Source organism: Enterocloster bolteae, assembly GCF_002234575.2.
Lineage (GTDB): Bacteria > Bacillota > Clostridia > Lachnospirales > Lachnospiraceae > Enterocloster > Enterocloster bolteae.
Genome location: NZ_CP022464.2, coordinates 2,768,232 through 2,825,902, shown reverse-complemented (window position 1 = coordinate 2,825,902; position 57,671 = coordinate 2,768,232). Strand labels below are relative to the sequence as shown.

45 protein-coding genes, 1 pseudogene and 1 riboswitch (2 of these 47 cut by a window edge) are annotated in these 57,671 nt (G+C 49.2%); of the genes and pseudogenes, 7 read left to right on the top strand and 39 right to left on the bottom strand.

Annotated elements, in window-relative coordinates; all coding sequences use genetic code 11:
• The 9 genes and pseudogenes from CGC65_RS13120 to CGC65_RS13080 form a co-directional block, all read right to left on the bottom strand.
• Nucleotides 1-712, bottom strand: the 5' portion of a protein-coding gene (locus CGC65_RS13120; protein ID WP_002567336.1) for a glycosyltransferase. It extends 299 nt beyond the left edge of the window; only the first 712 of its 1,011 coding nucleotides appear in the window; its start codon is at nucleotides 710-712; its stop codon lies beyond the left edge, outside the window.
• Entirely contained in the window at nucleotides 713-1,837 is a 1,125-nt protein-coding gene (gene wecB, locus CGC65_RS13115; protein WP_002567335.1) for a non-hydrolyzing UDP-N-acetylglucosamine 2-epimerase, read from the bottom strand.
• Between the two features lie 27 nt (nucleotides 1,838-1,864).
• The gene (locus CGC65_RS13110; RefSeq protein ID WP_002567334.1) at nucleotides 1,865-2,719 is read right to left on the bottom strand and encodes an SDR family oxidoreductase; all 855 of its coding nucleotides are present in this window, start codon (nucleotides 2,717-2,719) and stop codon (nucleotides 1,865-1,867) included.
• An 86-nt stretch (nucleotides 2,720-2,805) separates the two neighbouring features.
• A complete protein-coding gene (locus CGC65_RS13105; protein WP_002567333.1) occupies nucleotides 2,806-3,849 on the bottom strand; it encodes a polysaccharide biosynthesis protein in 1,044 nt (347 codons plus the stop codon).
• A gap of 15 nt (nucleotides 3,850-3,864) precedes the next feature.
• Nucleotides 3,865-5,082: a glycosyltransferase family 4 protein gene (locus tag CGC65_RS13100; protein WP_002567332.1), complete on the bottom strand. Its 1,218-nt coding sequence runs from the start codon at nucleotides 5,080-5,082 to the stop codon at nucleotides 3,865-3,867.
• Nucleotides 5,083-5,176: 94 nt separating this feature from the next.
• A pseudogene (locus CGC65_RS32090) lies at nucleotides 5,177-5,379 on the bottom strand (hypothetical protein).
• A gap of 206 nt (nucleotides 5,380-5,585) precedes the next feature.
• Complete coding sequence (locus tag CGC65_RS13090) at nucleotides 5,586-6,191, bottom strand: acetyltransferase (RefSeq protein WP_002567331.1); 606 nt, start codon at nucleotides 6,189-6,191, stop codon at nucleotides 5,586-5,588.
• The gene (locus tag CGC65_RS13085; RefSeq protein WP_002567330.1) at nucleotides 6,188-6,859 is read right to left on the bottom strand and encodes a sugar transferase; all 672 of its coding nucleotides are present in this window, start codon (nucleotides 6,857-6,859) and stop codon (nucleotides 6,188-6,190) included. The genes CGC65_RS13090 and CGC65_RS13085 overlap by 4 nt, the downstream gene beginning before the upstream one ends.
• Nucleotides 6,860-6,883: 24 nt before the next feature.
• Nucleotides 6,884-8,155, bottom strand: coding sequence for a DegT/DnrJ/EryC1/StrS family aminotransferase (locus tag CGC65_RS13080; RefSeq protein WP_002567329.1), 1,272 nt, complete (start codon nucleotides 8,153-8,155; stop codon nucleotides 6,884-6,886).
• 274 nt (nucleotides 8,156-8,429) lie between these two features.
• Here CGC65_RS13080 and CGC65_RS13075 point away from each other — a divergent pair, with 274 nt between their 5' ends.
• Nucleotides 8,430-9,596, top strand: a complete 1,167-nt coding sequence (locus tag CGC65_RS13075) for an IS110 family RNA-guided transposase (protein ID WP_039896941.1) — start codon at nucleotides 8,430-8,432, stop codon at nucleotides 9,594-9,596.
• A 683-nt stretch (nucleotides 9,597-10,279) separates the two neighbouring features.
• On the opposite strand, the gene CGC65_RS13070 is transcribed toward CGC65_RS13075, so the two are convergent.
• The 13 genes from CGC65_RS13070 to CGC65_RS13010 all read right to left on the bottom strand — a co-directional run bounded on the left by CGC65_RS13070 (nucleotide 10,280) and on the right by CGC65_RS13010 (nucleotide 27,151).
• Nucleotides 10,280-12,592 carry a hypothetical protein gene (locus CGC65_RS13070; protein WP_002567328.1) on the bottom strand — a complete coding sequence of 771 codons (2,313 nt, stop codon included), beginning with the start codon at nucleotides 12,590-12,592 and terminating at the stop codon, nucleotides 10,280-10,282.
• Entirely contained in the window at nucleotides 12,589-13,077 is a 489-nt protein-coding gene (locus CGC65_RS13065) for an AfsR/SARP family transcriptional regulator (RefSeq protein ID WP_002567327.1), read from the bottom strand. The genes CGC65_RS13070 and CGC65_RS13065 overlap by 4 nt, the downstream gene beginning before the upstream one ends.
• A 36-nt stretch (nucleotides 13,078-13,113) precedes the next feature.
• Nucleotides 13,114-15,246, bottom strand: coding sequence for a polysaccharide biosynthesis protein (locus CGC65_RS13060; protein WP_002567326.1), 2,133 nt, complete (start codon nucleotides 15,244-15,246; stop codon nucleotides 13,114-13,116).
• Nucleotides 15,247-15,302: 56 nt separating this feature from the next.
• On the bottom strand, nucleotides 15,303-15,983 hold the full coding sequence (locus CGC65_RS13055) for a hypothetical protein (RefSeq protein WP_002567325.1): 681 nt from the start codon (nucleotides 15,981-15,983) through the stop codon (nucleotides 15,303-15,305).
• An 88-nt stretch (nucleotides 15,984-16,071) separates the two neighbouring features.
• Nucleotides 16,072-17,079, bottom strand: a complete 1,008-nt coding sequence (locus CGC65_RS13050; protein ID WP_002567324.1) for an LCP family protein — start codon at nucleotides 17,077-17,079, stop codon at nucleotides 16,072-16,074.
• A 76-nt stretch (nucleotides 17,080-17,155) separates the two neighbouring features.
• Nucleotides 17,156-17,956, bottom strand: coding sequence for a polysaccharide biosynthesis tyrosine autokinase (locus tag CGC65_RS13045; protein ID WP_002567323.1), 801 nt, complete (start codon nucleotides 17,954-17,956; stop codon nucleotides 17,156-17,158).
• Nucleotides 17,957-17,958: 2 nt separating this feature from the next.
• The gene (locus CGC65_RS13040) at nucleotides 17,959-18,729 is read right to left on the bottom strand and encodes a YveK family protein (RefSeq protein WP_002567322.1); all 771 of its coding nucleotides are present in this window, start codon (nucleotides 18,727-18,729) and stop codon (nucleotides 17,959-17,961) included.
• 41 nt (nucleotides 18,730-18,770) lie between these two features.
• The gene (locus CGC65_RS13035) at nucleotides 18,771-19,520 is read right to left on the bottom strand and encodes a CpsB/CapC family capsule biosynthesis tyrosine phosphatase (RefSeq protein ID WP_048928796.1); all 750 of its coding nucleotides are present in this window, start codon (nucleotides 19,518-19,520) and stop codon (nucleotides 18,771-18,773) included.
• A gap of 371 nt (nucleotides 19,521-19,891) precedes the next feature.
• The gene (locus tag CGC65_RS13030; protein WP_002567320.1) at nucleotides 19,892-20,809 is read right to left on the bottom strand and encodes a tyrosine-type recombinase/integrase; all 918 of its coding nucleotides are present in this window, start codon (nucleotides 20,807-20,809) and stop codon (nucleotides 19,892-19,894) included.
• Nucleotides 20,810-20,969: 160 nt separating this feature from the next.
• Nucleotides 20,970-21,452: a YbaK/EbsC family protein gene (locus CGC65_RS13025; protein WP_002567319.1), complete on the bottom strand. Its 483-nt coding sequence runs from the start codon at nucleotides 21,450-21,452 to the stop codon at nucleotides 20,970-20,972.
• Nucleotides 21,453-21,513: 61 nt separating this feature from the next.
• The gene (locus CGC65_RS13020; RefSeq protein WP_002567318.1) at nucleotides 21,514-22,326 is read right to left on the bottom strand and encodes a tetratricopeptide repeat protein; all 813 of its coding nucleotides are present in this window, start codon (nucleotides 22,324-22,326) and stop codon (nucleotides 21,514-21,516) included.
• Entirely contained in the window at nucleotides 22,323-23,546 is a 1,224-nt protein-coding gene (locus CGC65_RS13015) for a DUF5716 family protein (RefSeq protein WP_002567317.1), read from the bottom strand. The genes CGC65_RS13020 and CGC65_RS13015 overlap by 4 nt, the downstream gene beginning before the upstream one ends.
• Before the next feature lie 14 nt (nucleotides 23,547-23,560).
• Nucleotides 23,561-27,151, bottom strand: a complete 3,591-nt coding sequence (locus CGC65_RS13010) for a DUF5717 family protein (protein WP_002567316.1) — start codon at nucleotides 27,149-27,151, stop codon at nucleotides 23,561-23,563.
• 321 nt (nucleotides 27,152-27,472) lie between these two features.
• Between CGC65_RS13010 and CGC65_RS13005 the strand changes: the two genes are divergently transcribed.
• Together CGC65_RS13005 and CGC65_RS13000 are read left to right on the top strand one after the other, a co-directional pair.
• Entirely contained in the window at nucleotides 27,473-28,627 is a 1,155-nt protein-coding gene (locus CGC65_RS13005; protein WP_002567315.1) for an NAD(P)-dependent malic enzyme, read from the top strand.
• A 29-nt stretch (nucleotides 28,628-28,656) separates the two neighbouring features.
• Nucleotides 28,657-29,175, top strand: coding sequence for a DUF4364 family protein (locus tag CGC65_RS13000; protein ID WP_002567314.1), 519 nt, complete (start codon nucleotides 28,657-28,659; stop codon nucleotides 29,173-29,175).
• An 85-nt stretch (nucleotides 29,176-29,260) separates the two neighbouring features.
• On the opposite strand, the gene CGC65_RS12995 is transcribed toward CGC65_RS13000, so the two are convergent.
• On the bottom strand, nucleotides 29,261-30,115 hold the full coding sequence (locus tag CGC65_RS12995) for a metallophosphoesterase family protein (RefSeq protein WP_002567313.1): 855 nt from the start codon (nucleotides 30,113-30,115) through the stop codon (nucleotides 29,261-29,263).
• 223 nt (nucleotides 30,116-30,338) lie between these two features.
• Nucleotides 30,339-30,492: riboswitch (cyclic di-AMP (ydaO/yuaA leader) on the top strand.
• Nucleotides 30,493-30,666: 174 nt separating this feature from the next.
• On the opposite strand from CGC65_RS12995, the gene CGC65_RS12990 reads away from it, so the two are divergent.
• Nucleotides 30,667-32,085 carry a sodium:solute symporter family protein gene (locus CGC65_RS12990; protein WP_002567312.1) on the top strand — a complete coding sequence of 473 codons (1,419 nt, stop codon included), beginning with the start codon at nucleotides 30,667-30,669 and terminating at the stop codon, nucleotides 32,083-32,085.
• 19 nt (nucleotides 32,086-32,104) lie between these two features.
• Here the strand turns inward: CGC65_RS12990 and CGC65_RS12985 are convergent, their stop codons facing one another.
• Complete coding sequence (locus CGC65_RS12985; protein ID WP_002567311.1) at nucleotides 32,105-33,451, bottom strand: NCS2 family permease; 1,347 nt, start codon at nucleotides 33,449-33,451, stop codon at nucleotides 32,105-32,107.
• Nucleotides 33,452-33,487: 36 nt separating this feature from the next.
• Nucleotides 33,488-35,260 carry an adenine deaminase C-terminal domain-containing protein gene (locus CGC65_RS12980; protein WP_002567310.1) on the bottom strand — a complete coding sequence of 591 codons (1,773 nt, stop codon included), beginning with the start codon at nucleotides 35,258-35,260 and terminating at the stop codon, nucleotides 33,488-33,490.
• Nucleotides 35,261-35,390: 130 nt separating this feature from the next.
• On the opposite strand from CGC65_RS12980, the gene CGC65_RS12975 reads away from it, so the two are divergent.
• Nucleotides 35,391-36,302, top strand: a complete 912-nt coding sequence (locus CGC65_RS12975) for a LysR family transcriptional regulator (protein ID WP_002567309.1) — start codon at nucleotides 35,391-35,393, stop codon at nucleotides 36,300-36,302.
• Between the two features lie 98 nt (nucleotides 36,303-36,400).
• On the opposite strand, the gene yihA is transcribed toward CGC65_RS12975, so the two are convergent.
• The 6 genes from yihA to CGC65_RS12945 form a co-directional block, all read right to left on the bottom strand.
• Nucleotides 36,401-36,982 carry a ribosome biogenesis GTP-binding protein YihA/YsxC gene (yihA, locus tag CGC65_RS12970; protein WP_002567308.1) on the bottom strand — a complete coding sequence of 194 codons (582 nt, stop codon included), beginning with the start codon at nucleotides 36,980-36,982 and terminating at the stop codon, nucleotides 36,401-36,403.
• 29 nt (nucleotides 36,983-37,011) lie between these two features.
• Nucleotides 37,012-39,321 carry an endopeptidase La gene (gene lon, locus CGC65_RS12965; RefSeq protein WP_002567307.1) on the bottom strand — a complete coding sequence of 770 codons (2,310 nt, stop codon included), beginning with the start codon at nucleotides 39,319-39,321 and terminating at the stop codon, nucleotides 37,012-37,014.
• Between the two features lie 150 nt (nucleotides 39,322-39,471).
• Nucleotides 39,472-40,791 carry an ATP-dependent Clp protease ATP-binding subunit ClpX gene (gene clpX, locus CGC65_RS12960; protein ID WP_002567306.1) on the bottom strand — a complete coding sequence of 440 codons (1,320 nt, stop codon included), beginning with the start codon at nucleotides 40,789-40,791 and terminating at the stop codon, nucleotides 39,472-39,474.
• Nucleotides 40,792-40,867: 76 nt separating this feature from the next.
• On the bottom strand, nucleotides 40,868-41,449 hold the full coding sequence (gene clpP, locus CGC65_RS12955) for an ATP-dependent Clp endopeptidase proteolytic subunit ClpP (protein ID WP_002567305.1): 582 nt from the start codon (nucleotides 41,447-41,449) through the stop codon (nucleotides 40,868-40,870).
• 184 nt (nucleotides 41,450-41,633) lie between these two features.
• Nucleotides 41,634-42,920 (bottom strand): trigger factor, encoded by a 1,287-nt coding sequence (gene tig, locus CGC65_RS12950; RefSeq protein WP_002567304.1) that lies wholly within the window; start codon nucleotides 42,918-42,920, stop codon nucleotides 41,634-41,636.
• Nucleotides 42,921-43,101: 181 nt separating this feature from the next.
• Nucleotides 43,102-43,656, bottom strand: a complete 555-nt coding sequence (locus tag CGC65_RS12945; protein ID WP_002567303.1) for a DJ-1 family glyoxalase III — start codon at nucleotides 43,654-43,656, stop codon at nucleotides 43,102-43,104.
• Between the two features lie 157 nt (nucleotides 43,657-43,813).
• Here CGC65_RS12945 and CGC65_RS12940 point away from each other — a divergent pair, with 157 nt between their 5' ends.
• The gene (locus CGC65_RS12940) at nucleotides 43,814-44,266 is read left to right on the top strand and encodes a CYTH domain-containing protein (RefSeq protein WP_002567302.1); all 453 of its coding nucleotides are present in this window, start codon (nucleotides 43,814-43,816) and stop codon (nucleotides 44,264-44,266) included.
• 675 nt (nucleotides 44,267-44,941) lie between these two features.
• Here CGC65_RS12940 and CGC65_RS12935 read toward each other — a convergent pair.
• The 8 genes from CGC65_RS12935 to CGC65_RS12900 form a co-directional block, all read right to left on the bottom strand.
• Nucleotides 44,942-46,597, bottom strand: a complete 1,656-nt coding sequence (locus tag CGC65_RS12935; RefSeq protein ID WP_002567301.1) for a galactose/methyl galactoside ABC transporter permease MglC — start codon at nucleotides 46,595-46,597, stop codon at nucleotides 44,942-44,944.
• A 15-nt stretch (nucleotides 46,598-46,612) separates the two neighbouring features.
• Entirely contained in the window at nucleotides 46,613-48,121 is a 1,509-nt protein-coding gene (locus CGC65_RS12930; RefSeq protein ID WP_002567300.1) for a sugar ABC transporter ATP-binding protein, read from the bottom strand.
• A 98-nt stretch (nucleotides 48,122-48,219) separates the two neighbouring features.
• Nucleotides 48,220-49,560, bottom strand: coding sequence for a substrate-binding domain-containing protein (locus CGC65_RS12925; protein ID WP_002567299.1), 1,341 nt, complete (start codon nucleotides 49,558-49,560; stop codon nucleotides 48,220-48,222).
• Nucleotides 49,561-49,718: 158 nt separating this feature from the next.
• Nucleotides 49,719-50,771, bottom strand: a complete 1,053-nt coding sequence (locus tag CGC65_RS12920) for a galactose ABC transporter substrate-binding protein (protein WP_330361502.1) — start codon at nucleotides 50,769-50,771, stop codon at nucleotides 49,719-49,721.
• Nucleotides 50,772-50,822: 51 nt separating this feature from the next.
• On the bottom strand, nucleotides 50,823-51,794 hold the full coding sequence (locus CGC65_RS12915; RefSeq protein WP_002567297.1) for a substrate-binding domain-containing protein: 972 nt from the start codon (nucleotides 51,792-51,794) through the stop codon (nucleotides 50,823-50,825).
• A complete protein-coding gene (locus CGC65_RS12910; protein ID WP_002567296.1) occupies nucleotides 51,784-53,580 on the bottom strand; it encodes a sensor histidine kinase in 1,797 nt (598 codons plus the stop codon). Before CGC65_RS12910 ends, CGC65_RS12915 begins: the two co-directional genes overlap by 11 nt.
• A 65-nt stretch (nucleotides 53,581-53,645) precedes the next feature.
• A complete protein-coding gene (locus tag CGC65_RS12905; RefSeq protein WP_007036174.1) occupies nucleotides 53,646-55,283 on the bottom strand; it encodes a response regulator transcription factor in 1,638 nt (545 codons plus the stop codon).
• Between the two features lie 23 nt (nucleotides 55,284-55,306).
• Complete coding sequence (locus CGC65_RS12900) at nucleotides 55,307-56,368, bottom strand: pectinesterase family protein (protein ID WP_002567294.1); 1,062 nt, start codon at nucleotides 56,366-56,368, stop codon at nucleotides 55,307-55,309.
• Between the two features lie 289 nt (nucleotides 56,369-56,657).
• Between CGC65_RS12900 and CGC65_RS12895 the strand changes: the two genes are divergently transcribed.
• Nucleotides 56,658-57,671, top strand: partial view of an amidophosphoribosyltransferase gene (locus CGC65_RS12895; RefSeq protein ID WP_002567293.1) — the 5' portion only. The gene runs 393 nt beyond the window's last position; 1,014 of the gene's 1,407 nt are visible here — the first part of the coding sequence; it begins with the start codon at nucleotides 56,658-56,660; its stop codon lies beyond the right edge, outside the window.

Genomic DNA, 57,671 nt, shown 5'->3' with positions numbered 1-57,671 from the left:
CTTCCTGTATCCTGCTGATTCTGGAGTTTTCGTTTCCTTTTAGCGTAAACACACATCGAAATTGTGTGATACCTTTTTGATATAGCAGCTTTGAAGCCTCCAATATCACATCATGATTCTTAAACCTTGCATCACTTGCAGGATAAAAGAACGTACATTTATCCGCCGGTAACCAAATTACATCCTCAAATAAATTTATCTCCGGAAATACGACCTGAACCTTTGTTTCAGATATTCCTGTCTGACGGACAACTTCATTTTTCATCCAGTTAGTCTGAACAATCACAATATTTGCTCTCTTGATAGATTGTTTGATCATCGATCCAATCAGATTTTGATAAATCCACAGTTTTTTATCCTCATCAATGCTAAATCTATGTTCAGAAAACGGCAAAGCGTTATGGATATAAACAGTCTGTGGCAATTTACAAAATGGAATATCCGTATTCTGTAAGGATAGAATCTGCTCAATCTTATAGTCGCAAAGGTATTTTTTAACACCTATATAATCAAACCACAACCTATGCAACCATGTTTTTTTTACTTCCGGAACATTGATCACCGTAATATTATCGGTATTCTCCAGTGTATGTTTGCCTAACAGATACACATACTGGTTCTCTTTGTCCTCTTTATGAATGCCGTAAAACCAGTTCAGTACGGTCACTGCACCGCCATTTTCGGCGGCGACATCATACACTAGAATCCTCATTTATTTTCTCCAAATCATTTTATTGACAATGCCCGAATAGCTCTGAATGATCTTAATGACCTTTGTAGACACAGCTCTGTCCTGATAACACGGAACTTCCGCTGCTAGATCGCCATTGGCATACATTGCCGTTACAAGTTCAACTGCCTGCAATACCTGTTCTGTGCTAATCGAACCAATTGTAAACACGCCCTGATCCATAGCTTCCGGTCTTTCCGTAGAGGTACGCACCGATACTGCCGGGAATTTGAAATATGCACCCTCCTCCGGCACCGTTCCGCTATCTGACACAACACAAAAAGCATTTTGCTGCAGCTTGTTGTAATCAAAAAATCCGAGTGGTTGATGCTGAATGACCCTTTTATCAAAAATAAACCCACGCTGCTCAATATATTTCTTACTTCTCGGATGGCAAGAGTAAAGAATAGGCATATCGTATTTCTCTGCCATCGCATTAACTGCATTCATAAGAGAAAAAAAATTCTCTTCGATATTTATATTTTCTTCCCTATGTGCAGACAAAAGAATATATTTTTTCGCCTCTAATCCCAAGCGCTTCAGCACATCACTGCTGTCGATTTTTTCCTTATGATCTGTCAAAACTTCCGCCATAGGCGAACCAACCACAAATGTGTACTCTGGTTTTGCACCACTATCAAGTATGTACCGCCGTGCGTGTTCTGAATAACAGAGATTAATATCGCTCGTCACATCAACGATGCGACGTATAACTTCTTCCGGCAGATTCTCATCTTTACAACGGTTTCCGGCTTCCATGTGAAATACTGGTATCTTCAATCTCTTGGCAGAAATAACACAGAGGCAGGAATTGGTATCTCCCAAGACAATAATTGCATCGGGTTTTACTGCACTCATCAGCTCATAGGATTTGGAGATAACATTTCCCATTGTCTGACCAAGGTTTTCTCCTACAACACCCAGATAATGATCTGGCTCTCTCAAGCCAAGATCATCAAAGAAAATCTTATTCAGCTCGTAATCATAATTCTGACCTGTATGTACAAGAATGTGGTCAAAATACTGGTGGGCTTTTTTTATTATTGCGGACATCTTAATGACTTCCGGACGAGTGCCTACAATCGTCATCAATTTAAGTTTGCTCATATCGTTTCCTCTCTCATCATATGTCTCTCACAATTCATAGTGCGGATACATCTCTTTATGTGCTCTCATCCATAGTGCCATTTCCGCAACCATCTGTTCATAATTCGGTATCTCAAAATCGTCCCCCAGCTTGGACGGAACAAGGGACTTGTCTGCAACTATGCCCTCTACCGGATTGATTGTTACAGAATTATCCCTCAAGTATTTATTGAACAGTTTCAACAATTCGTATTTACTGATAGAGTTATGAGGAACCGCATTATATAAGCCGCCCATGCGTTCTTTCGCTACATACTCCATTGTTTTTGCCAGTTGAACAGTTGTCTGTCCTGTCCACATTGCTTTTGTGAATCCATTGATGGTGCCACTTTGCTTCATAAACCAGCTCAATAATCCAATACCGCTTGCCTTAATATCCGGACCTACAATTGAATTACGAAGTGTAATATTCTTGTCATCATTCAACTCACCAAGCGCCTTTGTCCGATCATAAAAGGTTTTTCCATCTGGAAAATCAGACTCTAAATAATTTCCCTTTTCTCCAGAAAATACACAGTCTGTACTCATATGAACTACCTGTATCGATGTTCCCTCTGTTATTCCCGCCAAATAGTGCGGCAGGTAAGAATTCAAAAATACTGCACCAGGTTTGTTATTTTCTGCGAATTGATTTAAAAGTCCGACACAGTTGATGATACTATCAAAATTTCCTGAATCTATAACTTCTTTTAACTGAACCGTATTATATGCATCACCAATGACACTATCAAAATATAAAGATTTCTCCCTTGCATATCCTAATACTTCGTGTCCAGTTTCTTTCAAATAGACAGCAATTGTATTTCCTGCCATACCATTGCTGCCAAGTATTAAAAATCTCATAAATATTTGCTCTCCCTCTGCTGCATAGTGTTTTTTTGGTCTCACTTTTCTCTATTATTTATCTTCACTCACAGTGCACTATCACTCTACAGCTCGCTACCTTTTTGCAGTTCCTCTCTGATATATGCCAACTCTAGCAGTTTTTCTTTTACCTGCTCCACAGAAAGAAGATCCGTATTATTTGAATTAAATTCCGTTAATGTATTCCGCTCTGTATCTCCGTGAATAAAATACTTATCATAGTTCAAGCCACGCTTGTCACACGGAACTCGGTAGAAATTCCCCATATCAATAGCATGTGCGCATTCCTCATTGGTCAGGAGTGTCTCATACATTTTTTCGCCATGTCGGATACCGATAATTTTAATATCTTCTTTTTTGCCGCCAAACAAATCGCACACTGCCTCTGCCTGAACCCCAATCGTACAAGCCGAAGCTTTCTGCACCAAAATATCTCCTCTTTCTCCGTGTTCAAATGCAAAAAGGACCAAAGAAACCGCATCATCCAGAGACATAATAAAACGAGTCATGCCAGGATCTGTTAATGTAATAGCGTTCCCCTTACGAATCTGCTCGATCCAAAGTGGGATGACGCTGCCACGGCTACACATAACATTTCCATATCGGGTGCAGCAGATTTTTGTTTTGCTTATCGTGCGGCTCTTCGCCACAATGACTTTTTCCATCATGGCCTTGGAAGTACCCATTGCGTTGACCGGATAAGCAGCCTTGTCCGTTGACAGGCAGATAACAGTTTCTACACCATCGTCAATTGCCGCAGTCAACACATTTTCTGTTCCAAGAACATTTGTCTTAACCGCTTCAATCGGGAAAAATTCACAGGATGGAACTTGCTTTAGTGCCGCTGCATGAAATATGTAGTCTACGCCGTGCATAGCACTTTTAATAGATTGTATATCTCGGACATCACCAATATAAAAGCTGATTTTATCTGCAACTTCCGGCATTTTTGTCTGAAACTCATGACGCATATCATCTTGTTTTTTCTCGTCACGGGAGAAAATACGAATTTCACCGATATCTGTTTTGAGAAAGCGGTTCAACACTGCGTTTCCAAAGGAACCGGTGCCACCGGTAATCATTAAGGTTTTATCTTTGAATAAGGACATATTTAGTTCCTCCTCTTATATGTTTAAATGCTTCACAATAGCTTTATATCCTACTTTCGGCGTATAATTCTCTTCTAAATATTTAAGTCCGTTTTCTTTCATTCTTGGATCAATATCTAAGTTAGCAATATGCTCCACCAGTCGCACAAAATTTTCTATCTTGTCACTGGTGCATTGCCATCCAAAACCATTATCTTCAACGATATCTCCAACATCTGTTGCCGGATCAGTACAGGTCAGCACCGGAATCCCCGCCTGTATGTATGCTAATAATCGAGACGGTGTATTCGGAACTGTAAATCTGTAGTCCAAGAAAATAATGCCACAATCACAGCAGGCAACCATTGAATCATATTCCTGTTTTGGCAATTGCCCCATCACTCTAACATGGGAGCAGCTTTCTTTTTCGACATACTCATCGAGATAATGCTTCTCCGTACCGCTTCCTACGACTAGGAAGTAGACATTTTTCATATCCTTACACGCTTCAAGACACTTCACGATAAAAGGCACATCCTGTGGTCTTCCAAGGTTTCCGCCATAGACAAAAATTTTCTTATCTACAGGTAACCCATATTTATTGCGCACCTCTTTCTTTCCATTATCAGGCAGCGATAAATCATACCAATCAGAACAGTTGGGACAAAACTCAATGATTTTCTTTTTATCCAACTCGTCATGTTCTTTCACATATCGTATATTTGCTTCTGATGTACAGCCAATCACATCTGAGAGCTTGTAGAGTTTTTGTTCTTTCAGGCTGAAATACTTATAAATCACGCCCTTAAGTCCAGTTTTCTTTAAGATCCCCAAATCAATGGAATTCTGGGGAAAGATATCCTTGAGCATGAGATAACTCAAAGCTTTGTCCCTTTTCTTGATATACGCAACAACTCTGGCTAATGTCACTGGCGGAGTAGAATACAGGACTAAATCAAATTTTGTGTTGGAATAGTATTTTTTTATAGCATTTATGAACTGCTGCTCTAGTAAGACTGTAGCAATACCCTTTTCAATAAGGTTGGTTTGCTGAATATTTCCTGTCCTAACTTTTAGAATTTCCCAGGAATCCTCTTTTACAATATGTGTCTTCTTATTATTCTTTCGTTCAATCGGAGACACAACATAAACAATATCTCCCCTTCTGACAAACTCTCTTAGAAGGTCTGGATATATTCCACGGTTTTCAAGATTCGTAAAACCCAATAATGTTAAAAATAGTATTCTTCTCATCGCAATGCTCCCAATATGAATTTCAAAATATCGTCCATCTTACAAATCACCCCAAGTCTCCACGGTGGGAATACCACGGGATTTCAGGTGCTTGTTACATCTCAAACTTATCAAAGCAGAGGTGCGCCGTCTCCTCATAAGAAACCAGCAGCTCCACGCCAATGGCCGCAAACTCCGCCCGATGCTTGGAGAGGATCTCAATTTCCGGGTCAATAAAGGTGGCAACCAACTGAATCTGCTCTTTTTGCAGATGCCCAGCAGCGTTTCGATGTACTCCGGTACGTCAATCCGTGGCACCAGGTATGCCTTATCTGCCAAAGACGCCGCCAGTGCATAGGGCTATTGTCCGTCGAAATGATTTTCGATCCGACTTCAACGGACTGCTTGAAATCCTTGATCAACTCTCCTCGGCGACCAACACTGCACATTAAAATGTTCATGCCGCAATCCTCCTTTCAGAGAACACAGCATGGAGGCAAACGCTACTGCATTTTTCCCCCTCCCTACGCGATGATTTTTGCAGGGGTACCTACATATGTACCTTCAATAAACAAATTCTCAACTACCACTGTTCCTGCTCCTATCGTACAATTACTACAAATATCTATATTATTCTTCACCACAGCGCCAATGCCGATATGGGTATTATCGCCTACATGAACAGTGCCTCCAAGTGCAGCATTGGGAGATATATGGACGAAATCTCCCAGCACATTGTCATGCTCCACAATTGCACCAGAATTAACAATGCAATGCTCGCCAATTGTTACTTCGGCATTAACGATCGCGCCAGCCATAACGACGGTTCCTTTACTAATCTGAACTCCCAATGCAATCTGTGCCGATGGATGAATCAGCTTCACCCAATTGACATCGTGGCTCTCTGCAATTCGTCTGCGAATTGCATTGTTGCCAACAGCAATCACGAAATCGGTCTTGCCATCATTCAGTCTTTCTAAATCTTCGGATGTGCCTACAATTGGGAAACCAAGACATTTGCCTGTGGCATTATCATCCAGAAAGAGTATGTTCTCGTATTCGTTTTTCAGACCGATGTCAGCAATCACTTTCCCATGACCGCTAGCACCGAGAATTACCAATGTATTCATCCAACTGTTTCCTCTTCAGGCACTCCCATAAATTCTTCCATTGTAGCGGAAGTTTCGCTATTAATGCCCTCTCGTTTCAAGACCACCGCAACCGTTTTGAACAGAATCATCACATCAAGCCAGAGGCTCATGTGCTCCACGTAGTAGACATCTTTCTCAAACTTTTCTTCCCAAGTCAGACTGTTTCTGCCGTATGCCTGTGCATACCCGGTTAGACCTGGCTTAACCTCATGCCGTCTAAGTTGTCTTTGGTTATACCTTGGGAGATATTTCATAAGTAATGGTCTGGGTCCTACACAACTCATACAGCCATTAAGGATACAAAACAATTCTGGCAGTTCATCTAAACTTGTACTACGCAGCATCTTTCCAAAACCAGTAAGGCGTTTTTCATCCGATAGCAGGTTTCCGTTTTCATCTTTTTCATCGGTCATCGTCCGAAATTTGTACATATTAAATATCTTGCCATACAGACCCGGACGCTCCTGTTTGAATATTACCGGTGAACCCAATTTGATTTTCACCAGAATAGCAACAAGCAACAACACTGGTGACAACACAAGAATTGCACATAACGAAAGAATAAAATCTAATGGGCGTTTTATATATTTCTCATAGATTCCCATCTTGTGTATTGGTTTCACTTCGTTCTCTAGTACATTTCCCACAAATAATCCCTCACCTCATTCAATCTATTCAAAGCAAGCTCTTATAATCTCAATCACAACATCCTGCTGTTCTGGTTTCATCTTATTGTCACTCGGCAGGCATAAACCTCTATGGAAAATATCCATACCGACATCTAATGGCATTCCATCCCTGCCTATAGCATCACCAGCGATATACGAATTTGTCTTTGCCCTTCCATTACCCTCTCTTGTGACAAATCCATTCATCCGGTAAATTGGCTGCATATGCATCGGCTTCCAGATTGGACGCCCTTCTGCGTTATGTGTTGCAAGTGTATCAAGGATTTCTGTCGGACAGCTCTTTCCATGTTTTGGAATATATAGAGCTTCTCCCTCTCCCCTCACCTGCTTGCACATAGCATCCGGGTCGATAATCAAGCAGGACAGCCAATAGTTCGGCTCACTGTTTTCATACTCAATGGGATTCATCTGCACCGGCAGCCCCTTAAATCCAGCTCTGTATCTTTCATAAATTGCTTTCTTTTGAGCAATATGTTCATTCAGATACGGAATCTGACCACGTACTACACCGGCAATGACATTGCTCATCCGGTAATTGTAGCCAAGCTCCTCATGCTGATACCACGGCGCGTTTTCCCTACTCTGCGTACTCCATTTTCTGACTTTCTCGGCTTCTTCCTTGCTATCTGTCAGGAGCACTCCGCCTGCTGATCCAGTAATGATTTTATTTCCGTTGAAACTGCATATTCCCACTTTTCCAAAGTTTCCTGTTTGTTTTCCTTTATAGGTCGCACCAAGAGACTCTGCTGCATCCTCAACAATGACCGCACCATGCTTATCACAAACAGCCTTTATTTCATCAATTTTCCCCGGTGTACCGTATAAATGGGCAACCACAACAATCTTTACATCCGGATATATTTCGAAAGCCTTTTCCAGTGCCACTGGGTCCATATTCCATGTATCATATTCCGTATCAATGAATATAGGAATACCGCCTTCATACACAACCGGATTGACTGTTGCATCAAAAGTCATGTCCGAACAAAAAACTTTATCTCCCTGCTTTACTCCTGCTACTTTCATCGCGAGGTGAAGTGCAGCCGTTCCGGCGGACAGTGCCACTGCATATTTGCATCCAATGATCTCAGCCATCTGCTTTTCCACTTCATTGATATTGGCACCAACTGTGGACATCCAGTTGGTTTCATATGCTTCCCTCATATATTCCAATTCTTCTCTGTGCATGGTTGGAGAACTCAAATACTGATGCTTTGAAATTGGCTTAAAAAAATTGTTTTCATTAATAAACATACTTATCTTGTATGATGTTGTTAGAAGCAAACACAACATACTTCCTTTCTTTTTCTGTTTCGTGGTTTAATACATTCAGATACTGTGACTTTTGATGTTTTTTTGTAGCCTCGACTACTCGACAGGAGTGTATTGCCATCTCTTTTATCTGAATTGTTTATTAGCTGGATGTTGCCGGAGCGTTTGCTCTGAGTACTTATTTCAATCAAGTCTACGATGATAACTGCTGGTGGATATCACGGTATCAGACTTTATGAAAGGGAGGTACAACCTCATGATTTACGTAGGCATTGATATTGCCAAACTCAACCATTTCGCCGCCGCGATTTCTTCCGACGGCGAAATACTCATCGAGCCGTTCAAATTTTCTAATAACTATGATGGCTTCTATCTACTGCTTTCTCATCTGGCACCACTTGACCAGAACAGTATCATCATAGGTCTTGAATCAACGGCACACTACGGTGACAACCTTGTTCGTTTTCTCATCAGCAAGGGCTTTAAAGTGTGTGTTCTCAACCCTATCCAGACTTCGTTCATGCGTAAAAATAATGTACGCAAAACGAAGACTGATAAAGTCGACACGTTTGTGATTGCTAAAACCCTTATGATGCAGGATTCCCTTCGGTTTATGGCCTTAGAGGATCTGGATTACATTGAGCTCAAAGAGCTCGGTAGATTCCGCCAGAAACTTGTGAAGCAGCGTACACGCTTAAAAATTCAGCTGACTTCCTATGTAGACCAGGCATTCCCGGAACTACAATACTTCTTTAAGTCTGGCTTGCATCAAAACTCTGTCTATGCCGTCCTTAAGGAGGCTCCGACACCCAACGCTATTGCTTCTATGCATTTGACCCATCTTGCTCACACCCTCGAAGTTGCTTCCCACGGCCATTTCGGTAAGGATAAAGCCAGAGAATTAAGAGTTCTCGCACAGAAGTCTGTCGGTGTCAATGACAGTTCTCTATCTATTCAAATAACTCATACCATTGAACAGATCGAGTTACTGGATAGCCAACTTTTTTCTACAGAGCTTGAAATGGCAAATCTTGTCACCTGCCTGCACTCTGTAATTATGACCATTCCCGGAATTGGTGTCGTGAATGGCGGAATGATTCTTGGTGAGATTGGTGATATACACCGATTCTCTAATCCAAAGAAACTGCTTGCATTTGCTGGACTGGATCCGACCGTTTATCAGTCTGGAAACTTCCAGGCTCACAGAACCAGGATGTCCAAAAGAGGATCTAAAGTGCTACGCTATGCCCTCATGAATGCAGCTCACAATGTCGTAAAAAACAATGCTACTTTCAAAGCTTATTATGATGCCAAGAGAGCGGAAGGCCGGACTCATTACAATGCCCTTGGGCACTGTGCTGGCAAACTTGTCAGAGTCATCTGGAAGATGCTCACTGACGAAGTAGCATTCAACCTCGAATAAGAGGTCTGTATACCATAATCGATAGATTTTGAAAAAGGGCTTTTAGGGAGCTTTGTTAAAGTTACCCTTCTTTCTGCGAAACACGGAATTGAAATTTCCACCTAATTTATACTTGACTTTTCATAGCTGGTCTCCTTGTAAAATCAAGGCTTTCCTTGATTAACATGTTATATTTGAACATGACAAAAACCCGCACCAAAATTACTCTCTGATACGGGCTTGCCATATTCCTATAGGATTTTAGGAGATCTATTAAAATCATATCAAGATACTATTCTCTCATTAAATATGATAATCTGCCTATTGAACCCATAGGAACAGTTACAAGTTATCTTGATGAGATTAATTTCTTGACTGTTCCAGCCTATCACGTCTATTTATCATTTTCAAACTATCTAAATGACAACATGCCTATCCGAATTTTTTTCAGTGCAGGCTTAGTTAACTTCCTCTTATTTGTTTTCTCTGAATTGGTCTGGTTAACGAATAACCAAGATGACGGTTTTCCTCTGACTTAACAAGGCTGCCTTCCCAAACTTTGAGAATATCAACTACATCTTCTTGGTATTTTCAATTCACTTGACCTTCTCTGTATATAAGCCTGTGTTCACAATTTGCTAATTTCAGACGTAGGTTCAAGTCAACCCAGGTTACAGTTCTCTCAATACAAACAAGATTCCGCCCTAATACGACACCGTAGCTTCCGGCACCTCCAGCTCCGCAACCTCATCCGACCCGTAAACCTTAATACTACCGCCGGCCCCGGTCTCCCATTTCTGGCCATTGCCGTCAGTCACCTTTGTATTCTTCATCACTTTCCCGGCGGCATTTACCAGGCATTTTCCTTCCCCCGGAATGTCGAACACCTCATAGCGGGCAGCCTTATCCGCCTTTTGCATCTTCCCCTTGTAGTATGCATAACCGTCCTTGATACCCGTGATGCCCTTGCCTTTGATATCAAAATAATATTGTGAACGGGTGGCGCTGACGCCGTCATCCACCATGGCTTTACCCACCGCGCATTTCCTGTCCCCATCCTCTGCGCCGCAGTAATAAAAGTCGCCCTTTACCTCAACCAGGCCGTACTGGGCCGCGCCGAACATATCGAAAATGTAATACCCGTCACCGATTTTCTTTATCTCATAGCTGTCCTCGCCACCGCATACCGGTTTTCCTGTATTATCGAAGTAATACCACTCCTTCTGCCCTGAGCCGCTGGCATCCGGAGGTCCCTCCAACTTCAGCCAGGCGCTTTCCACCTTTTCTCCGGGAATATACTTCTTGTCCTTTTCTGTCTCCGGCTGGTAAAAATAGCGGTATCCCTTGATTTCAGGCACAGTACTGCTCATCTTCACCCAGCCAGGATACATGATGCCGTAGCTGTCAAAACAATAGGTAATGCCGTCCACATCCTTTTCCTGCTTACCGCTGCCGGAACGCTTCTTCTTGCCCGAAGTCGTACTGAAATAAAAGTAAGCATACTGTCCGTGTTCCTGGACATAATCCGCCACATCGGTATTATCCATCCAGGTTTCCGGTATCTCCAGCCATTGCCATCCCGCTGCTCTGGCGCCGTCCTCCGCACAGTAGTAATAAGAGCTCTCCTTGTCGTCATCCTCCGGAGTCTCTGTAAGCCAGCCCTTGCGCATAACGCCGGAGGCGTTAAAGCAGTAGTACTTCCCGTCTATCTTATGCCACTTGTCCACGATGACCTTTCCGTCGCTCTCTGCATAGTACCAGTTATTATAATCCGCATTCCTGGAGTCCAGGCCGCTGATGACAAACCATTCCTTTTTCTTCATGGCTCCGTCATCGCCCATATAACGCTTGTCACCGTTATTATCCGTTATCCAGCGTTTCCGGTAGTTCAGCCCGTTTGCATCGAAATAATAAGTCCTTTCCGTTGCTGCCGTATTCTCTGCTGCCCCATCCCCGATTGTCTTATATCCGCCCTTTAACACCGCCCCGTCTTCCCCGGCATAGTACCAGCTCTCTGTCACTGCCTTGGTAACGCTGTTGACATTCTCAATCTTGAACCAGCCTTTATCCTGAAGCACGCCGTCTTCATCCAGGTAATACCGTTTCCCTTTGACATTGTCTATGTACCAGCGCTTCCTGTAATTCAGGCCGTTTGGATCAAAGTAATACCATTTTCCATCAATGGCTCCCCAGCCTCCCCGCCACAGCACGCCGTTTGAATCCCCATAGTACCAATTGGTGTATTCCTGGCCGTTGGAGGATGTTCCGGTGATGGAAAACCAGCCCTTCATAAGCTCACCTGTGTCGTCCACATAGTAACGGTTGTCCTCCAGGTTGACCCAGCGCTTCCTGGGAGAATTGCCGTTTTTGTCAAAATAGTAGGTTATGCCGTCCAGCTCATGCCAGCCATCCGTCAAAAGGGAACCATCCGGCTGGACGTAATACCAGTTCACATAGGGATTCCCCTTGCTGTCCACGTTCTCAGTGGAAAACCAGCCGGGCTCCGGTCTGACGCCCTCCGCATCCACGTAATATCGTTTATCCTCTGCCGTAAAAAAAGACGTTCTGGGTGAATTGCCTCCCGGATAGAAGTAATAATACCTTCCTTCCAGCTCATGCCAGCCGTTTACCAGGATTTTCCCGTCAGCCCCGGCATAATACCAGGCCGTGGAAGGCTTTCCTGAAGGCAGGCTTGGATTGGATGTGACGCTGAACCATTCATTTTCATAGCGGGAACCGTCCTCCTTTACGCGGTAACGATCTCCCCCTGCATTCACCCAGTTGTTGGTGACAATCAGACCGTTGCCTCCCAGATACCGTGGAGTGCCGTCCGCCCAGGTAACCCACCGGTTTACCACCTTCTTATCATGCTCCATATAAAACCATTGCTGCGCAGTATCCTGCTGCCATCCGTCCGCCCCATATACGGGCATGGCGGATATGACCAGGACCGCTGATGTGCATGTAACCATCTGCATCAATGTTTTCTTTATCTGCATCCGTGTCTTGATCTTCATCCAATCCATTCCTCGCTGTAAATTTCCCTATGGGTTTTATCGTTATCATTCATCCTGGCATAAATCTTGTCCAGATATGGTATGGTGGCCGAGGCCCAGGGGTATTCCGCCATATATGTTCCTGTATAGGCTGTCATATAGGTTTCATTTCCCTTCACGAACTCATATAAATCACATTCAAACCATTCTGTATGAATGGAAAATATACCTCTTTTATGTATCAGCATTTCTTCACATCCATATTCCTCCAGCGTCTTTCGCAGCCGGTGATAAACCACTCTGATATTTCTCTTGGCTGTGCTCTCCTTAAGGTTTTCATATAAAATATGTACCACCTGCGCCAGAGACACGCTTCCTCCTCTTTGATTGATAAGGATAGCCAGAAGTTCCTTGGATTTTTTGCTTGGAAAATAGATTACGCGGCCGTTAACAAATACGTCAAAACCATAAAATGTCTGTATATATACTTTGGGCTTTTCCGGCACACCGGCACCCTCCTTTGCGTGATGTGTTTCAGGAAACTAAATCCTGGTATTTTCCTTTTTTGTCATAGTTATTTCCTGTTTCCTACTGTATACTGCCATTGCATTATGAAGCGCCATCCTGCTCTTTACCGGAGATCCCGCTCCGGCCTTTGTATCATATGCGGACTCCGGCCCGGTTCCTTCTCCGTACCCGGGCTCCATTCCGGCGGCAGCCTGTGCAAAAACCTCGTCCTGGTCTGTCATTGCCCCACACGCATCCTCTTCTGCCCTATAATGGTACTCCGGCACCAGCTCATGAACCAGCTCCCGTATATTATCCTTTTCCAGCCATGCGGCTTCATCCAGCTTCCCCAGTCCCCTATCAAACCGATGGTAATCCATTTCAATGGGCTTCCCAATAAATATCCTTTCATTTCCGGTCCTCTGAAGTCCCTCTTCATCCATGAGAAGCTCCTCGTAAAGCTTTTCTCCCGGCCTCAGCCCTGTAAATTGGATGTCGATATCCCTGTAGGGTTCATAACCGGACAGCCGGATCAGATTCTCGGCCATGTCCAGGATTCGCACCGGTTTTCCCATGTTCAGCACAAATATTTCCCCTCCCATGGCATAGGCGCCGGCCTGCAGCACCAGGCTTACCGCCTCTGGTATGGTCATGAAATACCGTATGATATCCCTGTGGGTCACGGTTACAGGCCCCCCGTTTTCTATCTGTTTCTTAAACAGGGGAATCACGCTTCCATTGCTGCCCAGCACATTTCCAAAGCGGACCGCCACAAACTCAGTGCCGCTCTTTTGGTTGCACATCTGTATGACCATCTCGCAGAGGCGCTTGCTGGCCCCCATGATGTTGGCGGGATTCACCGCCTTATCCGTGGATATCAGGATGAAACGCCCGGTGCCGTACTGCATGGCTGCCCTGGCGGTCTTATAGGTGCCCAGCACATTGTTCTTGATGGCTTCGTTGGGGCTGTCCTCCATCAGGGGCACATGCTTGTGGGCCGCTGCGTGGTATACAATATCCGGCCTGTATGTGCGAAACAGGTAATCTAAGCGGTTGGTGTTGCGGACGGATCCGATTAGCACCACCAGATTCAGATCCGGAACATTACGTTTTAACTCCTGCTGGATTTCATAGGCATTGTTTTCATACATGTCAAATATGATGAGCTGCCTGACCCCATGGCCTGCCAGCTGCCTGCACAGCTCGCTTCCTATGGAACCTCCCCCTCCCGTGACAAGGACCACCTTATCCCTTACACAGCCCATGATTTCGTTCAGATTGACCTGTACGGGTTCCCTTCCCAACAGGTCCTCTATCTCCACCTCTTTAAGCCTGGATATATTTACCTCGCCATTCATCAGCTGATAGACACCGGGCAGATACTTAACCTGACATCCTGTTTTCTGGCATATGCCCAGAATGTCTTTAATATCATCCACCGGCGCTGAGGGCAGCGCCACATATATGGCGTCAATACCCTTTTTCCTCACAAGCTCGGGTATGTCGTCCCTTGTACCGGCTACCACCACGCCGTCGATGAACCGTCCCTGCTTGTCCCTGTCGTCATCCACGATACACGCCGGGAATCCATGGATTTTCTGGCTGGCCTTCATTTCCCGGATAATGAGGGTCCCTGCCTGGCCTGCGCCTACCACCATTACCTGAGGCGTGGTGTCTTTTTCCCAGGCGCGGTTCATTCTGTTCACAGTCCTCTGAAGTACCTGAAAGCTGATACGGCCGCATATGGCTGCCCCTGTCATCAGGATAAACCACAGAAGATAATAGCTTCTGGGCATCCGCTGCCCGGATATCAATATACCTGCGGGCTGGGCCAGAGCGGCAATGATGCAGATCAGAACCACCTCCAGCATCTCCCGGGTTCCGGCAGATCCCCACATGATGGCGTACAGGCGGCCGCCATAAAATAAAAGGGTGACCACCGCCATCTGCAGCAGCCCGTATTTCCATAAGGCATGTACATACGATGCTGGTATGCTGTTAAAATCCAAATCAAACCTAAGCCCCAGAGCCAGGCAGGCGCAGATCCATACGGCCGCCATGTCATAGGCCCAGAGCAGGCACATCCTCACCCGCTTACTGCGGGGAAGGTATTTATCCAATATGATTCTATCCCTGTTTTTTACGGTTTCTGCGTTTTTCACATTCACACTCTTCCCTGTTATCAGCGCTTTCGCTGTATCTTAACCGGACGTTCATCCGTCCCCTACTTTTTATATACAACCGACAGCGTACCGGAACCCGGCGCATTAAACCACAGCATCTTGGACCCTGCATCCACCCTGGTGGGTTTGATGAGCTGCCATGTTCCTGTCATGTTGTTGTAAAACAGAACTTCCACGTCACCCAGGCCGTCCAGCAGGTTTGGCACATAGAGAGGAACCTCCACCTGCCCTGTCTTCTCTGTGTTGGTGGCTGCATCCTTTGTCATAATTGCATGGGTTCCAACCAGGGCGTTATAACCTGCCAGGTCCAGTCCGGGCACTGCTTCGCTTAAGGGCTTCCCGCTGTTTATGCTGTTGATTGTGTTGACCACAGGCTCAGGCAGACCTGCCACTGCTGCGTTGGCGCCCTGTACAAATTCCAGGGCAGTATCACCTATCACTGCCTGACCTCTGCTGTTGGTCTCCACCGCATGTTCCCCTGCGGTCTGTCCCACCGCTATTCCCACTGCATTGTTTCCCTGTCCGGAACTGGTAACCGTGGAACCTGCCGATGCTCCACCCTTTATTTGATCCACCTTTTCCCCGATGTCATGGCTGCTTCCGTCGCTTCCGCCTCCCACAATGACCGGGCCTGTCCCCGGGCTGTTGGCTGCGAGTATACATGTGGCCTGAGACACGGTAAGGGCCATTGCCAGAGTTATGATTGCTTTTCTTTTTTTCATAATTTCCACCTTTCTTTTCCATCTAAAGGAAATTGCTTCATGACCAGTTTTTCGTTATTCCATCTCCTGCCCCTTTTAACTCCTGTCCTCATTCACGGGGCCTGTAGAACCAATCCAGCACGATTTCCATGATTTCCTCCTGATTCGGATGATATTCGTCGTAAATAACGGTCTCCACAGCTGTTCCCGGCAGGGTCACCATATCTGCATCTGTAAAATCCTGGTTCCCTCCTAAAAAATCAAGGGCCATATCCAGATACCGGTCTTTTGTCATGTCCGTTACCATGTACGGTTCTATTTCTTTCATCAGGTCCGGAATAAGGCTGTCGTCCAGCCTTGACTTGTTCCTGGCTGCATCCAGGAATCCCTTGATATATGTTTTCTGGCGTTCCATTCGTACCAGGGCGCTTTGAGCCCTGCCCGTATCCCTGTAGCGCACATATTTTTCTGCCTGTTCTCCCCGCAGGGTAACGGTCTGTCCCTGGACAAAAACAGGATCTGCCTGTTTCAGTCCCGGCTCTTCTATGGTAACGGTGACGCCTCCCACCTTATCATTGGCCAAAGGCAGGACGGACATGCTCACTGCCATGTATCCGTCTATGGACATCCCCCCCAGCAGACGGCTCACCGCCTCAGTCATGTACCTGCAGCTCTTTTCCCTTCCATCGCCATATGCATATGCCAATGTAAGATGCTGGATTGAGCTGCCCAGTTCGTTCCCGCTTAAATCCGTCAATGTGATTTCCGTCATGGTATCCCTGGGAATTACAAGCACCTTTATCCGGTCCCTGGCCGTATCCTGGGCCACCAGGAATATGCCGTCCGCCTGTCCGCCAAACCCTGCCGTCCTGGTCTCCTCCAGACTTCCCGGCCTGTCTATGCCCATGCACAGGATGGCCTTTATATATGTATTGCGCCGGTAGCTCTTCCCCTGATATTCCACTCCCCCGTCCGGTTCTGCCGGGGTGTTCCCTGCCTGCACGCGGTGCCACTGCTGCGCTTCACGGGACAATGCCTTTCTTTCCAGATACAACTGACCGGTTCTATAAAGGAACAGTGCGGTCAGAATGAAAACCAGGGCCACTGCCGTCCGCATCCGTCTCCTGCGGGTATAAGACCTGCCGCTTTTACGGTCCTCATGGGTGATACGACCGGTATTGGTTCTATGACCGCTATGTATCCTGTGATTGCGCTGTTGTGTCATTCTTTATCCGCGCCCCGCTTACTTCATTGACAGGCGGCGCTTTTCCCTCCTCATACCTGCCGTAGTGCCTGCCATATTTTCCATAATACTTGCCGCCGCGCCTGCCGTAATATTTCTCATAGTAGCTGTGTTCATATCCGCCGCCCACCCGGTTCAGCACGGCTCCCAGAATGCGGCAACCGCTTTTTTCCAGCTGGCTTCTCACTTTCTGGACCAGACGGTAGCTGATTGCCCCGCTTTCAATGACAATGACCGCCCCGTCGCATTGGCTGGCAATGATGGCTCCGTCTATGACATTCGCCATTGGAGGCGTATCTATGATGATGTAGTCATAGATTTCCTTCACGCTCTCAATCATTGTCTTAAACAGTTCATCCTCCAGCAGTTCAGCCGGATTGGGGGAAAAGGGACCGGATAAAACCATATCCAGGTTCTCCATGTCTGTTTCATAGCATATCTCCTCCAGGCTTTTCTGTCCGCTGAGATATTGGGACAGGCCGTTGGGATTCCCCTTGATTTCATACCGTTTGACCATGACGGACTTGCGGATGTCCGCATCCACCAGCAGTACCTTCTTGCCTATGTTTCCAAAGGAGGATGCCAGGGCAAACGCCGTCTCGCTTTTTCCCTCGTCAGGCATGGAGCTGGTAAACATGATTGTCTTAAGGCCGCTTCCGCAAAACTGGATATTGGTGCGCAGGGTCTTGATGGCTTCCTCGTAAAAATAATCCTTTCTGCCGGTATTTTTCAGATGTAAGATTTCGTCCACTCCTATTCCCCCCTTCTGTTTTTCTCTGTCTTGCGTTTTTTACGTTCCAGCTTTCTCTTGCTCCGGTTCCGCTGCTGTTCTTTGGCCATACCATCGTCATCCGGGACAGATGCCAGAACGCTCATGCCCAGGTATTTTCCCACATCCTCCTCAGAGCGGATTGTGTCGTTCATAATCACCTTAAGGGTTATGACGCCGCAGGCAGCTGCAATACATGCCAACCCGCCCAGGGCCGCGTTTTTCTTAATGCTGGGAGATGCCGGGGCTGCCGGCACCACTCCTTGTTCAATGATTTTGGGCGGTACCATTTCCATGATATCCCCTATGTAATCAGAGGAAGCATTGGCCACCTCGTCTGCAATGGCCTTGGCCCTCACCGGATCTGTATCTGATACAGTCATGTTCAGTATTCTGGTATCCGCTGGATTCGATATGCGTATCCTGGCTTTTAACTGTCCGTATGTCATATTCAGCCCCTGATTTTTTATGACCTGCTCCAACACCGGCCTGCTGGTAATCATGACGCTGTAATCCTTGGTCAGCTGGCTTCCTATCTGTAAATCTGCCAGCGACGTCAGGGTAGTCTCTTTGGAAAGGACATATACCATGGCTGTAGATGTATAAACAGGAGTCAATATCAGTCGGCTGTAAGCTCCCGCACCCAGGCATCCCAACACTGCAGCCAGAATGATTACCCATGCCCTTTTCTTAAATTCAAACAACAATTCCAGGAGGTCTATCTCCATGTCATCTTCTCTGTACCGCTTTTCCATCGTTCTCACATTTCCTTTATTTATATTTCCAGGCAGACAATTTACAAAACAGAGTCCCTCAGTATATGCTCCTGGTTTTGCCGGAGAAGCCGCTTGGCCATTCCCCCGGCGTCCTGTCCGTTCCTATCCTGCCTCGTCATCCACCTGACAGCCTCCTCCAGCTCAGGCGGACGTATCACTACCCCATGCATATCCGTAGCTATAAAATGAATGTTTCCCCTCAATATCTCCTTTCTGCACCAGGCTGCCCGTCTGTCAAAAAGTCCTCCTCCAAGGCTCCCGGCATTCATCTGCAGATATGCGCCGCACCTGGCCAGTTCTTTTGTCCTGCCCTTCTCCTTAAGGCAGTCATACCGCTCCGCATGGGCGATGACTGGCAGGTAGGATGACTGAACCAGCCGGCGGACCGCCCTGAACAGCCGCATATATCCGTCTCCCGGCAGGAACTCCACCAGCACATACCTGCTGCCGGCAAGAGTCAGCACCTTTCCCTGTTCCAGGAAGGACGGCAGTTCCTCAAAGTACTGTACTTCCTGTCCCAGACTTACCATCATATTTTCCGATATGGAAAATGCCGTCTCTTTCAGTCTTTTCATCATTTCCCTCAGTCTTTTTGTGTCCTGTCCTGATACATAATGGGGCGTGGCTATGATATGGGTAATTCCCTGTTTATGCGCCTTGCAAAGCATTTCCCCGGTTTCCTCCCAATCAGAGGCCCCGTCATCTACACCCGGCAATATATGGGCATGTATGTCAACCCAGCCTTTTGTTCCTCCTTTGTCTGCCAAAATCACACCTCTCCTGCATGCTAAACAGGGAGGTTTTCACCCCCCCCCCAGTTTTGTATAATAATTTACTGTCCAATTCTTCATTGATTTTTTATCGTCTCTTATTATGTTTTCAATCCGGATACTTGTCCCATTCCTCCCTGCACCTGTGCCTCACGCGATTCCTCATTACGGCGGTTTTCCTGATACCACAGAATAAACATTCTGTGGTAAATATCTGATAAAATGAAATTAAATTTACTTTTTTGAATCCGTAACCTTGAATGAAAAACGAAATATGGATACCCAAAGACGCCGGAAAACCCTGTTTTTTGTTTCCGGCTTATGTGCTTTGAAGAAAAACATGAATATGTATATTGACTATTACTGTTTTTTTAGATATACTGTATAGAGTTTTTAGACCTGCAAGTAAATACAAGCGAATTATATACCACAGAATGTTTATTCTGTGGTAATTTGTTGATTACCCCAATTTTCAGTTTATTAAGAATTCTTTCATGCTCTTTTATACTGGCAGCCACATAAATACGCGTGGTTTCAATGGAAGAATGTCCCAATATGTCTGCCAGATGGGCCATATTCTTCTCCGCCGCATAAAAACTTCTGGCAAACAGGTGTCGGAAATTATGCGGAAATACCTTATCCTTTTTTACTCCTGCCTTTGCGCAAAGCTTTTTCATGGCATGGCAGATATTGCTTCTGTCCAGAGGTCGTCCGCTCCTGGTACAGAACAAGCTGCCGCTTCGTATGCCGTTCTTCCTGGCAAAAGCCTTCAGCTGGGCTGCCAGGTTCTTTGGAAAAATTACAATTCTGTACTTTCCCTTCATAAAGATTTCCGCCTTTCCTCTCATAACAGCTTCCACTGTCACATACCTTAATTCGCTCACCCTTATGCCCGTGCTGCATATTGTCATCATGAGATAGTAGAGCTGATATTTTCCCTGCCTTCCGGCTGTCTCCATAAGACGTTCATACTCCTTCTGCGTCAGTTCCCGCGTTTCATCAATATAGGCCCTTCTCTGGACCTTCAGAAATTTTACCCTGTACTCATACAGCCCTGTAAACTTAAGAAACGCGTTCACTGCCGACAGCTTGCCGTTGACCGTCTGTGGGCGGTACCTACTGCTGAGATAGGTGCGGTACTGAATCATCAGCTCCTTTCCAATCTCCCTTTTTCCTAAAAATTGCAGGAACATCTGCAATTCGTAGGTGTATTTACTGATTGTCGCATCAGACTTTTCTTCTTCTTTCAGAAAATCCAGAAATTGCTCCACCGTATATGCCATATCCATTGATACCTCCGTTTTTTTTATTATTTTACAAAACCAGGTTTTTTATAATATATAATGGTAAAAAGTCAATTGCCGGAAGCATCTCCTGGTATACCATGGATGAAATAAAAGAAAAAGCCGATTCCAGATAACCAGAATCAGCTTTCCAATCAAACTATAATTATATACTATCTTCCCCCCACCCTTTACAGACATCAATCCACCCAAGATACCCGGAAGCTGTCTCCAGCTCAGGTATCGTAAGCTTTACTGCGCTGCTGGCGCTGCCGCAGGCCGGGTACACCACATCGAACCGTTTAAGGGATTCGTCCAGATACACCGCCACCCCTTCCTTCACTCCAAAGGGGCACACGCCTCCCACACTGTGGCCCACCAGCTCTGTCACCTCGTCCGGCGACAGCATTTTGGCCTTTGTATGAAACTGCTCCTTATATTTATGGTTGTCCACCTTGGCATCCCCTGCGGCCACTATGAGCACAGCCTTCTGGTCCGCCATAAAAGATAACGTCTTGGCGATGCGGGCCGGCTCACACCCCACTGCCTGGGCTGCCAGCTCCACCGTGGCGCTGGATACCTCAAACTCATAAATCCGATCCTCCAGGCCGGCCTTTCTCAGATGTTCCTTTGCTATGTCAAACGCCATGATGTAATACCTCCGTCATTATCGTATTCTTAATCTCCAAACCGTTTCGCACCATATATACTCAGACCATCATCCGGTACTCCTGCTTCCACCTGCGCACCATCTCAGCCGCGCCGCTCATCCGTTTGATGGGATCCTTTTTAAATAATGCCCTGAGGGCCCTGACTTCCTCTGCCTGTCCTGCCTCCAGCGCGGCCAGGTCCATCTCCCCGCTCCACGTTCTCTTGCGCTCATCCGTGAACACGGACTGGTACTTGTCCTTCACATCCAGCTCCGGCGCAAAGACAGTGAGAAAATAAATGCGTTTTAACAGCGCATCATCCTTTCCCAGCTCATAGGCCTTGTCATAGCATCCCAGAGCCTTGTGAAACTGGAACATCATGGCATAACAGGCTCCCAGGTTGTTGTAGACCTTTGCCAGAAACAGGTCCTCCACCACCTTGTCCCTGGGGTATTCCAGAATTTTACTGTACCTGGCCGCTGCTTTGCCATACTGCTGCTGCCCAAACATGTAATCCGCCCTCTGCTTTTCATACTGGGCCGGATGCAGGGCCCGCAGAGCTGCTGTGGTCTGCTTGAATTTCTGTATTTCCTTGTCGCTGTAATAGTCGCATTCCGACAGGAAAAGGGCCAGAACCTCCTCTGGTCTGGTGCCGGTTTCCACCAGCTTCTCCATCCGCCCTGCCAGATAATCCATGTCCAAATCCTTACGGATAAAATCAACCAGCAGGTCATCCAGAAAATCATCCATCACCAGAACCGGGTGGTTGTATACGATATAACACAGCTCCTGGGAGGAATGGATATGGATTCCCAGCACATCAATATAATACGGATGTTTCACAGGTTCCTGCCTGCAAAGTATCAGGCTCATAAATTCACCTCTTGTTTCACCACCGCGCCGGAGGATGGGAACAGCTCCCCGAATCCCTTGTCGCGGATAGACATTGTCATGGTCCCTTCATCAGTAAATGCCACCTTAAGCTCTATCCTGGTGGTCTTTGGAGGGCGTTCCGGAAATCCGGCCAGCGGAATCCTGACCAGCTTTTTCTTCTTGGAGTCCAGCGGACTGATGATAAACTCAATCTCCTTCTGTCCGTCCACGATCAGATCCATGGAGCTTTTGGATTCATACCAGTTGTCGCCGTAGGAAGCCACCACCAGCTGGTTCTCCCTTCCCCTGCGCATGACCTTTAAGGACACCTCCGCCTTAAGCCTTCCCTCACAGATAAATACATAGGGATAGGAAGTCTCCTGATGGGTATAATCAGCCCCCTTGAAAGCTGCCCCCCTGGCAAAGAGACAGGGCTCCACAAACACCTTTCTCCGGTTGCAGATTAACCGCATAAATCCGCCGGCCCAGTCCTGGCGCTCAAATCCCTTCCCGGTCAGGAACACCGTGGAAAACAGCTTCCTGTTTAAAAGCTTCTCACCGCAGGCCGTCAGTATCTTATCTGCCAGCCGGCTGCCGGAAGGCGAATCCAGGATGTCCAGATTAAAGGCCTCCTCCTGGTTCTGGGCCTCTGCCTGGACCATATTGCGCCGCATGCCCCTCTGCACCTTCATTTCATAATAGCACAGGCGTTCGCCGGACAGCTCAAACAGCCCCACCTGATTGGTCCACAGCTCTTTTTTCTGGCTCAGAACATAGTATATGAAACCCTCGGTATGGCTGATTACATGGACCCTGTCCCTTGGTATCTCCAGATAGTCGGCACAGTACATAAGGGTGTCAAGCAGCCTGCAGTCCACGCTCTGGAGGGTGATGACCAGCTGCGCCACCTCATCTGTACCGAATTCCTTCCTGGGATATCCTAACATCTTCTCTATGAACAGCTTAAGCAGCGTACCTCCGCCGTAGCAGATGCCTCCGATGGTGGATGTTCCATCCTTGGCCGCCATCTTAAGAAGTTTATCCACGATAACTCCCTCTCCCAGCAGGGTGGCCGCATAGGCTTCTTCCCCTGAGAGCCAGACTTCCTCTTCCTTCCTCCGGCAGATGACCGTAGGAATGGTCCACGACTTTTCTTTATCATAACAGCATATCTGGGTATAGTCGTCATTTAAATCCAGACCAATCACTAGACCGTCCATAGACAGTTCCTCCATTACTCCATGGGAAACAGCCTGCCAAGCGCCGCCGACTTCTTGAGATAATCTTCCATCGCGTTTAAAAGCCTGCTGTCATCCCTGTCTTTGATTGCTGCTCCCATCTCGTTCAGGCAGGCAAAACGGCTGTTCTCCTTTCCCTCCAGCTTATGGTCGCACTCCACCTGTCCCTCTGCCGCAAGCCTGCGGTGTCCGTCCAGATAGTCATATATCCGGTACTCCATGATTTCTCCCTCAAAGAGTACCTTTTGTTTCACAAAAATCCCCTGGTAAACGCGGCGGATGTCCTCGCTGTGAAATCCTGTTTCCTCGGGCAGAATTCTCACCTGAAGCTCCGGGTGGGCGTCCTTCCTTCCCCGGTATTCCACCATGGCCTTATCCATGATGTCCTCGGGCACCGGAATATGCTTTGACAGCTCTCTGGTATACGGAAATACCAGTCCTTCCTCCAAAAGCAGGGAGGTCATGGTCTTTAACAGTTCCGCATCCCCCCCATCCACCTTGTCCAGCGTGGAAAAATACCGGGTCAGGGCCAGCAGGTAGATGGTGGGCATCCTGTCCTTGTCAAAGGTATTGCCCACTGCCTGCTTCAGATATTCAAACACCCTCTGGTCCATATCCTTTTCTTCCAGGAAGTACTGGACACTCTTCTGGGTAAAATACGCCTTCACCACCATTTCCTTTGTGGTCTTTCGTTTCATGTACAGTTCAAACACGGAATCCATCTGGTCGCAGCAGCCGGTAAACAGCATCTGCCCCAGCAGCCGTTCCTCCAGATCATATGTCTCCACATGCTCCCTGACGCCCTGAATCAAGACCTCATACATCTGGGACACGGTTCCGTTGAAATGCTCGCACAGATAGTCCAGGATCACGCTGTCATAGCACCCCTGGCAGAACACCTGGTGGGACAGGCCCAGAAGCAGGTCGTCCTGGTCAAACAGATTCATCAGTATGGTCTTGGTGCACAGCTTCATCAGCCGCGGCGTGGATATATACTGGCTTCCGTAATCCCGAATCATATTATAAGCTTCCCGCATATAATTCTGGCTGATTAGGGTCTCGCATATCTGCTGCCTCTGCCTGACAGCCATGGGCTTTTTATCAATCTGTACCAGATAAGCACAATTGAATACACCGTCGCCGTCCTTATCCTCAGACGCCTTCTGACAGTAATAATCCGTCACTGCCTGCATCAGCCTGCCCTCAAAGGCAGGGCTCAGATGCATCTGCGTCACGATCTCTTCCAACAGCGCTGCCTCCTCGTCTGTCTCCACCCCGCGGTTCACGATGTCCCTGCATTCGGAAAGCTTGAGCATGGGATGGTCCGGATACACCTCATAGCACTGGGCCAGCAGCTCCGGACGGTCCATGACAGACACCTTCCAGTGTTTCACGTCCAGATACCGGTTGCCGTAGGCATCCTGGAACAGGAGGACGCTGCGCTCGGAAAACAGAGGCACATAAGCAGACTGGTCTTCCAGCAAAAATGCTTCCTCATCCTCCAGCTCCTCATAGCGGACAATGACATACTTCATCCTGGAATCCCCGCACCGGATACGGCAGGACTTAAGGATGCCCGGAAGAACCCTGGCCACCCGGCTGTCTATCATATCCTTATAAATCATGTGCTCATAAATAACAGCCAGGGAACGGTTGATTCTGGACTGGAACAGCTGTTCCATGGCAAACTGCTCCATATGCCTGGTGTAGTTCTGGTACAGCTCCGCGGAAGGGTTCATGTATTCCAATATGTTCCGGTAGAGCATCTGGCGGCTGTGCCTGTCCAAATCCTTATCATAGGAGAAATACAGCAGCACCTCCTTAGGCAGCAGGTGTCCGTAATCCTCCGGCAGGGAATAGAGGAAATACTCGTATAGCCTGGTCAGGTTTACTCCCTGTTCCAGGGCTTTCTCATACCAGGCAAATGCGTCCTTTTCCTTGCAGTCCCCCTTGATAAGCAGGCTGCATACGGCCTCCAGAATCTCCTGCTCTTCATATGTCTGATACAGCTTTGTGAATAAACGTTCCACCAGCTTCCTGTAGTGCTTAAGCCCCAGTGCAAGTCCCGCCGCTTTCAGAGCGGTTACACGGCTGACGATTCCTTTCTGTACACCCAGATACAGAGTCTGAATCTCAAAATCACCCAGGCGCACAAACAAATCCGGATGGGCTTCCATCAGACGGCAGGCTGATGCATAGAGGAACGGGCTGCAGCAGCCCTGATTGAACAGGGATGCCATGGACCGGTACAGCTCCAGTGGATTCTGTGCCATTGTTTCGTCCAACTTCACCAGCATCAGAAAGAGGTAAGGCCGTATCTCCCCATCCTCCCATAAAAGCTTGCGTATATAACGGACCAGTGATTCCTTCTGCTGGACAGACGGCTTGATTTCCAGGCGCAGATACTGGTAGAAGCAGTACAATTCCACCTGCTTTTCCCTGTGGGCCAGCACATGATCCCTAGCATCGTCTAAAGCCAGAGATGCATTGTCCTCCCTGCCGTTTAATATAAGAAGTTCTGCCTGTATCAGCTTGGCTCTCGCATCCCCTGGAAAATCAGCCCTGAGGTGCTCTGTCTCCTTCATCATCTGGTTCAGTAGAAGGGCCGGCTCATAAACCCCTGCCTCATAATCCAGACGCAGGGACAGGTATTTATATAAGCTCCCATGGTCCATAAACCGATCCGAGCCGGATTCACGCTCCGTGCTGCCGGACCCATGATGCCCCTCTGCCTCCACGGAAATAAGGAATTCCTCCCGCAGGGATTTAACACGGATGCACCCAAAATTCCTTCCTCTGTGAAGTCTGGAGGGAACAATGCGGTACCCCACTCTGCACCGGCCCTGGACAAAGTCCTGGTCCGTAATCCGGAAGGTCCCCAGTTCAATAAAGGGGGCGTCCACGGTTATGTCCGCCGACACATACCCCCAGGTTCCTGCCGCTATATCTATATAATCTTCCGCGATTCCTGTCAGATTCTCATAAATCCTGGTTCCTGTCTCCAGCGTAAGCTTTACCGGTTCCTTGACCTGCAGGGCCACCAGGAATTCCTCCAGCAGATTTCTTCTGCCGGCCCTTCCCTTTAGCCCGTCATAGATGGTACGGACCCGGGAATCCTGCATGAAGGGGGCCTCTGTAAAATCCTGATACTCAAACATCCTCAGCGCTTTTTCCAGGTCCTTCTTAGCCAGCACCGCAAAGTCCCTGGGAGTCTTTAAGTTTCCCAGAACCTCACCGGCATCACCGGCCTGTACGCGCAAAGAATAAGGAATCTCCCTCTCACCGCCATTGGTGACCAGGTAAAAAGATCCCTTGATTTCGTCCCCATGCTCTGAAAAACCCACGTTGACTTCATATATAATCCGGTTGCGGAGCCCGCCAAAAGCACTGTTCACCACCCGGACCCTTTCATGGCTGGAATACACCAGCCCTTTTATATGCAGGTTATTGCCGCTGCTCACCAATATCTCGCCACGGATGACCTCACCCGCAGGAACCGACGCCTCCACCCGTTCCGGTGCCAGCACCAGCTCCGGCGAACCATTGTCAATGATTCCCCTGGCCAGACGGTTAATACGTTCCCTCATAGTACCACCTGTATCTTTATCCTTCTGTGTAAAATGTCCACACTTACGTAACATGATATCACATTTCGGGTGGTTTTAAAAGTTTTAATTACATCTTTTGTTCAATCCATGGGTTCCATGTTCTTCCATTTCCCTTTTGTCCTCCCCTCCCCCGGTTCCTGCCGCCGCGCAGGCGCCCCCACACCAACTGATTTCAAACATACAGGTCTGCCAAACAGCACCATTTTCAAAAGGAACTTGATAAACACTCCCAAAATTGTTATGATATATAAAAATGCATTTTTGTGTTTCTACTATATAAGGAAAAGGACGGAATGGATTATGACAACCAATGAAAAAGCACTGCTGCTCCACGAGGAATGGAAGGGAAAACTTGAAACCACATCAAAAGCAAAGGTAGCTTCCAGGGAAGACCTGGCCCTTGCCTATACCCCAGGCGTTGCCGAGCCCTGCAAGGTGATAGCCGCAGATCCGGAGGCAGCTTACCGGTACACCATCAAATCCAACACCATTGCCGTTGTCTCCGACGGAAGCGCCGTACTTGGCCTGGGCAACATAGGCCCCCTGGCCGCCATGCCGGTCATGGAGGGCAAGGCTGTTCTCTTTAAGGAATTCGGCGGCGTCAACGCCTTCCCCATCTGCCTGGATACCCAGGACACCCAGGAAATCATTGAGACCGTTGTGCGCATTGCGCCTGCCTTTGGCGGCATCAACCTGGAGGACATCTCGGCCCCCAGATGCTTTGAGATAGAGGAGGCATTAAAAGAGAGGCTGGACATTCCGGTGTTCCACGACGATCAGCACGGCACCGCCATTGTGGTCCTGGCCGGCGTCATCAACGCTCTCAGGCTGACCGGTAAAAAGAAGGAAGATTGCCGCGTGGTAGTAAACGGCGCCGGTTCCGCGGGCATTGCCATCACAAAGCTGCTGCTGACCTACGGATTTTCCCATGTCACTATGTGTGATAAGAGCGGTATCCTAAGCAAGGGTGCAGAAGGCCTTAACTGGATGCAGGAAAAGATGATGGACGTGACTAACCTGGAGCACAGGACCGGCACTCTGGCAGATGCCATGAAGGGCGCTGACATCTTCGTGGGCGTATCTGCTCCCGGAATCGTAACCCAGGACATGGTTGCATCCATGAATAAGGACGCCATCCTCTTTGCCATGGCAAACCCTGTACCGGAAATCATGCCTGACCTGGCAAAGGCTGCCGGGGCGCGTGTGGTCGGGACCGGCCGTTCCGACTTCCCTAACCAGGTAAACAATGTAGTGGTATTCCCCGGAATCTTTAAGGGCGCACTGGAAGGCCGCGCTTCTGCCATCACCGAGGAAATGAAGCTGGCCGCCGCCGAAGCCATTGCCGGGCTGGTGGATGAAAAGGATTTAAGCGACGAGAACATACTTCCCGAAGCCTTTGATCCCCGTGTGGCAGATGTAGTCAGCAGCGCGGTAAAGGACCACATTAGAAAATAATAAGAAAATCCTGATGGAGCGTGTGTGATATGCTTACTGAACCTATGACCTTGTACAAACTGATGAATCTCTATATGTTGAAGCAGGTGAACTTCCCCCTGACGAACGCCCAGCTCACCAACTTTTTCACAGAGCATGAATACACCACCTATTTCACCCTCCAGCAGGCCTTAAATGAGCTGGAAGACGCCGGCCTGGTCCACAAGGAGGCCAGCCACAACAGCACCCGGTATGACATCACCAGGGAAGGGGAGGAAACCCTCAACTTCTTCGGCAAGAACATATCCACTGCCATCATTGAGGACATGGACCAGTACCTCAAGGAGAACAAGTTCCGCCTCCGGGAGGAGGTGGGAACAACGGCCGACTTCTACAAGGGGACTAATCAGGACTACATTGTCCACTGTGAAGTCCGCGAAAATAAGACGACCCTTATCCGGCTGGATTTATCCGTCCCTGACAGGGAGCAGGCAGAAGCCATGTGCAATACCTGGAAAACAAAAAGCCAGGAAATCTATGCCCACGTCATGCGGTCACTTTTATCCTGACTTGCTGTGCCGGTGTGTCCCATGGCGTGTCCTCCGCCGGGATGTGTGTGTCCCATTGTGTTCCATCCACCGGAAAGCGTTCCCACTAAAAAGAGATTTGTTCCAATAACAGTTCCAAAATCTGCCGGGCATTTGAGTCCGGCCTTTTTTCGCATATATCGTATATGGTTGATGCCAGCCTGAAATTCTCCCCCAGGTTCCGGATAACCCATTCTCTGGATTCACCGGCTTTTCTCAGGCGCAGGATTTTCGCTATAAGGAATAGATATTCCTTCTCCTGATCTGGGGCAGGTTTGACAGCTTCCTGCCTGGCTGCCGGCTGTCCCCCATATCTGGCTGCCTTGACCGCTCCCTTTGCCTTATCCGCCTGGCCTTCCCCCTTTGCCTGCTTCTGCTTATAGCGTTTCTGCTGCTTTTCATACTTGCTGGCCTTGGCCTTTTCCCTCTGGCTGGTGGCTGCTCCTGGCGTCCCGTACCCATGTTCCAGCCAGACGGTCTCCACCTCATACGTTCCGTCCTCAATGGTCATCACAGCCATGGAAAGAGGCAGGGTAAAACGCTTATAGCCGCAGCTTCCCGGATTCAGCCAAAGCCTTCCGCTGATTTCCTGCTGATAATACATATGAGAATGGCCGAATATGACCACCTGAATATCCTTAAGCACGCTGGGGATATCCACTCTCTCATGGGCCATGATAAATTTGACCCCTCCGATTTCAAACCGGTTCACCTGACCAAGTCCCCCCGACCATCCCCTGTCGTTATTTCCCCTTACCGCGTACAGGGGCTGGTCCACATTCAGCTTATGATACAGCATCTGATTGTCAAAGTCCCCCGCATGGACAATCACATCGCAGGTTTCCAGAATCCTTTCCACCTCCGGCCGGAGCACTCCATGGGTGTCTGCCATGATTGCCACCCGTATAGGTCCCGTTTCCATTACATAATACCTCCAGATACAGCCAGGCCGTCAAAATTCCATTGCCGCCGGCTGTCTTATTTAATTCATACCTGTATCTATTATACGCTAAATGCCGGATATGTCGAGTTGAATCTGACAGGATCTGAGTTGAATCTGACAGAATATGGGCTGCATCTGACAGGTTATTTCTTTACACGCTCCTGTTTCTGTGATATATTAATGTTAAGATAATGTTAACATAATCACCAAGTCGCTTAATGCTGCTATGCAGCAGTGGGAGAACCGATTTTTAGGGGTGTATTCATCCGTCTGAGCCTGTCGCGGCTCCCGGATGATAGGGAACCTTTCTTTCCCGAACCCGGCAGCTAATCTCATAGGCGGAAGAGGGACAGGGACATTCTGGTAAATCATTTTGCTGTATTGTCGTATACTTTTCCGTCTGCATCCATGCAGACGGTTTCTTTTGTTAAGTCCGTTCTTTTCCTTTACCTAAAACTGAATACATCCAAAGATATTTTTCATCACCTCCCCCTCCCAAGGCGGCTCCCCAACGAAAGGAGATCTGATTTATGCATGAACTTACCAACCTGGATCTGGTCATCATTGTCCTCTACATGATAGGCATGCTTTTTGTGGGCGTATGGTTCGTCAAACGAATCAAGAATACAGGCGATTACTACGTTGCAGGCAGAACCCTGGGCCCCTTTGTGCTGACTGCCACTGTGTGCGCGTCCATCATCGGAGGCAGCGCCATGATGGGACGTGCGGGCATTGCCTATACCACGGGCTTTAAGGCGGTTATGACCGCTATCCCCTATCTCATCGGCATGTTTATCTTCTCAGCCATCGCCGGACGCATACAGGAGGTTGGCTTCACCAGAAACATCAACTCCATACCGGAACTTTTCAACTACAGGTTCAACAGCACTGCCCGCTGTATCCTGGCTTTCATGATCGTCTTCACCATGATGGGCACAGTGGCTGCCCAGGTGACTGCCACCGCCACCATCATCAAGATGCTGGGAAATGAATTCGGCATCAGCTATGAAGCCGGCGCCCTGGCAGCCACTCTCATCTTCATCATCTATACCGCTGCATCCGGTCTCTTCGGCGTGGTGTACACGGACGTGCTCCAGTTTTTCATGCTGATTATCTTTGTCTACATCCTGATTCCCTTTTCCAGCATTCGTTATCTGGGCGGTTTTTCCTCCTTCTGGCAGAACCTGGACAAATCCTACCTGGTGCCTCATATCAACGGCAGTATCCTGGGCGACATTGTCACCTATCTGGTATTTACCCTGGCAGGAGCCGAGATGTGGCAGAGGGCCTTTGCTGCCAAGAGCAAAAAGGCCGCAACCCAGGGCATGTTCTGGGGCACTTCCATTTACATGGTAACCATTGCCCTGGTTTTCTTCATGGGTCTGGCAGGCCGGCAGATTCTGCCGGACGTGGTGGCCTCCTACGGAAGCTCTGATGCCGTGGTGCCTGCCCTGGCTGTAAGCATCCTGCCTCCCGGCCTTACAGGACTGGCTCTGGCTGGTATCCTGTCAGTCATGATGTCCACTGCGGACAGCTACCTGCTGGTATCGGTCCAGACCTTTGTACATGACCTGGGAAAAAATTTCATGCCGGAAATGACGGAAAAGCATGAAATACTCATGTCCCGTGTCATGTCCGTGGTACTGGCCATGGGCGCCTTAATCATCGCCCTATACATTAAAAACGCCTACAATGTCCTCATGTTTGCCTGGTCCTTCTACGCGGCGGCGGCAGGCCTGCCCTCCCTGGCGGCCCTGTACTGGAAAAAAGCCACCAGCCAGGGCATCATATCTGCCATGACAGGCGGCTTTGTGGTATGTGTGGGCTGGAAACTGGCCGGCAATCCCTGGGGGCTTGGCGAGACCGTTCCAGGCGCTCTTGTCTGCGGAATCCTGCTGGTGGCGGTGAGCCTTGCCACCTGCAAAAAGCATCCGTGCAGAATGGCGTAATCCAGCGTTCTTACATAAACTATTTAATGATACTGTAGAAGTACAGCACGCATACTCCCAGCAGTACATACATGATTTTGGGCATTTCCTTAATCTTGCCCGAAGCCAGCTTCAGCACCACGTAAACCGGCAGGGCCACACAGATTCCATTGGCAATATTGTTGGCGAATATGGTAAAGGCAACACAGATAAACGCAGGGAAGGATTCTGTAAAATCATCATAATTGATGTTTCGCATGGAACTTAGCATGCCGACTCCGATGATGATAAGGGCAGGGGCCGTTGCGGCCGACGGAATCATCAGGGCAAAGGGCGTCAGCAGCAGGGTAAAGGCAAAACAGACACTTGTGGAAATAGGTGTCAGCCCTGTCTTCCCTCCTGCCTCCACGCCGGAGGAGGATTCCAGATAGGTGGTCATACACGGCATGCAGAACAGGCTGCCCAGAGCGGTTGCCACGGCATCCACCTTGAACACCTTGTCTATACCGGGCAGGTTGCCGTCCTCATCCAGAAATCCGGCCTTTGCGCCCACACCCAGGGCCGTGCCGAAGGTGGAGAAGAAATCCGGTACAAACATGGCAATCAGAAAGGGCAGATAGGCAAACTGCAGGGCTCCCAGAAAATCAATCTTCATAAACTGGCCAAAGGGAGAGCTGGGCGCCATGAAAAACGCCTCAGGCATCCTGGTAAGCCCCATGGGAATCCCGACCAGCGTGGTAATCAAAATGGAAAAAATCATATATCCCGGCACCCGCATCTGCTTGGTGATGAGTATCAGCAGGAATCCAATCAGCGCCAACAGCACGGAGGGAGAACTCAGGTCGCCGAAGGCCAGGTTATTTTTGCCTTCCAGGGCAATAATCAGCCCTGCGTTCTTACATCCAAGCAGCGCAATGAACAGGCCCACGCCCGAGCTGACCGCATGCTTAAGGCTGGCGGGAATGGCATTTACCACCGCATCCCTGAGGCCGATATAGGATATCACAATAAAAATAACGCCGCTCCAGAATATGACGCCGGCTGTGATTTCAGGTGAAATCCCGCTGTTCGCAATCATTCCCGACACGATTGCAACACTGCCCAGCCCGGGCGCCAGTGCAAAGGGGCGGTTTGTCACCAGGGCCATGGCCACTGTGGTAACAATAATCAGTAAAATCATGGACGTGAGCATGACGCCTCTGTCCAGCCCTGCGTTTGCCATGATATTAGGGACAGTCCCCAGCACATATGCCATGGTCACAAATGTGGTGATACCGGCCAGAATCTCTGTCCTTACCGTGGTCCCATGCTCTGCCAGATGGAATTGCCTGTCAATCCAGGTATTGGAAGCTCCTCTTTTGGCTGTACCTTCAGTTTCCTTTGACATGATTAATCCTCCTCTTGATTTTCTCCGGTGCAGTTATTACGGTTGTGTTCTCTGTCCTTCTACCTTTAACGGCACAATTTTGCAGGCTTTTACATCTATCAGTCCCTTATCCGTCAGCTTCAGGGCCGGGCTGGCCGGCAGCGTCAGCGTGCAGAACGACATAATGGGGTTATAATGCCTGTAACCCAGGCCCGTCATGGCCTCACGGACCCTTGCAAGGCTGGCCCCCACTTCTTTCGCAGGACGGTCCGACAGGATGCCGCCCACATGAAGGGGCAGTTCTGCCTGTATCCTTCCCCCGTCCGCCGCAGCCATGCCGCCCTGCATCTCAATGACGCGGTTGAGAGCAAGCTTCATATCCGCAGGATTTGCTCCTGCCACCAGAATATTATGGCAGTCATGTGCGTAGCTGGTAGCCACGGCTCCCCGCTTGTGACAGTCTCCGGTTACCAATCCGTATCCCACTGCCTGGCCCTTTCCATACCGCTCAAACACAGCGGCCAGCAGACAGCCCGTCCCTTCCCATTTAAGGAAACCGTCCCTCACAGGCATCTCCATGATGATTTCCTTTGTCTTGGTGGACCCGTCCTGGATTTCCATGACACGGACCATAACCGTGCCTGAATCCGATTCCATGGGAACCTCAAACCGGCTCTGCTCCTGGAATTCCAGATGGATACTGTGGTAATAAGGCTCCGGAAAGCGCATATCCTGTCCCCTGTCCGGGCCATGCTGCTCTTGGGCGGGCTGTTCCCTTTCGTCCTGTCCCCTGCGCCAAATACATTTCCCATTTTTATAGGTGGCAGAGACAGCAAACGTATCCAAATCGCTGAGCAGCAGGAAGTCAGCTATTTTCCCCGGAGCAATTGCCCCCCGGTCCAAAAGGTTCATCCGCTTTGCCGGGGTAAAGGAGGCGTTATAAACTGCCTGCTCTGCCGGCATCCCCAGTTCCATGGCCCTGCGGACCAGGGCGTCCAGATGTCCCTGGATACACAGTGTGTCAGCCATCACATCATCTGTCACAAAGCAGAAATGTTCCTCCAGCCCATGCTCCCTTATGTAGTCCAGTACCTCCCTGCGCAGCATCTTTTCCTGGATTTCCATAAACATGCCGTTGGCAAACCTCTGTTCCAGTTCTTCCAAGCTGTGCTCCGTATGGTCTCCATTGATGCCCAGGTACAGAAACTTGGCCAAATCCAGGTCCAGCAGTGCAGGGCAATGGCCTTCAATGGGAAAAATCCGGTCCTTTTCACGAAGTTGTTTGAGGAACCGGGTAATTTCCAGCTGGTTTTCCCGGATAATGGTACGGTAATTCATAACCTCTCCCACACAGGCCACCCAGGGATTTTCCTTCAGGCCTTCCATCTCCTCACAGGTTATGATGCCTCCGGTGGTCTCCAGCTCAGGGGAGGTGGAGGGCACACAGCTGGGAATCCCGTAAAAGATATCAACCGGGCTGTTTTCCCCTGCCCTTATCATATCCAGCACGCCCTGCATTCCGTTCACATTGGCCATCTCATGAGGCTCCGACACAATGGTGGTGACGCCGCACTCTGCCAGCCGTCTGCAAAATGCTCCCGGCGTCAGCATGGAGCTCTCGATGTGCATATGTATGTCAATCAGCCCCGGCACCATATAAAGGCCCTCTGCATCCACTGTCTCATCAGCCTCCACCGCGCCGGACCTTCGGGAATCTATGTATAAGAATTTCCCTCCTGACACAGACACATCCGCCGGCACAAACTTTTTAAAGTAGCTGTTGTAAACCATTGCTCCTCTTACGAGAAAATCCGCTCTCTCTGTTTCCATGGCGCCTCCATTCAGCAATATTGATGAAACCCTTGATTGTATATTATTTTTATTATACAATGTGCATAGGTAGGTGTCAAAGTCATAATAATCATCTAAGTCATGAATTATTTTCATTGGAGGTACATACATGATCTCAAAGGAAATCCGGTATATGCTGGCCATACGCAGGTATGGAAGCATCACAAAGGCAGCAGACTCCCTGTTCATCACACAGTCCGCCCTGAGCAAGGCTGTGAAGAACATAGAACGTCAGCTGGGCTCCCCTCTGTTCAGCCGTATTGGCAATGACCTGATTCCAACCCATATCGGTAACCGCTACATGGATTATGCGGAAAAAATCTGCCAGATATGTTCTGACTGGAATTCGGAATGCGAGGATTTATTAGGCGAGGAAAAGGGGCAGCTGACCATAGCGGTGGCTCTGATGCGTGGTTCCTGCCTGCTGCCGGATGTACTCAGCCGGTTCTATTCTCGTTACCCGGACGTGCAGATTAATCTTCTGGAGGAATCACATTCCGTTGAAAAGCAGCTTATGCTTTCCCCCAATGTGGACTTTGCCATCTATAATTCCACGGCCACGGATCCCGCTCAGACAGCGGAGTACCTGGGGCAGGAAGAAATCGTTCTGGTGGCAGCCCCCGGTCATCCCCTGGCGGAAAAAGCCATTGCAAGGGAAGGCTTTCGCTATCCCTGGGTGGATATAAGACATACAGAACATGAGCCCTACATCCTCCACCCCCGGGACCAGACAACGGGCCGTATATCGGCAGGACTGTTTAAAAAGGCCGGCTTAACCCCCAAGGTCCTCCTGTTTACCCGCAACAGCGATATCGCCATCCGTCTGGCTGCCTCCGGCACCGCCCTCTGTCTGGCCCCGGAATCCTATGTCAGAAAAATACACTTTTACAATCCCCCTCTGTGCTTCTCTGTGGGAGACCCCGCCACTGTGACCACCTTGTATGCGGTATACCAGAAGGGCCGGTATATTCCGTCCTATGGAAGATATTTTATTGAGCTGGTAAAGGAGAATTACCGGTAGCAAAAAGGCCTGATTTCCTGCGGGCAATACCCGTCTGTCAGGAAACCAGGCCTTTCTTCACTTTATGAAATCCGCTTTTTAACAGGAATACAAACAGCCTACAGGCTGCCCTCAATCAGGTCCCATATCTCATCCCTGCCCTGCTTTGTCTCTGCCGAGAAAGGAATAATGATACCGTCCTTTTCCATGCCAAGGCCTTCCCGCACCATCTTTACGTGCTTCTGCACCTGGCTGCGGTTAATCTTGTCCAGCTTGGTGGCAATGATGACAGGGTGGTATCCGTTAAAGATAATCCATTCATACATCAGCTTGTCGTTGGCCGAGGGTTCATGGCGGATATCAATGAGCAGGAACACCATTTTGAGCATCTGTGAATTCCTGAGATACCGCTCTATCATCTTGCCCCATTTTTCCTTGACCGCAACCGCTATCTTGGCATAGCCGTACCCCGGCAGGTCCACGTAATACAATGCTCCGTTGATGTTGTAAAAATTGATGGTCTGGGTTTTGCCCGGCTGCGAGGAGGTTCTTGCATAGGCTTTGCGGTTCATCAGCGCATTGATGAGGGATGATTTTCCCACATTGGACTTGCCCGCAAATGCAAACTCCGGCAGTGTATTCTCCGGCAGCTTGCTGGTCACGCCGCATACTGTCTCCAGATTCACGTCTCTTATTATCATATCTGTTTCTCCTAATTCCTATCCGCGCTCTAAACAAAGGCCTCCGAAACCACATCCTCCATGGCCTTTACATATACAATGTCCAGTCCCCTGGTGATTTCTTTGGACAGCTCCGCCATATCCGGACGGTTCTTGTCAGGTACCAGCACCTTCTCTATATGGGCCATCTTGGCTGCCAGTATCTTTTCTTTCAGTCCTCCGATGGGCAGGACCCGTCCACGCAGGGTTATCTCCCCGGTCATAGCCACCTTGGCCTGGACACTTTTACCTGTCACCGCGGACAGCATGGCTGTGGCCATGGTGATTCCAGCAGAAGGTCCGTCCTTCGGCACCGCTCCCTCCGGGATATGGATGTGGAGGTCGTGCTTCTCAAAATAATCGTCGTCAATCCCGTACTCCGGGCACACGGACCGAACATAGGTCAGGGCTGTCTGGGCTGATTCCTTCATCACGTCTCCCAGCTGCCCGGTCATCAGGAGACTTCCCTTGCCAGGCATTACATTGACTTCTATCTGAAGGGTATCCCCTCCCACACTGGTCCAGGCCAGGCCGCGCACAATGCCGATTTCATCTTCCTCATTGGCATTCTCAAAGGTCACCTTTTCCTTGCCCAGGTATTTCTCCAGATTACTCTCCGTAATCTTGATGGACTTCTTCTTATCCTCCAGGAACTGTCTGGCAGCCTTGCGGCATACATCCCCGATGCGGCGCTCCAGATTCCTGACGCCAGCTTCCCTGGTATAGTTGTGTATTATTTTTTCAAGGCTCTTATCGGAAAATGTAATCTGTCCCTCCTTAAGGCCGTTGCGCTCCATCTGCTTTGTCACCAGGTAGTCTCTGGCTATGTGAAACTTTTCATTTTCCGTATAGCTGTTGACCTCAATCAGCTCCATGCGGTCCAGTAAAGGCCCCGGTATGGTCTGGGTGGTGTTGGCCGTTGCAATAAACAGGACCTGGGACAGGTCAATGGGCAGTTCCACATAGTGGTCCCTGAATTTTACATTCTGTTCCCCGTCCAGCACCTCCAAAAGCGCGGAGGAGGTATCACCCTTATAGTCGCTGCTGACCTTGTCAATCTCGTCCAAAAGCATCAGGGGATTGCTCACACTGGCCTGACGCATGCCTTCCACGATACGGCCCGGCATGGCGCCCACGTAGGTTTTCCTGTGGCCTCTGATTTCCGCCTCGTCCCGGACACCTCCCAGGCTGATGCGCACGTATTTCTTATTCAAAGCCCTGGCCACGGACCTGGCAATGGATGTTTTGCCGGTTCCTGGAGGTCCCACCAGACAGATGATAGGGCTGGTGCCCTTCTTCGTCAGGGCGCGGACAGCCAGGTATTCCAGGATCCTCTCCTTTACCTGCTCCAGCCCGTAGTGATCCTCGTTGAGTATCCTCTCGGCATGTTTGATGTCGTCATTGTCCTTGGACATCTTCTTCCAGGGCAGGTCCAGCAGGGTTTCCACATAGGTGCGCAGCACATTGGCCTCCTGGCTTCCGGCCGGCATGTTGCGGAAACGCTCTATTTCTTTGTGGAGCTTTTCCTTTACTTCCTTGTCGGCCTTCAGAGTATCCAGCTTTTTCTGATATTCGTCTGCGTCCGACACAGCGTCCTCTCCCAATTCCTGGCGGATGACCTTCATCTGCTCCCTGAGAATATATTCCTTCTGGTTCTGGTCGATATCGGCCTTTACCTTTTCCTGAAATTCCTTCTTAATTCTGTATATCTCCATCTCGGTCAGCAGCGTATGCATCACTACCTCATACCTGGCTGACAGAGAACTGTTCTCTAGCACGGTCTGGCGGATGGTATAGTCCCATGGCAGCTGAATGGCGATCTGGTCCAGCATCTCATTTAAATCTGTAATAATCATCAGATTAGGCAGAATTTCTTTTGTAATCTTCGGATTAACTCTTCCATATTCTTCCAGTTTGTCCTTCAGGATACGCAGCATGGCTTCCTGAGTCAGGCTGTCCAGATCATCCTCCTCCGCTTCTATGGCGGCAATCTCGCCCATCATAGCCGGTTCCTCAGCTTCCAGGCATAAAAGCTCAGCGCGTTCCAGTCCTTCCACCAGCACACGTACCACCTTGCCCGGCAGTTTCACCAGCTGCTTCACCACTGCCACAGTACCTACCTGGAACAAATCCCCCTGCTCAGGCTCCACAATTTCAGGATGTCTCTGGGCCACAAGAAACAGTTTCTGGTCTCCCACCATAGCCCGCTCTACGGCTGCCACCGATTTCGGCCTGTTTATATCAAAATGCAATACCATACCCGGAAGTATGGTCAGACCCCTGAGAGCCACCACGGGCATCGTAATCACTTGTTCTCCCATTCTCAATCTTCACCTCTTGTATCTTAACCATTTGAAAAGCCGCTGCAATGCAGGTGCCGGACCGGCCGGAAAACAGGCCTTCTGGTCCGGGTCATATCTGATTTGCAGCGGCCCTTTCTCTCTTCTAAATTGTCACAGGAGCATGACAGCCTACGCAATTTCTCCTGTCTTACTGTCCCCTCTGAGCCGTTCTGACAACGGCTTCCGGGCAGATGCAGGAGGCATATCGCGGTATACTAATTCCGGCTGTCCTGCCTTTTTCACTACGTCTCTGGTAATGGTACAGATTCCGATAGAATCGTCGGACGGAATCTCATACATAAGGTCCATCATCACTGATTCAAGGATAGAGCGCAGTCCTCTGGCGCCAATCTTGCGGTCTACTGCCAGCTGTGCAATCTCCTCCAGAGCCTCCTGGGTGAATTCCAGCTTTACATTGTCCAGCTCAAACAGCTTCTGATACTGTCTCATCAGGGCATTTTTCGGCTCTGACAGGATACGCACCATGGCATCCTTTGTAAGCTGTTCCAGTGAAACCATCACCGGCACGCGGCCTATGAACTCGGGAATCAGTCCGAATTTGGTCAGATCCTTAGGCTCCACCTTCTTGAGCAGCTCATCTATGTTCAGATCGTTCTTATTTGCCACCTCGGCGTTGAAACCAATGGAACCAGCGCTCAGACGCTGCTCCACAATCTTCTCCAGGCCATCAAAGGCACCGCCGCAGATAAACAGGATGTTGGTGGTATCAATCTGAAGAAGCTCCTGGTGCGGATGCTTCCTGCCGCCCTGAGGCGGAACGCTGGCAACTGTACCCTCCAGAATCTTAAGCAGCGCCTGCTGGACGCCTTCGCCTGAAACATCCCTGGTGATGGATACATTTTCGGACTTCTTGGTAATCTTATCAATCTCGTCAATATATATAATGCCGTATTCGGCACGGGAGATGTCATAATCAGCAGCCTGGATAAGCTTTAACAGAATGTTCTCCACATCCTCGCCCACATATCCTGCCTCTGTCAGTGCAGTGGCGTCTGCAATGGCAAAGGGAACATTGAGAATCTTAGCCAGGGTCTGGGCCAGATAGGTCTTACCTGAGCCTGTGGGCCCCACCATAAGGATGTTGCTCTTCTGCACATCCACATCCATGTTCTGGCATGCCGTCACCCTCTTGTAGTGATTATAAACCGCAACGGACAACACCTTCTTGGCGTCATCCTGTCCGATGACATATTCGTCTAAAAATGCTTTGATTTCCTTTGGCTTCAGGAGACGTATATCGGCCAGCGCAGGGCTCTCCCCTTCATCCTGGCCTTCCAGCTCCTCTTCCAGAATCTCAGAGCACAATTCTATGCACTCGTCACAGATATACACATTGTTGTTGCCAGCTCCGGCAATCATCTTCCGTACCTGATCCTGTGTCCTTCCGCAGAAGGAGCACCGAATCGTGTCATCTGGTCTCATTGGCATACGATACCTAACCTTTCATATCCTTTACTTGCTTTTTTACGTTACCGGCCTGATGCCTCAGCGCTGTACTGCAGCACTAATGATGTGCAATGATTTCATCAATAAGGCCGTATTCCTTGGCCTCCAGTGCAGACATATAATTGTCACGCTCTGTATCGCGCTCAATTACTTCCAGGGGCTTTCCTGTGTTTGCTGCCAGGATTTCGTTTAATTTCTTTCTTGTCTTTAAGATATTTTCAGCCACAATTTTAATCTCTGTGGCCTGGCCCTTGGCCCCGCCGGAAGGCTGATGAATCATGATTTCAGCATTAGGCAGCGCGAAACGCTTGCCCTTGGCCCCTCCGGAAAGAAGGAACGCGCCCATGCTGGCCGCCATGCCGATACAGATGGTAGATACATCGCATTTAATATAGTTCATGGTATCATAGATAGCAAATCCCGCAGATACAGAACCGCCCGGGCTGTTGATATACAAATGGATATCCTTGCCTGGGTCCTCTGACTCCAGGAATAAGAGCTGTGCCACCACAAGGCTTGCGGACACATCGTTTACTTCCTCGCCCAGGAATATGATCCTCTCCTTCAGTAATCTTGAATAAATGTCATAAGAACGCTCGCCGCGGCTGGTCTGCTCAATGACATAAGGTACTAAACTCATATAACCATCCTCCTAGTTATGAGCACTAAACGTCTGTTTTTCAGACACTTACGTGCGATACATGCCACCGTCTCCCGGCCAGGTATTTCACAAGTCCGGTGCGGTGACCAGTTCACTTATAACAAACCAGGGAGATTCAAAGCCAGGTAAATAAGCGCTGTGAACCCCCCGTATCATATGTGAATTATACCAGTTTTGCTTCTGCTACCAGGAAATCAACCGCTTCCTGAACAGCAATATCTTCCTTCATCTGGTCCTTATCACGGTCTGACATATAACCCTTTAACTTGTCAGCCTCCATCTGGTAAGCGGCCGCCATCTTGGCAATCTCCTCATCCAGTCTTTCGTCGGAAACCTGCAGGTTCTCAGCCTTTACAACTTCCTCAAGCACCAGTCTGGTCTGGATTCTCTTTAAGGCCTGTGGCTTCATCTGCTCTCTCATCTGCTCCATGGTCATGCCTGTATACTTCATGTACAGATCCATGTTCAGACCCTGGCTCTCCATACGGCGGGCTGTATCCTGAACCATGTTGTCAATCTGGCCTTCCACCATCCTGTCAGGAATCTCCATGGAAGCGCCTGCCACTACCTTGTCAACCACACGGTTCTCGTTTTCGGAAGCAGCTTCTTTCTGCTTTCTCTCAAGAATCTTTGCCTCAATATCCTTCTTGTATTCATCCAGCGTGTCAAATTCAGAAACTTCTCCTGCAAACTCATCATCCAGTTCCGGAAGTTCCTTTACCTTGATTTCCTTTACAGTCACCTTAAAGGTTGCAGGCTTTCCAGCCAGTTCAGCCGCATGGTACTCCTCCGGGAAGGTTACGTTAATCTCGCACTCTTCGCCGATGTTCTTGCCAACCAGCTGCTCCTCAAATGTATCAATGAAGGAATGGGAGCCAATGGTCAATGGGTAATCAGCTGCCTTGCCGCCGTCAAATGTCTTGCCGTCAACAAATCCCTCGAAGTCGATGACTGTCTGGTCGCCGTCAGCAACCGGTCTGTCCTCTACGGTCAGAAGTCTTGCGTTCTGCTCCTGAACCTTCTTGAGCTCTGCTTCCACATCCTCAGGCTTCACAGCTGCATCCACCTTCTCTACCTCAATGCCCTTGTACTCGCCCAGGGTCACTTCCGGCCTTACGGCTACAGTTGCGGTATAGATGAACGGCTTGTCCTTGCCAATCTGCTCTACGGCAACTTCCGGTCTGGAAACGATCTCCAGTCCGCTTTCATTCATTGCCTCCATGCAGGTTGCGTTGATGGCCTCATCAGCAGCCTCCTCATAAAAGATGCCTTCGCCATACATCTTTTCAATCATGGCGCGAGGTGCTTTGCCCTTACGGAAGCCTGGAATATTAAACTTGTTCTTGCTCTTATTGAAGGCTTTTTTCATAGCATCCTCAAACTGCTCTGCGCTTAACTCTATTGTCAGTTTGGCCATGTTTTTTTCTAATTTTTCTACTTGTACACTCATTTTTACGGGTTCCTCCTTAAAATATATGTGGTTCGCCCATAATCCATGAGGGCGCTACACTTCAATGTACCATTATAGCATGCTCATTTTAAAAACACCAGCGTTTTTTACAAAAAAAACTTCCATTCCATCCCACATCCATATGATATAGAACAGAACAGGAGTTTTTCTCATCCGGATACTATTTCCAGTTATACTGGATTGCCGCTGCAATCTTCTGGGCCTGCTGGGGACCCTGAAGCAGGCGAATCAGTTCCAGTCCCATGTCAAGGGCAAATCCCAGGCCCCTGCCGGTGGTGATGTTGCCATCCGTCACAACACCCTGGCTGGTGTAGGACACACCTGTGAGCTGGTCCTCAAATCCCGGATAGCAGGTAGCCGTCCTGCCCTTTAAGAGCCCCATACTCCCCAGGATGCTTGGCGCCGCGCAGATGGCCGCAATCCTTCTGCCCTGCTTGTTGGCACACTCCACAGCCGCCCTCAGACCCATATGTGCTTTCAGATTGTTAGTTCCCGGCATTCCTCCGGGCAAAAACAGCACATCTGCCACATCCGGGTTCACATCCTCAAACAGGGCGTCGGTCCCCAACTCAATTCCATGAGAACCAGTTACTTTCCTGTCTCCTGTAACAGACACCAGTGTCACCTCCACACCGGAACGCCGGAGCACGTCCACAACCGCAAGACATTCAACCTCTTCCAGTCCATCCGCAAGAAATGCATAAACCTTTGCCATGATAATCTCCCTTTCCGCCATTTATCGCATAGTAATTTTATTTTATCATTTATCACTTTTCAGGAAAAGAGTTAAATGATATGATTGTAAAATGGAAAAAATAAAAATACTTAGTAAAATCCACTAATCGACAATCACAGCAAGGAGGTTTTCCCATATGGAAATCGAACGTAAATTCCTGATCCCCTGTCTTCCGGAGGGCTATGACGCCCATCCCTTCCACCAGATTGAACAGGCCTATCTCTGCACGGAACCGGTGGTCCGCATCCGTCAGGAGGATGACAGCTTCTATCTCACCTACAAGGGCAAGGGACTCCTGTCCAGGGAGGAATACAACCTCCCCCTGACCCGGGAAGCCTACGCCCACCTGCTCCCCAAGGCCGACGGCGTGGTACTCACCAAAAAGCGCTATCTCATCCCGCTGGATGGCTCAGACCATCTGACCATTGAACTGGACGTCTTTGAAGGCCGCTACGCCGGCCTCCTCCTGGCCGAGGTGGAATTCACCTCCGAAGAAGAAGCCATGGCCTTCCAGGCCCCGGAGTGGTTTGGGAGGGATGTTACGTTTACAAGGGAGTATCAAAATAGCAGGTTAGCTTGTGGGAAGTAAGGGATGCGGAGGAAGAGAAGGTTCATCCGTCCGTGAGGGAGAGGGGGAGTGGGATACGGCTGCGGGGCTAGTAGGGCTAAGCCTCCGGAAACCGGCTAAATGCAAGAGGCTGACTGCCAAAACTCGCGGTCAGTCTCTTTCTGTATCCAGATATCGGGCTCAGACAATTGTCAGTCAGCCTCTTAACGCCGGTTCCCGCAGCCTAACCCCTACACGCCCCTGTAGATGCATCTCACACCCCCCTACCCACTACGTACCCGATGCTTCTGCATCACTTACATCCATGGCGCAGATAAAACGAAAAATGCCAGGTGAAAATTCTTCCATCATTTTATATGCCAGGTATTATATCTGACAAAAAACGATAGTCTGGCTGGCGCATCACTCTTTTTTGGCGAAGGGAGGTGCGTAGTGGGTGATTGAAATAAGGCCGGGGGATGTGGATGCATCTGCAGGGACGTGTAGTTCTTGGACGGTGGAAAGCGGCGTTAAGAGGCTGGCTGACAACTGTCTGAGCTCAGTATCTAAATATAGAAAGAGGCTTGGCCGCGAGTTTTGGCAGCCAGCCTCTTGTATTCAGCCGATTTTCAGCGTCCTAGAACTACTAGTCCCGAAGCCGTATCCACAGCCCCCGGGCTTATTTCAATCACGGACGGAAACACCTAACCTTCCTTACTACTTCTTCTGAACATACTTCAAGCAGTCAAGTGTTACAGCCGTTATAATGATGATGCCTTCAAACACGAACTGTAGGTTTGTGTCGATACCGAGAATGGTAAGGGAGTAGATGAGCACGGTGAAGATAAGTACGCCGACTACTACGCCGGAAATCTTACCGATACCGCCGGTAAAGGATACGCCGCCAACCACACAGGCTGCAATTGCGTCCATCTCCCAGCCCTGGCCGTAAGCGGCGGAGCCGGAACCTACCATTCTTGCGCATTCCAGCCAGGAACCGAATCCGTAAAGGATACCTGCCAGAATGAATGCTCCCATGGTTACTCCGAATACGGAGATACCTGAAACAGCTGCTGCTTCCGGGTTGCCGCCTACTGCGTATAAATTCTTGCCGAAGGTGGTCTTGTTCCAGATAAACCAAACGATTACGATGGCAGCCACTGCCCACAGGATAATGGTTGGGAACCCGTTTATTTTTGGAATAATCATCTTTGGAATAGCCGGTTCAATGGCACCAAAGGATACGCCCTTTGTGGCATATGTGACAAGTCCGAAAATGACCAGCATGTTGGCCATGGTTGATATGAACGGATGCATCTTGAACTTAGCGGTAAAGAAACCGCCGATAGCCGTAAAGCACGTACATAAGATAATACACATTACAAGGGCAAATACCACTCTTAATCCTATGGGCATGCCTGTAAAGTCAAACACGTGTCCGAACACAGCACCTGTGTTAATGCCCTGATGCATGATGATGGTAGCAGTGGTCATACCCATACCAACCATACGCCCGATAGAAAGGTCCGTGCCGGTCAGGAGGATAAGACCCGCAACGCCCAGGGCCAGGAACATTCTGGGAGAAGCCTGCTGCAGGATATTTAAAATGTTATTATAGGTAAGCAGTTTAACATTCTTCATCACCGGAGCAGCGATACACAGTCCAATGAAAATCAGGATAATAGCGATATACAGACCATTCTGCAGTAAGAATGTTCTGCGGTTGAATGTATATTTATAGTTCTCCCATTTCTGCGCTCTGGTCTCCATGAAGGTGAATTTAGACAGGCGGAGCATATCAATCAGGTGATACTGCCAGACAAATGCCGCATGCCTTCTGTCTTTGATCCGCTGAAGCTCCTTGTCCAGGTCCATCTTTGCGTCAAACAGGCGGTTCTTATGAACATACTTCTCGTCCTTTATCTCCTGATGGTCCGTAAGCTTTGAGAGGGTATTTTCATGTTCTTTGTTCAGTTCCGCAACTTTAATGCCATATTTTTCCTTTGCAAGCGCTTTTTCCCGCTCACAGCTTTCCTTTAACGGCAAATAATAATCCTTATCAAAATGTTCCTTGAGATAACTCTCCGCTTCGGAGATTAATTTTGCAATCTCGTCTTTGTTCTTTGCCTCAACAGCCTTTGCTTTTTCCATCTCCGCGCTGTTAGCCGCAATTCTGTTTTCCCTTTCTTCCTTTGTAAGGGAACGGTCTCTTTTTGTTGCATCAATATTATTTTGCAGAGCGACTACTCTGTTTGTGCCGTCCGCTCTGAGACTGTCGATTTTCTTCTGAATTTCGCCAACATAATCCTCAATTGGCTGGCGCAGCTGCATTTCCTGTTCAGCCGTAAGAGTCTCATTGTTTCCTTTCGCCATATCCATGAATCCCCCTTATAGGTATTTTGCACTGAGCCTTAAAAGTTCTTCCTGATTTGTCTCTTTTGTATTAACAATTCCAGAAAGACGTCCATTTGACATAACACCAATACGGTTTGTAATTCCGAGAATCTCCGGCATCTCAGAAGAAACAACAATGATTGTCTTCCCCTGCTTCGCCATATTGATGATAAGCTCATATATTTCATACTTTGCACCCACGTCGATTCCTCTTGTGGGTTCGTCCATCATAAACACCTGCGGACTGCGCTCCAGCCACTTTCCGAAAATGACCTTCTGCTGATTGCCGCCGGAAAGGCTGGAAATCATATCATCGGGGCCCATGCACTTGGTATGCATGATTTTGATTTCCTTTGACGTAGCCTTTATCATCTTTGCATCGGAAAGCGCTATACCCGACATATACTGCTGCAGATTGGCTATGGTGGTATTGAAGGTAAGGTCTCCTTTTAAAAACAGGCCATTTGCCTTCCGCTCCTCGGTAATCATGGCAAAGCCATGCTCCATGGCCTCCTTCGCGCTGCTGAAATTCATAAGGCGGTTATTAAAATAAACGCGTCCTGCGGCTCTGGTGCGGACACCAAAGATTGTTTCCAGAAGTTCCGTGCGCCCTGCCCCTACCAGACCGTACAGTCCGAATATCTCTCCTTCTTTTACGTCAAATGAAACATCCTGCAAATGAGGCTCAAACTTTGTAGACAGATTCTGGATGGACAGAATCACATCACCTGGGGTATTGTCAACAGGCGGGAACCGGTTATCAAGGGAACGGCCGACCATTGCCGCAATCAGCTCATTCATGTTTGCATCCTTGGTGCTCTTTGTCATGACCAGGTTGCCGTCCCGAAGCACGGATATCTCGTCGCAGATTTCAAAAATCTCATCCATCTTGTGGGAAATATAAATCAGGGCAATTCCCTGCTCCTTTAACATCCTCATCATCTCGAAGAGCTTGTTAACCTCCTGCACGGTCAGGGAGGATGTGGGCTCATCCAGAACAATCACCCTTGAATTGTAGGAGATGGCCTTGGCGATTTCACACATCTGCCTCTGTGATACGGACATGCGGCCCATGGGCTGGGTGAGGTTAACAGTCATTCCCAATTTTCTAAAGAGCTCGGCGGCTTCCTTTTTCATCCTGCCTTCATCAATTACACCCATGGAATTGACCGGATAACGTCCAAGGAATAAATTATCAATTACATTCCGTTCCAGACACTGATTCAATTCCTGGTGAACCATTGCAATGCCGTTTTCAAGAGCATCCTTTGGTCCGGAAAAGCTTACTTCCTTGCCATTCAGGAAGATATTTCCCTCGTCTTTCTGGTAGGTGCCGAAAAGGCACTTCATCATGGTTGACTTACCAGCTCCGTTCTCACCCATAAGCCCCATAACGGTTCCGCGCTTCACATCCAGGTTGATATGGTCCAGAACTCTGTTTCGGCCGAAGGACTTGCTCATACCGCGTATTGATAAGACGATATCATCTTTCTTATCTGCCATTATTTTACTCCTGTATATGTAGATTGATAGGTTTCAATATTTAATATTAGGGAGAATTTCTTCTCCCTAATAACAGTACATCTTTATTTCAATGAATATTACTGCTCAAGCAGAGATGTGTATGAAGCTGCATTGTCTGTCTTAACCATGTTGATGGCAAATGCGTCATACTGGCTTGGATTTCCAAGACGGTTTGTAATATTGGACTCTGTCTGTCCGTCGCCGCCGATATAGTCAACCTTGAGGTTGAGAAGCTTATCGTATTTCTGGAGCAGAGGCTGATAGGTTGAGCCAAGGAAGTTATCAGCTGAGTTGTAGATGTTCAGCCATACGTTCTTTGTAGCATGGGTAGCCTCATCCAGCTGATTGGATACAGGTGCGTATACCATTGTGGAATCTGTGAAATCTGTATAGTTTTCAGCAGTAACAGCAACGTTCAGTGCGTAGTAGGAACGCTCATCTGCCTTGTAAACATATACATCAGGACTTAAGACATTGCCTGCATCGTCTGCTGTGCCGATACCTGTATCAATATCAACTCCGTCCAGTGCGTTGCGCAGTACGCGGAGTGTCAGGTAAGCCTGTACGTCTGCATGCTGGCTGATAGTGCCGCCGTAGCCCTCAGCGATAGCTGCTACTGCGTCGCTGTTTGCGTCATAGCCAAATGTAGGAACCTTATTGTCCTTGGACCATGCGTTGAACATGGACATGCCCATACCGTCGTTATTGGATGCAACAATATCAATCTGATCGCCGAAAGAGGAAGACCATGTGCCGATTGCATTACCAGCTGTGGCAGCATCCCATGTAGCGCCTGCAGAGTTCTTCATCTCCTGGGAAGCAAGCTCGCGGACAACATATGTCTTTCCGCCAACTTCGATGGAGCCGTCCTGTACAACAGTTGCTGTACCGTCTGCGTTTGTACCAACAGGATCGCTGTTGACATTGCCGTCTTTCTCTACTGCGGTGCCGAGAGCCTTACGGATGCCTCTTGTACGTGCGATAGAGTCGTTATGTCCGATGTCTCCGATTGCCAGAACGTAGCCGATGATTCCATCGCCGTTGCGGTCAATTGAGTCGATGTTCTTCTCGATGTAGTCCTTAACCATGGTACCCTGAAGCTCAGCGCCCTGATTTGCGTCGAAACCTACATAATATGTATCCTTATTAAAATTCAGGGCCGTCATATCAAGCTGTCCTGTAGCACTGCTGGAGGGCTGGCGGTTAAACCATACTAAAGGCTTATCCTTGTTTGCCACCTCTGCGCCTGCTTCCGGTGCAGCTGCTGTGTCTGCCGCGGTTGTGTCTGCTGCTGCTTCGGTTGTGGTATCCCCGGCAGCTGCTGTGGTTGGTGCTTCTGTTGGCTTGCTGCCGCCTCCGCAGGCAACCAGTGATAATGCCATGGAACACGCAAGAGCAACACTTAATGCTTTCTTCATTTTTAATTCCTCCCTTATAATTTTGTTGACTTTGGTTGTTTTTGCTTAACAACAAGTTTATTATACGACCCGGTTGTGCATTTTTCCATATGATTTTTATAGAATGATTATAAAATTTCTTCGATTTTATCTCTTTTCATCGGTGTTTCTGATATGAATCACTGGTTTTTAAGCAATTTTGCCTCAGTCTGGGTCAGCGCCCGCTGAGGACACCAGTAATAATTCCCCTCCAGCTGCGGCACCCTGTCCTTCGGGTCCTGGCCCAGGGACAGACTCCAGGCAATGTCAAATATGGCCTGGGAGTAGCGTTCCTTATCTGATTCCACTGTGCCGAAAAGATACCCTTCCTCCAGAGCCTTTATGCCCACCGGGGTGCCGTCGATACCCACCACCTTAATGGAATTGGCCCCGATTCCGGCCCGGTTCATAGCGTCGATGGCTCCCAGGGCCATGTCGTCATTATTGCTGACCACCAGCTCAATCTGTCCCGGATACTCCTTCAGCCACTGCTCCATCAGGGCTGATGCCTGGCTCCTGTCCCAGTTGGCAATTCCTCCTGTAATCTTCTCCAGTGGAACGCCCCCGTCCTTTAAGGTCTGGATGGACCACTCCGTGCGTATCAGGGAGTCCTGATGGCTGGTCTCCCCTTCCAAAAGCACATAACTTACCAGGCCGTTGCCGTTGGCATCCAGGGTTCGTGTATCCTGATTATAGGCATCCACCAGGATGTCTCCCTGAAGCACAGCGGATTCCTTGGCGTCCGCTCCCACATAGTACAGCTTTTCCCAGCGGTTCATATCCTCCTCCACCGGTTCCCGGTTAAAGAATACCACCGGAGTTCCTGCGTCCATGGCCTTGTCAATGATGATGGAGGCCGACGAACGGTCCACACTGTTGATGCACAGGGCATCGCAGCCCAGGGAAATGAGACGCTCCACCTGGCTGTTCTGGGTATTCTGACTCCCCTTGGCGTCCATGATATCCAGCTTTACCTTGATCCCTGTTTCCTGTTCATATTCCTTTGCCTTGTCCTCCAGGCCGGTGCGCAGAGTGCCGATGAAGGTGTCGTCCCCCCGGTAGAGCAGAACCCCGATGCGGACAGAGTTCTTATCCGCCTTCCGCCCGTCTTCCCTTCCCATGTACTGCCACACACCTATAAGGACAGCCGCCCCCATGCAGGCTGCCAATAGATACATCCACTTCCCTTTCACCGCAATGCCCCTTTCCTTATCTTGTTTCCTCTTACTTCCGGCCCCTCTCACTTACTCAATGGGATAGAGCATTTTCTCGTATGTCTTATCCCTCAACTTATCCTCATCCACATAGATGGCCTCCAGCATGGTCTGCTGCTTCTGGCGCGTACCCTGAATAGCTTCCACTGCCTGCTTCACGCTTAAATATCCCTCGTCAAACTGGTTATATGCAGTCATTCCTGTGACAATTCCCTTATCCAGAGCCCTGAGCAGGGAGGTGGTGCTTCCTGCGCCGTAGAGCCCTGCCACCCGGCCCTGGTATATGGTGTTTTCCTCCAGTATCCGGGTGGCCTGGTCCAGCGACTGCACATCCAGTGCTATAATGGTGATCCTGCCGCCTCCGGGAGAGTCCGTTTCCTGTATGGCCTGGTGGTATGTGTCCTGGTTTTTCCTCTCAATAAGCCGGTAATGATATCCCCGCTCATCCAGCACAGTCCGGACCCCCTCGTAGACCTGGGCGCTGTCCCCATAGTCCAGTCCCCTGCAAAAGAGATAGACCGGTACATCCCTGGGTGCCTGGGAAGCCGCCGCTTCGCCCAGCAGCCTTCCAATCTTCCTGCCGTCCACACCGATGGTATCCAGAGTCCCGCCCTCATCAGGAGACTGGCCCAGAAGGATGACGGGGCAGCCCGGGTTCATATCCTCCAGTCCCCTTACCGCCTCCTCAGGCTTTACCGGAGCCAGAATCACCGCCCTGGTCCCGTCCCTGATTTCCCGTTTTACCAGGTCCATCTGCTGGTCCTGGTCATCAGAGGCATAGAGGGTGATAAAGCTGACATCCCCATGGAACTCCACTGCGGCCTGGTCCATACCCTTTTTGAAATTTACATAGTAGTCGTCGTTGTCCCCTTCTATTATGACGGAGATCGGATATACCTCAATCTTTTTTTCCTTGATTATCAGATCCGTGGAGGACATCAAAAACAGCAGGACCAGGATGCCGGCCCATACGCACCAGAGTATTTTTCCTTTATTTAACATAGGATCCCTCTTTCTTTACTTCCTCATAGGGGATGGCCGGCAGATGGGCCGTGACCGTTGTCCCTTCATCCGGCTCCGACTGGATTTCCAGTCCGTAGTCATTGCCAAAATACAGACGGATACGTTGGTGGACATTCTTCACTCCGATACCGGAACCCCTGCCCGACGGCATGTGATCCGTATCCCCGAACAGCCGTTTCACCTGCTCACGGGTCATCCCCAGGCCGTTGTCCGATACACTCATAAATAAATCCTTATCCTGCCGCCATGCCCGGATACGGATTTCCCCGTCCCCGTCCATAAATTCCATGCCGTGATAGATGGCATTTTCCACCAGCGGCTGGAGGACAAGCTTGAGACTGGCCAGGTCAAGGACCTCATCCTCTGCCTCCACGGTATAAGTAAACTTATTTTTATAGCGCATGTGCTGAATCATAAGGTAGTTTCGCACATGCTCCAGCTCATCCCTGACAGTTATGATGCTCTTTCCCCTGCTGAGGCTGATGCGGAAAAACCTGGCCAGAGCCGTCACGACGCGCACCGCGTCAGTCAGGTTCTCATTTTCAATCATCCACACTATGATGTCCAGAGTGTTATACAGGAAATGGGGGTTAATCTGCGCCTGGAGGGTGTCGAACTCGCTCTTTCGCTTGGATTCATGCTCCGCCACAATATCGTCCATAAGCCGCCGTATCTGCCGGGCCATGTTCTGTATGGAATTGCCCAGATGCTGTATCTCGTAGGAGCCGCCGCTCCTGACCTCTGTCTCCAGATTACCTGCCTCAATTTCATTGACAGATTTCTCCAGCTCCTTGATTGGGTCTGTTATCCTGGATGAGATATAGGAATTAATAATGGTCATGATAAAAAGGACAAAGGCAATCATGAAAATCACCAGGAGCTTTGTCTTTATATTGTTGAGGGACACGCCGTCAAGGGGCGTCACCCCCACCACCTTCCAGCCTGTATATCCCACAGTCTTAACCGTGACGGTCCGTTCCTCCCCATCCACGGTCTGCCGGTAATTGCCGTCCCTGAGTCCGGATACCTCCAGGTTGTTTTCCCGTACAATTCCTGAGTCAATAAGCTGGGCCTGGGGGTGGTATATGATTTCCCCGCTGCTGCTAATTAAATAGACATAGCCTCCATTTCCCAGATTTACCCCGTCAAAGAGCTGCTCCAGGCTGCTGTAGCGTATGTCAATCAGCAGGACTCCCTGGTCCGTGGAAGGTCCCCGGGTAATCTCCACTGCCCTTGACAGGGAAATGACCCACCGGTACTGGTTCTCGCTGCCGTCAAAAATGTACTGGACATGGGGCGTGGAAAAATGCATATTTTCCGTTTTCTCCAGGGTGGAGGTGAACCAGTTTTCACCGGTGACATCCACATTTGTCTTAAGGCGGGCCGCAGGCACGGCTTCCAGCAGCTTTCCCTCCTTGGACAAAAGGGCTATATTCTCCACATTGTCCTTGTTATTGTCATAGAGAAGGGTCATCTCGCTCCCGATGGAACCGCTGGCCAGGTCCGCGTTCTTGACGACACCGTAGTACAGGGAATCAGACAGCTTCATCACGGTCCGCAGGTAATCCTCCATGGACCTGGTGATCTGATTAATCAGTATCTGGTTCTCCTCCCGGATGGTGGCGGACATCTGGCCCGACAGCCTGGAATACAGGGAAATGCCTATGAATATACTTGCGGCCAGGGCCGTCAGTGTAAAGTAGATGAATATGATATACCGTATACTGGCCTTCTGCAGCTTAATCCTCTGCTTCTCAAACAACATGTCCCCTGCTCCTTTACGCTGCCTGCCCTGTTCCCGCCAAAAGCGGCGCGGCAGACCTGTTGTATCTATTTTGCCCCTCTGAACTTGGTGGGCGAAACCCCGAAACGTTTCTTGAACACATAGCTGAAATAATTCTGCTCCTGGTATCCCACCTTGGCCGCTATGACATAGGTCTTGTCATCGGTCTTGTTAAGAAGCTCCACCGCCTTGTCCAGGCGGACCTGGGTCAGGTAGGCGGTATATGCCTGTCCTGTCTCCTTCTTGAACATGGTGGAAAAATAGGCCGGGCTCATGTGCAGCTGGCGGCATATTTTCTCCACAGACAAATCCGGATCCTGGTAATTGTCCATAATATATTCCTTGGCCTTCTGGATGACCTGCTTCATGGTATTATCCCGCTCCCGGTTCATGGCCTGGTTCATCCTGAGGGCGGCTGAGAGAAGCCAGTGGGCAAAGTCCTCCTTTTTCATCATCCTTGGGATGACGGCAAAGGTATCCCCCTGCTCCTCCCCCTCCTCCGCCAGCTGTTCCAGGTCCAGGTCATACTGCTGAATCAGCTGGACTATGGAGCTGGACACGCTGAGCATATATGCCTGGCACTGCCTGAAATGCACCTTTGCATCGCTCATTTTATCCATGACTGCCTGTACTGCTTCCTCTATCTTCTCCCTGGGACCGAACTTAATGGCTGCAATAAGCTCTGCTTCGTCCTTGCTGTCAAAGCTGAGCTTTCCCCCGCTTACAGGCTCCACATCATTGATATAGATGGTGCTTCCCGCTCCCACAATGGCCTTATAGCCAAGGGCGTCCACAGCCGTCTTATAGGAGCCGCTGATCTCCCCCAGGTCCTGGCAGCTGTGGCCAATGCCGATAGTGATGGGCACCTCCAGAATCTTCTTTGTTTCCTTGCAGATATCCCCCAGCACATCTATCAGTCCTGTCTGGCTGTTATCCTCGTCAATGGCAGCAATAAGGGCCAGCTCAGACCAGGAGGTCCTGGAGGAAGTGAATACGGAAGAACGGCAATAGTTCCCCAGCTTTTCCTCCACAACCTGCATGACAGAAATAGGAATCAGGTCCCTCTCCTTGTGGAGAGGCAGCATATTCCCCTCCCGGATCTCCTCCGGCTCTATGTCAATGGCCGCGGCCACCCATTTCTTGGCGCCTGCCAGCGGGATATCATACTCAGCCAGTTTTTCCTTAAGTACGTTTCCGGGCACAGTGCTCCCCACCAGCTCGTTTAAAAACTGGTCCCTGAGAATAGGAAGGCTGCGTATATAATTTTCACGCAGCAGACTCACATTCCTTTTCTGCTCAATCTCATCGTCCAGGTTGGATTTGATACGTTTTAAGATGGCCGTCAGTTCCTCCACATTCACAGGCTTCAGGATGTACTCCGTCACATTCAGCTTGATAGCCTGCTTGGCATAATCAAAATCATCATAGCCTGAAAAAATCACAATTTTAACTGAAGGATATTTCTGCCTCACCCGTTCGGCCAGGGAAAGGCCGTCCATAAAGGGCATCCTGATGTCCGTCAGTATCAGGTCCGGCTCCAGTGCCTCCACTTTCTCCAGGGCTTCCTCCCCGTTTTCCGCATCCCCAACCACGCAGAAACCGGCTCCCGTCCAGTCAATTTTCCTGATGATGCTCTGCCTGACCTCTTCCTCGTCGTCCACCAGTATGATACGGTATAAATCCATAAGTATATCCCTTCCTTCTTAACTTAAATATATGCCCCGGGATTCCACCCGTCTGTTCCGCCTAATACCTGCTCCATGGTGTAATCCTGTATCTGTTCACGGGTAAGCATAAAAACCCAGTCCGGTCTGGATGTACAATGGTCCCTTTTCCCCTGTTCCACTGCCTCCTGTTCCTCCGCCCCCGGTCCATAGCTTCCGTATTCCCCGTAAAACAGGGTGGAACGCGCATTCTTTTTATCCCAGTCATGCCACCCCTCACGGCATATGTGGGGTCCCAGATAGCAGTCAATGAGGACCGTCCTGGCGTAATCTCTCCAGGGCCTGCCCAGGTAGACGCTTTCACGGGAGCTGTTTCCCGTAAACCGACAGTTTCGGAACACATACCCGTATTTCTGTCCTTTGGGAGTGGACGCAGCGGTCACGTACCCTTTTTTCTCTGTATCCCTGCCGGCAGAGTACAGCTCACACCTGTCAAAATAAGCTGTGGCACTGCCAAATATAAAGTCTATGTCCCCGCGGATAAAGCAGTCCTGGTAGCAGTGGCGTCCGTTTATTCTGGGCGAAAACTGTTTTGGTCCGATGAATCCGTTCTTTTGTATCTCCTTCGGAGGAAGGGGACCTGTAAAGAGTGTGTCCTGGCCTCCCAGCAGCCTGCATCCCTTAAGCAGAATCCGGTCCCCGTCCGCATACAGGGCCAGCGCCTGTCCCACCGCTTCGCCCGGACCGGCGCTGTTTTCAATGGTCAGGTTCTTTGCTGTAAAATCATGGGTGTCTACCAGCACGCTGTAAGTCCGAAAGGTCCCCCGCTTACTGCCGTCCTCCATGGTCATTCCGGCAGACAGTCCACCGGTAATGACGGTGCCGCCGGCTGACTGGCCCTCCAATGTGATTCCCGGCCTTCTAATTTCCAGCCGTTCCCTGTACACGCCCTCTTTTATGAAAATGCAGGACGGAGGTCCCTCTTTGTCTCCCAGGGCCTCCAGGGCCGCGCCTACCGTATCATAGTCACCACTGCCGTCCTTTGCCACGGTCAGGCGGACGGCCTGCTGCCTCTGCCGCTCATTCTGTCCATCTGGTTCTGTCATTTGCAAGCCTCCTCATTTCCGGATCATAACTGAAAGCTCCAGAAAATTCATCACAAGTTTTATCACAAGTATACCTCAAATGCATGGAATTGTCATCCCGGCGCGCAAGTGAATATTCACCGGAAGGCCCCTCCGGGCATGCTTATAGTTTCTCATAAGTATAAATAATATATCAATCATATTGTCCTGTACTACTAATATATGTTATGATAAGTCCGTAACCGGCAGACAGAGCCGCAATCAACTGTGATAACATAAAACAAACACATAGATAAAAGAGGTATGACATATGGGCGGAATATTTGGTGTTGCATCAAAAAACAGCTGTACCCTGGACTTATTTTTCGGAGTGGATTACCACTCCCATCTGGGGACTAAGAGAGGCGGAATGGCCGTATACGGCAGCCAGGGCTTTACGAGGTCCATCCACAATATAGAAAATACCCCCTTCCGTACGAAGTTTGACGGGGATTTGGACGAGCTGGAAGGAACATTGGGAATCGGATGTATTTCCGACAACGAACCCCAGCCCCTTCTGATACAGTCCCATCTGGGCAGCTTTGCCATAACCACAGTGGGTAAAATCAACAACGAGGCGGAGCTGGTGGCATCAGCCTACGAAAACGGCCATATCCATTTCATGGAAATGAGCCATGGGCGTATCAATGCTACGGAGCTGGTGGCTGCCCTTATCAACCAGAAATCCACCTTGGTGGAAGGGCTTCTCTATGCCCAGGAAAAAATAGAGGGATCCATGTCCATCCTGCTGCTGACTCCGGAAGGAATCTATGCGTCCAGAGATAAATTCGGAAGGACCCCCATTGTCATCGGGCACAAGGATGATGCCTACTGCGCCTCCTTTGAAAGCTTTGCTTACATCAATCTGGGATATACGGACTACAAAGAACTGGGGCCCGGTGAGATCGTATATATGACGCCTGAAAGCGTGGAGACGGTCAGCCCTCCCAGGGAAGAAATGAAGATATGCTCCTTCCTGTGGGTATACTACGGATACCCTACATCCAGTTACGAGGGAATCAATGTGGAGAGCATGCGCTACGAGTGCGGAAAGCTGCTGGCAAAGAGGGATGACGCGCAGCCCGAGGTGGTTGCGGGCATTCCCGACTCAGGCATCGCCCACGCCATCGGGTATGCCAATGAATCCGGCATTCCGTTTGCCCGTCCCTTCATCAAGTACACCCCCACATGGCCGCGCTCCTTCATGCCCCAGAACCAGGGCCAGAGAAATCTGATCGCCCGCATGAAGCTGATTCCTGTGGACGCGCTGATCCGCGGCAAAAAG

Bases quoted from the DNA above. Each gene is read 5' to 3' on its own strand.
- wecB (WP_002567335.1), bottom strand. From the start codon at position 1,837: ATGAGCAAACTTAAATTGATGACGATTGTAGGCACTCGTCCGGAAGTC.
- CGC65_RS13110 (WP_002567334.1), bottom strand. From the start codon at position 2,719: ATGAGATTTTTAATACTTGGCAGCAATGGTATGGCAGGAAATACAATT.
- CGC65_RS13105 (WP_002567333.1), bottom strand. From the start codon at position 3,849: ATGTCCTTATTCAAAGATAAAACCTTAATGATTACCGGTGGCACCGGT.
- CGC65_RS13100 (WP_002567332.1), bottom strand. From the start codon at position 5,082: ATGAGAAGAATACTATTTTTAACATTATTGGGTTTTACGAATCTTGAA.
- CGC65_RS13090 (WP_002567331.1), bottom strand. From the start codon at position 6,191: ATGAATACATTGGTAATTCTCGGTGCTAGCGGTCATGGGAAAGTGATT.
- CGC65_RS13080 (WP_002567329.1), bottom strand. From the start codon at position 8,155: ATGTTTATTAATGAAAACAATTTTTTTAAGCCAATTTCAAAGCATCAG.
- CGC65_RS13075 (WP_039896941.1), top strand. From the start codon at position 8,430: ATGATTTACGTAGGCATTGATATTGCCAAACTCAACCATTTCGCCGCC.
- CGC65_RS13070 (WP_002567328.1), bottom strand. From the start codon at position 12,592: ATGAAGATCAAGACACGGATGCAGATAAAGAAAACATTGATGCAGATG.
- CGC65_RS13055 (WP_002567325.1), bottom strand. From the start codon at position 15,983: ATGAAAAAAAGAAAAGCAATCATAACTCTGGCAATGGCCCTTACCGTG.
- CGC65_RS13050 (WP_002567324.1), bottom strand. From the start codon at position 17,079: ATGCGGACGGCAGTGGCCCTGGTTTTCATTCTGACCGCACTGTTCCTT.
- CGC65_RS13040 (WP_002567322.1), bottom strand. From the start codon at position 18,729: ATGGAAAAGCGGTACAGAGAAGATGACATGGAGATAGACCTCCTGGAA.
- CGC65_RS13030 (WP_002567320.1), bottom strand. From the start codon at position 20,809: ATGGATATGGCATATACGGTGGAGCAATTTCTGGATTTTCTGAAAGAA.
- CGC65_RS13025 (WP_002567319.1), bottom strand. From the start codon at position 21,452: ATGGCGTTTGACATAGCAAAGGAACATCTGAGAAAGGCCGGCCTGGAG.
- CGC65_RS13020 (WP_002567318.1), bottom strand. From the start codon at position 22,326: ATGAGCCTGATACTTTGCAGGCAGGAACCTGTGAAACATCCGTATTAT.
- CGC65_RS13015 (WP_002567317.1), bottom strand. From the start codon at position 23,546: ATGGACGGTCTAGTGATTGGTCTGGATTTAAATGACGACTATACCCAG.
- CGC65_RS13010 (WP_002567316.1), bottom strand. From the start codon at position 27,151: ATGAGGGAACGTATTAACCGTCTGGCCAGGGGAATCATTGACAATGGT.
- CGC65_RS13005 (WP_002567315.1), top strand. From the start codon at position 27,473: ATGACAACCAATGAAAAAGCACTGCTGCTCCACGAGGAATGGAAGGGA.
- CGC65_RS13000 (WP_002567314.1), top strand. From the start codon at position 28,657: ATGCTTACTGAACCTATGACCTTGTACAAACTGATGAATCTCTATATG.
- CGC65_RS12995 (WP_002567313.1), bottom strand. From the start codon at position 30,115: ATGGAAACGGGACCTATACGGGTGGCAATCATGGCAGACACCCATGGA.
- CGC65_RS12990 (WP_002567312.1), top strand. From the start codon at position 30,667: ATGCATGAACTTACCAACCTGGATCTGGTCATCATTGTCCTCTACATG.
- CGC65_RS12985 (WP_002567311.1), bottom strand. From the start codon at position 33,451: ATGTCAAAGGAAACTGAAGGTACAGCCAAAAGAGGAGCTTCCAATACC.
- CGC65_RS12980 (WP_002567310.1), bottom strand. From the start codon at position 35,260: ATGGAAACAGAGAGAGCGGATTTTCTCGTAAGAGGAGCAATGGTTTAC.
- CGC65_RS12975 (WP_002567309.1), top strand. From the start codon at position 35,391: ATGATCTCAAAGGAAATCCGGTATATGCTGGCCATACGCAGGTATGGA.
- yihA (WP_002567308.1), bottom strand. From the start codon at position 36,982: ATGATAATAAGAGACGTGAATCTGGAGACAGTATGCGGCGTGACCAGC.
- lon (WP_002567307.1), bottom strand. From the start codon at position 39,321: ATGGGAGAACAAGTGATTACGATGCCCGTGGTGGCTCTCAGGGGTCTG.
- clpX (WP_002567306.1), bottom strand. From the start codon at position 40,791: ATGCCAATGAGACCAGATGACACGATTCGGTGCTCCTTCTGCGGAAGG.
- clpP (WP_002567305.1), bottom strand. From the start codon at position 41,449: ATGAGTTTAGTACCTTATGTCATTGAGCAGACCAGCCGCGGCGAGCGT.
- tig (WP_002567304.1), bottom strand. From the start codon at position 42,920: ATGAGTGTACAAGTAGAAAAATTAGAAAAAAACATGGCCAAACTGACA.
- CGC65_RS12945 (WP_002567303.1), bottom strand. From the start codon at position 43,656: ATGGCAAAGGTTTATGCATTTCTTGCGGATGGACTGGAAGAGGTTGAA.
- CGC65_RS12940 (WP_002567302.1), top strand. From the start codon at position 43,814: ATGGAAATCGAACGTAAATTCCTGATCCCCTGTCTTCCGGAGGGCTAT.
- CGC65_RS12935 (WP_002567301.1), bottom strand. From the start codon at position 46,597: ATGGCGAAAGGAAACAATGAGACTCTTACGGCTGAACAGGAAATGCAG.
- CGC65_RS12930 (WP_002567300.1), bottom strand. From the start codon at position 48,121: ATGGCAGATAAGAAAGATGATATCGTCTTATCAATACGCGGTATGAGC.
- CGC65_RS12925 (WP_002567299.1), bottom strand. From the start codon at position 49,560: ATGAAGAAAGCATTAAGTGTTGCTCTTGCGTGTTCCATGGCATTATCA.
- CGC65_RS12915 (WP_002567297.1), bottom strand. From the start codon at position 51,794: ATGTTAAATAAAGGAAAAATACTCTGGTGCGTATGGGCCGGCATCCTG.
- CGC65_RS12910 (WP_002567296.1), bottom strand. From the start codon at position 53,580: ATGTTGTTTGAGAAGCAGAGGATTAAGCTGCAGAAGGCCAGTATACGG.
- CGC65_RS12905 (WP_007036174.1), bottom strand. From the start codon at position 55,283: ATGGATTTATACCGTATCATACTGGTGGACGACGAGGAAGAGGTCAGG.
- CGC65_RS12900 (WP_002567294.1), bottom strand. From the start codon at position 56,368: ATGACAGAACCAGATGGACAGAATGAGCGGCAGAGGCAGCAGGCCGTC.